The sequence below is a fragment of the Streptomyces huiliensis genome, from assembly GCF_020037025.1.
In the GTDB taxonomy this organism is placed as follows: Bacteria; Actinomycetota; Actinomycetes; order Streptomycetales; family Streptomycetaceae; genus Streptomyces; species Streptomyces huiliensis.
Window position 1 is genome coordinate 1 of sequence record NZ_JAIQLH010000073.1, and the last position, 55,700, is coordinate 55,700.

The window sequence follows — 55,700 nt, forward strand, 5'->3', positions numbered from 1 at the left end:
GGCGCCCCGCTCGGCGAGAGCTGGGAGGCGCCGACGCTCCGCGCGGCGGCGGAGGAGCACCTGGCGGCCGGCGACACCGACCTCGCCGCCCGCCACCTGCGCGCCGCTGTGCTCCGCGCCGACGACTCGCCGCAGGGCCTCGCGGACCGGCTGGCCACCGCGGCCGTCGCCTGGCGGCTCGACCCGCCGGGCGTCGTCATCCAGCTCAGGGCCCTCACCGGCCACGCCCGCACCGGGCTGCTGCCGCCCCGCGCGACCCTGCACCTCGTCCAGGCCCTGCTGTGGCACGGCCGGGAGGAGGAGGCGATCAGTGCCGCCGAGGTGCTGCCCGCCGAGGACGCGGACCCGCGGTACGCCACCGAGCTCGCCGTCACCCGCCTCCGCCTGGCCCACACCTATCCCGGCACCCTCCCCTGGATGCCCGCGGTCCTCCGCCAACCGGCCCCCGCGCCCGCCGTCGGCCGGCCGGAAGCCGCGGAGGTCACGGAAGACGCGGAGGTCGCGGAGGTCGCCGCGGCACGCGCCCTGCACACCGCCCTGACCGGCGGCGACCCCGACGCCGTGGCCGGCGCGGCGGAACGCGTCCTGCGCACCCCCGGCGTCGTCGACCACCGCCCGGACGCCGTGGTCGTCGCCGTGCAGGCGCTGGTGCATATCGACCGTCTGGACAGCGCGGACGCCTGGTGCGACCGGTTCCTCGCCGTCCGCTCCGGTCCCCCGACCCCCGTCCGGGAGGCCCTGCTGCACCAGACCAGGTCGTTCGTCCTGCTGCGCCGCGGCGAGCTCGCCGCGGCCCGCGAGCACGGCGGCCGCGCCCTGGACCTGATGCCGGAGGCGGGGTGGGGAACGGCCCTCGCCTTCCCGCTGGCCGTGCTGGCCGAGGCGCACACCGCCCTCGGGGAGCACGACACGGCCGCCGAACTGCTGGACCGGCCGCTCCCCGAGGCGACGCACCGGACGATCTTCGCCGTCCACCACCAGTACGTCCGCGGCCTGCACCACCTCGCCCTGGACCGGCCGCGCGAGGCCCTGGCCTGCTTCGTCTCCTGCGGCGAGACCCTGCGCTCCTGGGGACTCGACACGCCGTCCCTTGCGCCCTGGCGCACCGGCGCCGCCGAGGCCTGGCTGGCCCTGGGCCGTCCCGAGCGGGCCGTCCGGCTGCTGGACAACCGGGACGCCGCCCCCGTCCACCGTCGGCCCCGGGTCCGCGCCGGCGCGCTGCGCGTCCTGGCCGCGGCCGAACCGCCGGAGCGCCGCCCGGCGACGCTCGCCCGGGCCCTGGAGCTGTACCGGGTCTGCGGCGACCGGCACGGCGCCGCGCGCGTCCAGGCCGCCCTCGACCGGATCCGTACCCCCGAACCCCCCGTAGTCCTCACCGGCGCCGAGCGCCGGGTGGCCGCCCTCGCAGCCCGGGGCCTGTCCAACCGGGAGGTCGCGGCCGAGCTGTCCATCGCGGTGAGCACGGTCGAGCAGCACCTCACCCGCGTCTACCGCAAGTACCGCATCAAGCACCGCCGCGACCTGCGCACCCGCCTGACCGCCGGCACCTGAAGGCCCTCGATACAAAGCGAGCGGGCCCGCACATCCGAAGATGTGCGGGCCCGCTCAGAGCCGTAAGGCTCAGACCGGCAAGTAAGAGGACTTACTTGTTGATCTTGGTGACCTGGCCGGCGCCGACGGTGCGGCCGCCCTCACGGATGGTGAAGCGCAGGCCCTCCTCCATCGCGACGGGCTGGATCAGGGAGACGGACATCTCGGCGTTGTCGCCGGGCATGACCATCTCCGTGCCCTCCTTGAGGGTCACAACACCGGTCACGTCAGTCGTACGGAAGTAGAACTGCGGACGGTAGTTGTTGAAGAACGGGGTGTGACGGCCACCCTCGTCCTTCGACAGGATGTAGGCCGTGGCCTCGAACTCGGTGTGCGGGGTGACCGAACCCGGCTTGATGATGCACTGGCCGCGCTCGACGTCCTCGCGCTTGATGCCACGGAGGAGCAGACCGACGTTCTCACCGGCCTGGCCCTCGTCGAGCAGCTTGCGGAACATCTCGATACCGGTGACCGTGGTGGTGGTCTTCTCGGTCTTGATGCCGATGATGTCGACGGTCTCGTTGACCTTCAGGACACCGCGCTCGATACGACCGGTGACGACGGTGCCACGACCGGTGATCGTGAAGACGTCCTCGATCGGCATCAGGAACGGCTTGTCGACGTCACGCTCGGGCTGCGGGATGTTCTCGTCGACGGCGTTCATGAGGTTCATGACCGACTGGCCCCACTCGGCGTCGCCCTCGAGCGCCTTCAGCGCCGAGACCTTGACGACCGGAGCGTCGTCGCCCGGGAACTCGTACTCGTTGAGGAGCTCACGGACCTCGAGCTCGACGAGCTCCAGGATCTCCTCGTCGTCCACCATGTCGGCCTTGTTCAGGGCGACGACGATGTACGGAACGCCGGACTGGCGGGCCAGGAGCACGTGCTCCTTGGTCTGCGGCATCGGACCGTCGGTCGCGGCGACCACGAGGATCGCGCCGTCCATCTGGGCGGCACCGGTGATCATGTTCTTGATGTAGTCCGCGTGACCCGGGCAGTCGACGTGGGCGTAGTGACGCGACTCGGTCTGGTACTCGACGTGCGCGATGGAAATGGTGATACCGCGCTGCCGCTCCTCAGGCGCCTTGTCGATCTGGTCGAACGGCGTGAAGGGGTTCAGCTCCGGGTGCGCGTCGTGCAGCACCTTGGTGATCGCCGCGGTAAGAGTGGTCTTACCGTGGTCGACGTGACCGATGGTGCCGATGTTGACGTGCGGCTTAGTCCGCTCGAACTTCGCCTTCGCCACTGGGGTCCTCCTGGGAGTGGTTCTGTACGCCTGCTTCACGGCGCCAGGGATCTTTGCTGGGGTGCCGCCCGGCGGGGCACCCGCCGCGCGCCGAGGGGATCCGGAGACCGGTTCCTCACGATTCGCGGCGGTATGCCCCGACGGTCGGTGTCAAGCCTAAGGCGTCAGCCCCGTCTGTGGAGACGGGAGCCGGGTACTACTCGCCCTTGGCCTTCGCGATGATCTCCTCGGCGACGTTCCGGGGAACCTCGGCGTAGGAGTCGAACTGCATCGAGTAGCTTGCGCGACCCGACGTCTTGCTGCGGAGGTCTCCGACGTAGCCGAACATCTCCGACAGCGGAACCAGGCCCTTGACGAGCTTGGCGCCGTGACGGTCCTCCATGGCCTGGATCTGGCCACGGCGGGAGTTGATGTCACCGATCACGTCACCCATGTAGTCCTCGGGAGTGGTGACCTCGACGGACATCATCGGCTCGAGCAGAGCCGGCGACGCCTTGCGGGCACCCTCCTTGAACGCCATGGAACCGGCGATCTTGAAGGCGAGCTCGGAGGAGTCGACGTCGTGGTAGGCACCGTCGAGCAGCGTCACCTTGACGCCGGTCAGCGGGTAGCCGGCCAGGACACCGAACTCCATGGCCTCCTGGCAGCCCGCGTCCACCGACGGGATGTACTCCCGCGGGATGCGGCCACCGGTGACCTTGTTCTCGAACTCGTAGCCGTCGCCCTCAAGAGGCTCGATCGCGATCTGGACCTTCGCGAACTGACCGGAACCACCGGTCTGCTTCTTGTGGGTGTAGTCGATACGCTCGACGGCCTTGCGGATCGTCTCGCGGTACGCGACCTGCGGCTTGCCGACGTTGGCCTCGACCTTGAACTCACGGCGCATACGGTCGACCAGCACGTCGAGGTGCAGCTCGCCCATACCCGCGATGATGGTCTGGCCCGTCTCCTCGTCCGTGTGGACCTGGAAGGAGGGGTCCTCCTCGGCCAGGCGCTGGATGGCGACACCCAGCTTCTCCTGGTCGCCCTTGGACTTGGGCTCGATCGCGACCTGGATGACCGGCGCCGGGAAGTCCATGGACTCCAGGATCACCGGGTTCGCGGCGTCGCAGAGGGTCTCACCGGTGGTGGTCTGCTTCAGACCCATGACGGCGACGATGTCGCCGGCACCCACCGAGTCGATCTCCTCACGCTTGTTCGCGTGCATCCGGTAGATCTTGCCGATGCGCTCCTTCTTGCCCTTCACGGAGTTCTGCACCTGAGTGCCGGCCTCCATGCGGCCCGAGTAAACCCGGACGAAGGTGAGCTTGCCGAGGTGCGGGTCGCTCATGATCTTGAACGCGAGGCCCGCGAACGGCTCGTCGTCGGACGGCTTGCGCTTGACGACCTCGTCGGGGTTGTTGACGGCGTGGCCCTCAACAGCCTCGATGTCCAGCGGCGACGGCAGGTAACGGACCACGGCGTCGAGCAGGGGCTGAACGCCCTTGTTCTTGAACGCGGTACCGCAGAACACCGGGGTGACGGTGACGGAGTCGCCGCCGCCACGGGACGCCAGCGTGATGCGGCGGATGGCCGCCATCAGCTGCTCCTCGGTGGGCTCCTGGCCCTCGAGGAACAGCTCCATCATCTGGTCGTCGTTCTCGGCGACGCCCTCGAGGAGCTTGCCGCGCCATTCCTCGGCAGCCTCGATGTGGGTGTCCGGGATGTCGACGACGTCGTACATCTCGCCCTTGGCGGCCTCGGCGGACCAGACCAGCGCCTTCATCTGGACGAGGTCGACCACGCCCTTGAAGTCGGCCTCGGCACCGATCGGCAGCTGCATGACCAGCGGAACCGCGCCCAGGCGGTCGACGATCATGTCGACACAGCGGTGGAACTCGGCACCGGTGCGGTCGAGCTTGTTGACGAAGCAGATACGCGGCACGCCGTAGCGGTCCGCCTGACGCCAAACGGTCTCGGACTGCGGCTCAACACCGGCAACGCCGTCGAACACCGTCACGGCACCGTCGAGCACGCGCAGCGAGCGCTCCACCTCGACCGTGAAGTCGACGTGGCCCGGGGTGTCGATGATGTTGATGGTGTGGTCGACGTTGTTCAGCGGCCAGTGGCAGGTCGTCGCGGCGGACGTGATGGTGATGCCGCGCTCCTGCTCCTGCTCCATCCAGTCCATCGTGGCAGCGCCGTCGTGGACTTCACCGATCTTGTACGAGACACCGGTGTAGAACAGGATCCGCTCGGTGGTGGTCGTCTTGCCCGCGTCGATGTGGGCCATGATCCCGATGTTGCGGACCTTGGCCAGGTCAAGCGAAGTGGTGGCCATATGGCTCAGTCTTCTCTCGGTTCTCGATGGGGGTAGCGACTACCAGCGGTAGTGCGCGAAGGCCTTGTTGGACTCGGCCATCTTGTGCGTGTCCTCACGCTTCTTGACCGAGGCGCCGAGACCGTTCGAGGCGTCCAGCAGCTCGTTCATGAGGCGCTCGGTCATGGTCTTCTCGCGACGGGCGCGGGAGTAACCGACGAGCCAGCGCAGCGCCAGGGTGGAGGCGCGGCCCGGACGGACCTCGACCGGCACCTGGTAGGTCGCGCCACCGACACGGCGGGACTTGACCTCGAGGGCGGGCTTGACGTTCTCAAGCGCGCGCTTCAGCGTGATGACCGGGTCGTTGCCGGTCTTCTCGCGGAGACCCTCCATGGCGCCGTACACGATGCGCTCGGCGGTGGAGCGCTTGCCGTGCAGAAGGATCTTGTTGATCAGGGACGTGACCAGAGGAGAGCCGTAGACCGGGTCGATGATGACCGGGCGCTTCGGGGCGGGGCCCTTACGAGGCATTCTTACTTCTCCTTCTTGGCGCCGTAGCGGCTGCGAGCCTGCTTGCGGTTCTTGACGCCCTGGGTGTCGAGCGAGCCACGGATGATCTTGTAGCGAACGCCCGGCAGGTCCTTCACACGGCCGCCGCGCACGAGCACGATCGAGTGCTCCTGCAGGTTGTGGCCCTCACCCGGAATGTAAGCGGTGACCTCGATGCCGCTGGTCAGACGCACACGCGCGACCTTACGCAGGGCCGAGTTCGGCTTCTTCGGGGTGGTCGTGAAAACACGCGTGCAGACGCCACGACGCTGGGGCGAACCCTCGAGTGCGGGCGTCTTGTTCTTCTCGACCTTGTCCTGCCGGCCCTTTCGGACCAGCTGCTGGATCGTAGGCACCGTTTCTCCGGTTTCTGTGTGCCGATCACGATAAAACTAACCTGGGACTAGCGCCCGACCCACGCGGTCGGGTGTGTCGAAGGCTGCATACCCCCGCCGACGGCGGTTCGGCGCAGATTTCGGTGTCGTTGAACCGTTCGGGACCACGGAGGACCGTCCGGACCCGGTCTCTTGCGCGGTTCGAAGGCACGCACAAGAGCCCAGGGACACCCCAGGCACAAGGTCAGAGCGTACCTACCGCATGGGCTGCGGTCAAAACAAATGCACACGCGGAGGACGTACCGATGTGCGTCTTATGTCCAGTATGGACGGACGTTCGGTGCTGTCGCGCGGAGGGTCCGGGGGCCGCGGGTTGCCGCGGGGGCGGGGAGCCGCGGGGCCGCGGGGGCCGCGGGCGGGCCTCAGCTCCGCCGGGAGACCCCGGTGCCGCGCTGCCCGGCCCCGCGCTGCCCGCGCGCTCCCGTTCCCGCCTCGGCCGCCCCACTGACCGCCAGGATCATCTCCGTCATCTCCACGAACTGCCGGCGATGGCTGCCTGGGATGCCGAGCAGCACGGCCGCCTCCTCCGGACTCACCCGCCCCCGGCCGCCGGCCGCCGGCTCCTCGCCGCCGGAGCCCGGCAGGGGTAGTTCCGACTCGGAGGCCCGGCCGGACCGGATCAGCATGTCGCGCAGGCCGACGCCGAGCACCCGGGCCAGGCCGCGCATGGTGTCCAGGTCCGGCATGCTCTGCCGCTGGAGCAGCCGGGTGACCGCGGCCCGGTGCACACCGGCGTCCTCGGCCAGCCGCGTCCGGCCGCCGCCGCGCGGGCTGTCGATGTCGTACCCGCGTTCTCGCATCAGGTCCTCGACCCAGGCCGCGAACCGTTCGATTTCCGTACCCCTGTTGGCCATTCGGCACACTCCCTCCGCACTACAGACCCTACCGGGCGTTCGCGCACGCAAGGACAGGGTGCGTAAGACGTCTCAAACTTTGGCGAACAAGGTGCGTAGGCGTCGCGAAGATGATGTGTGTTGCGCGCTCGCACGCACGGTCGATACTGTGGCGGCAGGAACGAGCGCCCCAGGGCTCTCCCCTACCTCTCCTTTTCTTCACGCCTGCGGTCGCACCCCCGCCCCGCCCGGCACCGCCTCTCGCCCCTCACCCGCGTCGCACCTCGCACCCCTCCCACCCCCGCGCCTCCCACCCCTCGCACCTCGCATCCCCGCAGGAGCAGCCATGACCGACAGCCCCAGCCGCCCCCGAAGCGCCGCTGTATGGCTGGGCGTTCTCCGCCGCCAGTTCCCCGAGCTGAGCAAGGAGCTCGCCCCGAGCCGCGGTACCGCCCTCTCCCCCACCGGCCGCCGTACCCGCTCGGCGCCCGGCGCGGCCGTCCGCCTCTTCGTCTCCGACACCATCCGCGACATCACCGACGGCGTGATCGAGCTGGAGGAGGCGGTCTGCGAGCGGCTGCGGCTGCCGCGCCCGCCGCGCGGCACGGTGGACCAGCGGCTCGTCCGGATCACCGCCCTGCTGGACCGGGCCGCCGCGGATCCCGTCCTCGACGAACACATCCGGAACGAGGCCCGCCGGATGGCCGGGCGCTGCTCGGCCGCGCTGGGCGAGGCGGACCCGCCGGTCCGGGTGGAGGGCCGCTGCCGGCACTGCGGCTCGGTGTCGCTCCGCGTCTTTCCCCAGCGCGAGTCCGTCCTGTGCGTCAACCCGGGCTGCCGGTGCTCCGACGCGGCCTGCGGCTGCCGGACGGACGCCTCCCACCGGCACGAGTGGACGCGGGCGGAGTGGCGGCAGGCGACGGCCGCGGGCGCGGCGGACGAGACCGAGGGGAACGCCTGATGCTGAAGATGCCGGCTGTCCCGGCCGCCACCACCCTCATCACCACCGCCATGGCGGCACGCGAGGCGGGGGTGAGCCAGGACGCGGTACGGAAGTGGGTGCAGCTCGGCCACCTCACGCCGACGGCCCGGCAGGGCCGCGCGAACCTCTTCCGCCTGGAGGACGTCTTCGCCGCCGAGCGCGCCACGCGCCGGGTCCGCGCGCTCCACCCCCCGGTCTGATCCCGGGTCACACGCTCACACCACCAAGGCGCCCCGCCCACCCGGCGGGGCGCCTCCGCGCGTACGCCTCCGCCCCTCAGTCCTCGGCCTGGTGGATGCGGAACACCCGGGCGTGAGCGGCCCCGCCCTCGGCCTCCATCGTCTGCACCGCCTCCTGCCAGCCGCTGACGAACCCGTCCCGCTCGGCGTCGTCCGTGACCCGGGCGGCGACCTTCCCCACGACGGCGGTCAGCGCCTGGGCCACCTCGTCGGTGAACGCCCCCGCGTGCCCGGACTCCGCCGCCACCTCGACCGTGGCCGCCACGACATCGGCGAGACGGTCGCTGTGCGCGCTCACCGGATGACTCCCCCACGCATCACGAACCGCTCGCTCATGCCACCCCCAGGTGCCGTTTCGTCCCGTTGTCAGCCCGCCCCCCGTGACACACCCCCGCCGGCCCCGCCACTGCTGGAGCAGGCCGACCAAACGTGCGTGCGATCGCCCATAACCTAACCCGAGATACTGACAGTCCGTCCTGGAAGACCAACCGTGCGCGACCGCGAGGCGTCGAGCGCGCGGACCAACGACTGGACGGCGGAAGACGATCGAGGGTGGGGAGACGGAACGTGTGGGGGCGGAAACGACGGCTGTCGGACGCGGAGCGGCGGCTCGCTGCCGCGATGGCGGCGGCGGAAGAGGTACGCCGGCGCCTGGCCGAGGCGGCCGAGCGCATCGACGGCCTCCATCGCGCGCTCCTCGCGGTCTGCGGCCACGGGGACGGTATGCCCACCAGCTCGACGCGGGAGGCACTCGCCGAGGTGCCGGGCACGCTGGAGAGCTGCCGGGGGTTGTTCGCCGACTACCTGCAGGTGCGTGACGAGTGGACGCACCCGGCGGTCTCCGACCCGGACCACGTCGATCGCGCCGCCTACTATTTCGAGTCCTGGGCCGAACAGGCCGACGAGCCCGCGAACCAGCTGGAGGAGCTGCTCGCCGCCCTGACGGAGGTCCGGACGAAGCTCCAAGAACTCCAGATCGCCCTCCCACCCGTCCGCGCCCGCACCCACGCAGCGGTGACAGCAGCGCGCAACGACCTGCTCTGGGCGAGGAGCTCGTTCCCGGGCCGGTTCGCCCTGGAGGCCCGCCTCAACGCCCTCGCCGACCGACTGCGCGAGCTGGACGCCGGCCGCGTCGAAATCAACGACGACGAGGACGACGTCACCGACTGGTACCGCGAGGTGGAGACGGGCGCGGCGGAGGTCCGCGACGCGCTGTCGAGACCGCTCAGCTTCGAAGATCGCTGAGGAAGGCGGCCCAGGCGGGGGCGGGTATGAGGAGGGCAGGGCCGTGGGGGCGTTTGGAGTCGCGGAGGGGGACAACAGGGCTGTTGCTGCCGACGCTGTCGGCGACTTACAGGCAGCTGTTGCCGTGGTCGCCGCCTCCCCCGCTGTAACTGCTCTTCCGCCAGACCGCGGCACTCAGGTCAAGCGCTCTGCTCATGTGCGTACTCCTCTGCAACCGACGTGATCAGCGACAAGGACTCGGCTGGGGACAACGCCACAGCCGAGGCGAAGTCGTAAGAAAGTTCGCACTTCTCCACCACGGACGGGTCGTCCAGGAGGCTCCCGCTCCAGTGTCCTTCGCTGTACGCAACCGGTGGCGCGTCCTCGAACGTCATGAGCGTGAGCGCACCGTCCAGCAAGGGAGTACCCGCGTCGAACGGCAAGACCTGCAACCCGATGTGCCGCTGGCGCGCCAATGCGGCGATGTGCGTGAGCTGCTCATGCATCGCGGCAGCGCTCCCGACCTTGCGACGGATGACGCTCTCGTCGAGGAGAGTCCACAACAGGGGCTTTGTCGGACCGTGAAGGATGTGAGCCCGCGCCAAGCGGCTCGTCACCCGAGACTCGATGTCTTCCTCGCTCGTGAAAGGGCGTCCTCCCAGGAAGACGGCGCGCGCATAGGCGGCCGTCTGCAAAAGACCCGGCACGAAAATCGGGGCGTACTCCCTGATGCCGGTAGCCACCCCCTGGAGGTAGAACACCTCCCGGCAGCAGTTGGCGTTCGACGGGGCGTCGATGAGCTCTTCACACATCCGCGCGAACAACCCGTCGGTCCCCAGCACCGCGTCGATCCTCACGGCGATCTCTAGTTGGGGCTTGCGAATCGCCTTTTCGAACTGGCCGATGTAAGAGCCGGAGCAGATCACCCTCCTGCCCAGCTCGTCCTGTGACAGCTTCGCGGCCTCGCGCCGACGCTTCAGTTCCCTGCCGAAGAAGCGCCAGCCGAACTTCGGCGGGCTGTACCGCGACTCGCTGCCGGCCTTGGCCATAGGTTAACTCCCTTTGCGCACAGTGCAGTTGTACGGACGAAGACCCTTCCGAGGCTATCGACGGCGCCCCAAGCTGGAAGTCACATCGGCAAGCACAACCCGAAGGGAACCCTCCATGACGTACCGCGAAGGCGCCTACGTGGTGGACACGCGCAGCGCGAAGCTCGCACAGGTCATGGCGCAGGCGGACGGCAGCGTGTACGTCAGACCGCCGCGCGGCGGCCGGGAGTGGGAAGCGCCGGCGGAGGCGCTGCGTCTGGCGACGCGGGACGAGCGGGTGGCGGCGGGACTGACAGGGGGGCCGCGGTGAGCGGGGCGGGCGCCGTGCGGACGGAGACGGGCCGGCTCGTCCTGAACTGCGCACACCGGGAGGGCTGGACGCCCACCCCGGACGGAGTCCGCCGCTGCGCCGCATGCGGCGTGGAGCGGTACGGCGAGTACGGGCCGCTGCGACTGAGGGGCGACACCGACCACTCGGCCGCGCCGGCGGTGGCCGCGTGAACATCGCCCCCAGCTTCGTCACGTACGCGGACGTGTCGACCGTCCGCCCCGGCGCCGTACTCGTCGCGCCCTGGCGGACGCCGTACAGCGCGCAGGAGGCGCTCGTCACGCTGACCGTCTCGGCGGACGGTGAGAGCGCGGAGGGCCGCTTCTCCCCGCCAGCACACCGCCCGGACCCGCCGCGGGCGGAGCCGCCCCCGCTCGTCGACGTCACGACACTCGGGGACATCTCCTCGACCCGCCTCACCGAAGCGGAGTTCTGCCGGGACACCGGCACGCGCTTCGATCCCGTGGAGTTCGCCCTCGGCGTCAGACTGCGCGGGGTGCGGCAACTGGCGGACGGCAGACGGCGCTACGGCAGGGCGGTCTGGTTCCAGGGGCTCGACGGGGACCCGTCGTGGGCGTGCGCGCTGTTCCGGGCCGAGCCGGAGCTGACGACGCTCGTCTGGCAGGGCGGCCCGCGGCGCCTCTGGGACGAGGTGGAGGCGGCGTACGACTGGTGGGTGACGCTGGGCGCCCCCGCGCCCGACCGCTTCGGACTGACGGTGGACGGGGCGGGCGGACGGGTCTGGCTGGACGAGCCGGGGAACGTCGTCAGAGAGCTGGGGCGAAACGCGTAACGCGCGAGCGCGAAAGTTGTTGTTGCGCGTCCGCGCGAAGTCGTTCACAATAGATGCAGCGGCGGAGCTGTGCCCGGACCCCGGGCCACGGCATCCGCCGCTTCGCGTTGAGCGGGCGGCCGGCGAACCGAAGGCGCTGCCACCCTTCCTCCCTCCGCACGGCACGCGCACGGCCTCGCCGTCCGCCCGCTCGACGCCGCCCCGCTGAAAGGAGCACCCATGTAATGGAAGCCCCGATCTCGTTCCCTGATGTGGAACGCCTCATCGTCGACCACCTCAGGTTCCGCTCGGAGCTGGCCGGGGTGGTCGTGGACAACCGCCCGCCGGCCGCGTTCGACGGCACGCAGAAGGCGGTGCTGGTCTCGCGGACCGGCGGCGCCTGGGTGGACGACCTCCATCTCGACCAGCCCCTGGTGGAGTTGGAGGTGTACGGCCCGGACAAGACGGCGGCGCACACGCTGTCCCTGCTGGTCCGCACCGCGCTGCTGCAGCTGCGCGGGACGGCCTACGGGACGGCGGTCGTCACGGACGTCGTCGAGACGGAGGCGGTGCGCTGGTTCCCGGACTACAACCGGCCGGCCGCGAACCGCTACCGCACGACGGTGTGGCTCTCACTCCGCCCCGCCTGAAGCTCATCCTCAACGCAGGCCCCGCCGAAACCGGCGGGGCCTTTCCTCTTCCTCACTTCCTCTTCCTCATCTCAAGGAGACCTCCATGCCCGGTATGAACCCGAGCGAGATCCGCGTCGCCGGCACCGGCCGCGTCCTCATCGCCAAGATCGGCACCGACGCACCGGCCGACATCGACAAGGGCTGGGGCCCCGACTGGCACGACCTCGGCTACACCAGCACGGACGGCGTGAAGTTCGGCCGCAAGGGCAAGACCGCGAACATCGACACCTGGCAGTCGATGACCCCGGCGCGCACGATCTACACCGAGCGCGAGCTGACCCTGAAGTTCGGCATGCTCCAGCTCAACCAGGACACCCTGCCGTTCTTCTTCGGCGGCGGCAGCGTCGGCGAGACCGCGCCGAACTCCGGCATCTACAAGTACGAGGTCGACGGCGACCAGGGCGAGGACGAGCGCGCCCTCGGCCTGGAGTTCAACGACGGCGGTCAGGTCCGCTACCGCTTCATCGTGCCGCGTGGCCTGGTGACCACCAGCGACGACTTCGACCTCAACCGCAAGGGTGCGGTGAAGCTGGGCGTGACCTTCACCGCCCTGTCCGCGAAGCCGGGGGCGCCGCTGGCGACCTGGCTGATGAAGGACAAGACGTACGCGGCGGCCCCGCCGAAGTGACGCGCGGCCCCTCCGGGGGCCACAGCTCGACCGCGGGCGCCGCGACCGGCGGCGCCCGCCCCCTTCCGGCTTCCCCCCTACTGCTCAAGGAGCGAACCCATGCCCTCGTTCGACGTCAACGCCGCCCGAGCCCAGCGCCTGGAGGCCCACGGCCGCGCCTGGTCCTTCACCCTCGACGGCGACACCTTCGAACTCCCCACGGAGATCAGCCACCGCACGGCGCGCGCTCTGCGCGACCTCGACGACAACGACGTGGACGGCCTGCTGGGCCTGCTGCTCGGCGAGAAGCAGTACGCCCGCTTCGCGGAGCACGACGTCACCATGCAGGACATCGCCGCGATCCTGGAGACCTACGGCAAGGAGACCGGGCTCGGCCTGGGGGAAGACTGAGCCTCGACGCGTTCGTCGACGAACACGCCGAGGCTCTCGAAGCGGACCTGCTGCGGCACTACAACGTCGACTTGCTCGACTGGCACCGCGGCCGGCTCTCCTCCCGCCGCCTCACCATCCTGATCAAGCACCTCCCCCGCGACAGCGCCGTCAACCGCGACCTCCACGGCGAGGTCATGGACTGGGGCCCCGCCGAACACCTCCTCGCCGCCGCGGTCGACCACCTGGCCGTCGCCAACTGGATGACGGGCACCCTCAACACCGACGAGGACGCGGACCCCCTGGACTACCCGGAGCCGGTCCCGCGCCCGGGCGCCGACGGCGGCTCGGACGAGGACCCCTTTGAGCCTGTCGGCTCGGTCGCGCGCGACGGAGGCCCCGGACCGCTGCAACTCGCCGAATTCTTTACGTAGGAGCGAGCGCACAGCAGGACGTCCTCCATCGACACGGGCTCGACTGCGCGTTACATCAGATCCCTGATGAAGAGCGCGGCACCGATGGACGCGAATGCCGCAACAGCGACCCAGATCAAATGGTGGTCCCCCTCCACATATTCCGGGATCACCGCGTTCTCCGGGTCATCAGCGTCGAAGCGAGCCGTCACCACCTGCCCAGGGTCAAGCACCGGCTCCTTGAAATAAGGAGTTTGCACGTGTACCACCGCACCGTCCGGTGCGGTGAAAGTGCAGACGCTGGAGACCATCCCCTCGTTCCACTTGTTGTGGTCACATACGGCTTCGACCGGCACACCCTTCCGGGCAACCGAATTCATACGCACGATCTGAACGACCATCCAGGTGGCCGCAGCCACCAAAAGCGCACCCAGTAGCAAAACTCACCATCCCCCTCAATCGCCCCCGATTCACCCACTTCGATGATCAGTGGGAAGCGTAACACTGGAAGGCAGGAAAGAGGAATGACCACTCCAGCCGAGGCGCCCCCCGTATTCCCCCTCCAACCGCCGACACCCATCATCAACCCCACACCCATATCTCCCGAGCAGTGGCAAAAGGGCGTAGAGGAAATATGGGCGAACGTGAAAGGCGCCCTGGATACCGCCTTCGGGCCCGCCAAAATACACAAGGCCGGCGGCCTGCAAGGGATCACCACTTCCGGGCAAGTCATCAAGATCGACCCTTCGCTCATCAAGTATGACGAGAAGGGACTGACGGTCGCCGGGGTCCAGGTCTTCGAGCACAAGACACTCTCGCTACACGACAAGTTCGGCGATCAGATAAAAAAGTTCAAGGAGAAATACGCCTTCCTGGACGGGGGAAAGGCAAAGCGCGCCCGGGAGGAGAAGGAGAGCACCTCGACCACGGAGGACCCCCTGGAGGTGGCGAAAGACGCTCTCCGGCGGGCCAAGAAGGCAAACGATCGACTCGACGCCCAGCGCAACACCATCCGGCAACCGTCGCCACCCCGCCGCGGAGCGGGCTTGCCCGAACCCCGGCGACGCGGCCCTCTGTTCTCTACGAGAGCCGCTCGAAACATACGGGAGTTGCAGACGCGCGTACGCAACCTCGAGATCGCCCTGGGATGAACAGGAGCCGAAGCGCGACCTCCCCCAGCGAACGGGATGACCCATGTCTCTGAACAGCGCATTCCTGCGCACCACCGGAACCGCCCAAGGCACCAAGACCGCCCTGGACGCCACCGGCAAATCCGCCCAGAAGCTCAACACCCAGGCCGGCGTCCTCAACACCGGCATCGGCAAGGCCAAGACCTCCATCCAGCAAACCGGCCGTGAACTCAAGAACATCAAGAGCGGCTCCGAGGCCACCGCCAAGGCGATCGGCAAGGTCGGCAAGGAGTCCGGGAAGGCCGCGCCCGGGCTGGACAAGGCCGGGCGGAGTCTGAAGAAGACCGCGAAGAACACCGACGGCCTCAACCGGTCGATGAAGAAGAACTTCCTCGCCCAACTGGTCAGCCTGTTTCAGCCGTTGATCGAGAAGGTCGTCGAGATGGCGTCCAAGTCGACGACCATGCGGCGGATCATGAAGAAGGCCTTCGAGGTCATCGGGAAGGCCGTCGACCAGGCGTCAAAGATCATCGGCCCGCTGATGAAGGGCCTCGGCAGCCTGATGTCGCTCGTCTGGGGCGGGATCAAGAAGGCGGTCCTGCCGATCGCCCTCTGGTTCATGACCGACCTGCCGGACGCCTTCACCGCCGTGAAGAAGGCGCTGCACGCCGCCTGGGACGCCCTCCCGGAGTCCGCCAAGACGATCTTCCGGGCGATCGGCTCGGCGGTGAAGGACCCCATCAACTCCCTCATCGGGATGATCAACACCCTCCTCACCTCCCTCAACGGCATCCACGTCACCGTCCCGAGCTGGATCCCGCACTTCGGCGGCAAGGGCTTCACCATCGACGTCCCGCCGATCCCCAAGCTCGCCGAGGGCGGCATCGTCACCCCGCGCAGCGGCGGCGTGCCGGCCATCGTCGCGGAGGCGGGCGAGTCCGAAGCGGTCATGCCGCTGTCGAAGCTCGACCGGCTGCTGACCCGGACGGCCGTGGCGGCGCGCGCCGCCGGCAACTCGTCCGACGGCGGCGGCGGATTCCACATCCAGAACTACTACGCGCGGGCCGACGACCCCCGGGACACCGCCATGGCGCTGATGTTCCTCGCCAAGGCCCGCGGATGAGGAGGCCCGCATGGCGGCAGCAGCAGCTCTCACCGGTCCGGCGGCACGCCCCGGACCCGTCCGGAACCCGCTCGCCGGGACCGCGGGCCCCCTCGCCGCCTTCTCGTCCGGCATCAAGCGGCTCACCGGAGCGGTCCGCGGCTGTCTGACCGGCGTCCGGGCGGCCACCCGGTTCCTCACCCGGCTGGCCGGCACCATGAGCCGGACCGGAACGGCGTCAAAGCAGTTCGGGACGGCCGCGTCCGCCGCGGGCCCGGCCCTGGCGAAGGCCGGAAAGGAGGCGACCGGCGCCGCCAAGAGCCTGGACCGGCAGCGGGACACCCGCCGTCGGATGAACCGTCAGCTCTCCCCGATGCCCGGGAAACTCCGCGGCCTCGGCGGGCTCCTCGGCGGCTTCGGCGGCCTCGCGGGCAAGGCCGGCGGCGTCATCGGCACGGCGGGAACCTCGATCGGGATCCTGGACAAGATCATGCAGGCGGTCAACCTGGTCATGAAGGGCAACCCCTTGATGCTCCTGGCCGGCCTGCTCCTGCCGGTCGCCACCGAGATGATCACCTTGGCCCTGGAGTCGGAGACCGGGCAGCGGATCATGGAGGACCTCTTCTCCCAGGTGGGAGGGGCGTTCGTGGCCGCCTCGGCGGCGATCGTTCCTCCGGTGCGCGACTGCCTGACCGCCGTCCAGAAGATCTGGACCGGGCTCAAGATGTTCGTCGAGCCGTTCCGCAAGTTCCTCAAGGGCGACTTCTCCGGGGGGTTCCGCAGCCTGGGCAAGGCCCTGCTGACGACCCTCGGTGGCATCGCCGATCTGATCAGGGCGGGCTTCCACCTCGTCGCCGGCGTGGTTGCGGCGCCGATCAACGCGTTGACCGGCTTCATCAACATGATCATCGACGTGCTGAACAAGATTCCGTTCGTCGACCTGCCGCACATCCCGCAGCTCGCCCAGGGCGGCGTCGTCGCCCCGCGCAGCGGCGGGGTCCCCGTCCTCCTCGCGGAGGCCGGGGAGGCGGAGGCCGTCCTGCCGCTCTCGAAACTCGACCGGCTGCTGACGGCGACCGCGGAAGCGGCCCGCGCCGGCGCCACCCGGCGCGCCGACGGCCCGGACCTGCGCGACTACCGCGAACCCGCGGGCCGCAGCGCGTACGGCATCGCCGAGGACCTGCTGTTCCTGGCCCGGACGCGGCCCGCAGCCGTGTGACGCCCGCGTGCGTGACGCCCGCAGAACCCTCGCGACGTACCCGCGCCCGCGACCGCGTCGCGCACCACCCGCGCCCGCGCACCGCCCGCGCCCGCGAACCGCAGCCGCCCCCGCGCACCCGGCACCCCACCCACGCACCGGACCCCAGCCGACCCCACCCACGTACCGGAAGGTGAAGGCCGACCTCCATGCCCCCGACACTCACCACACCACCGACACCGGCATTCCCGGACACCACCGACCCCTCCCCCGGCTCACTGATCACCCGCGACGGGCAGATCCAGTGGGCCGGACTGCTGATGGGCCCCGGAACCGACTACCAGATCGCCGACTCCGGACTCACCGGCTGGGCCGACCTCCCCGGCCTCGACAGCGGCGACGTCCTCCGCCCCGACCAGCACGGCGCCTGGCCCGGCACCCAGTGGGCCCAGGCCCGTACGGTCACCGCGCCCGTCTGGTTGCTCCCGGAGCAGACCGAACGGGCCGCGGCGGTCACCCGGGCGTTCAACGCCGCGACCGGCGTGCACTACGGCGAGCAGTGGCTGGCCGTACGTCTCCACGGCGAGACACTGGCCTGCCGGGCCCGGGTGGCCCAGCGCGTCGTCCCGCACGACCGGATGTACGTCACCCGCGGCGCCGCCAAGGCGACCGTGCAGTGGATCTGTGCCGACCCGCGCCGGTACTCCGTCGACGAGCGGACCGCCGTCACCGGCCTCCCCACCCCCGACGGCGGCCTGTCCTGGGGACGGGACGGCAGCCGGACCACCGGCCAGGGCCTCACCTGGCCGCTCGGCTGGGGCAAGCCCGGCGCCACCGGGCTGCTGACCCTGGTCAACGAGGGCGACGCGCCGACCAGCCCGGTCATCGAGTTCCGCGGGCAGGTGAGCCGGCCGTCCCTGACGCGGCTGAGCGACGGACTGCGGCTCGAGTACGACATCACCCTCGCGCCGTCCGACGTCCTGACGGTCGACACCTTCGCGGGCACGGTCCTGCTGAACGGCAGCTCGACCCGTGTGCACACGGCCACTCCGTCCTCCGACCCGGAGCAACTGTTCCAACTGCCGCCCGGTGAGCAGACGTTCGCCTTCCGGGCCGACCCCGACATGCCGGGCGCCGGCGCCACGGCCACCGTCACCTGGCGCGGCGCCCACTGGTGAACCAGCGCCTCCCCCGCTTCTTCCACCACCACCCCAGGAGAACCTCATGAATCTCGGCAGCGCGTGGCTGCTTAACTCCACCAACGGCGAGGGCGGCCAGTCCCGCCTCGACACCCGGCTCGCCCCGCTGGGCGCGATGGTCCCGGCGGGCCCGCTGGCCTCCCGGCCCGGTGTGCTGCCCGGCTCGGCCGACGGCCGCGAGATCATCACCGGGCTCGCCGTCTCCCCCGACGGCGCCGGCATGAGCACCCGTGTCAGCCCCGGCCGCGCCGTCGTCCAGGGCACCGCCGCCGCGGGCGCCTACCCGGTCTACCTCTCCGAGTCGGCCAGCATCACCTTCGGCGACGGCGACCCGGGCAACCGGCGCGTCGACCTCGTCGTCGTCCGGGTCTACGACGACCAGCAGGACGCCTCCGGCAAGACCGGCGCGTTCATCGAGGTCGTGCCCGGCGTTCCGGCGGCGAAGCCCGTCGCTCCCCCGGTCCCGCCGGCCTCGCTTCCCCTGGCCGAGGTGACCGTGAAGGCCGGCGCCTCGGCCGGCACCGGCGGCATCGACTGGCGGGGCGGCGCGGTGCGGGACCGCCGGCAGGCGACCGTCGCGGCCGGCGGCATCATCCCCGCCGACCGGGGCGCGGGGTTCGACGGCACGTACCCCGGCCAGTACCGCGACAACGGCGCCGGCCTCCAGCGGTGGAACGGCAAGGAGTGGCAGGACCTGCGGCCGACCTGGCAGTCGTACGCGCCCACGTGGGGTGCGGAGATCGGTGACCAGCCCTCCATCGGCAACGGGCGGCTGACCGGCCGCTACCTCAAGGACGGACCGCAGGTCCAGTTCTACGCCTCCCTCACCATCGACACCACGTCCAAGTTCACCTCCGCGAACAGCAACTGGTACCTGACGCTGCCCTTCCCCCCGTCCCTCGCCATGCCCGGCAGCTTCCGCGCCCGTACCGGCTCGGGCCCCGGCGCCTACTACTTCGGCGGCTGCTACATCTTCAAGACCACGCCCAAGGAGATGATCCGGGGACTGCCCGCCGGTACGGGTGTGGCCCGCGGGTGGACCTGCCCCGCTCCGGACGGCAAGGCCACCAGCGACTGGGTGGACGCCACCCACCCCACTCCCCCGCAGCCCGGCTCCTGGTACGAGGTCTGGGGCACCTACGAGGTCGACGCATGACGAGCGCGCCGCCCACCACCGACGTCACCTACCGCGCCCTCTTCTGCGACCTCCTGACCGACCGCGTCATCGACGCACTGCCGCTCACGGACGTCGAGTTCGACGACTTCATCGGCAAGTCGGGGCAGCTCCGCGCGACCGTCCCGCTGCCCGACGAGGCCCTCGCCCGCCGGGCGCGCGCCGCGCTCCGGACCGGCCGTACGGCGGTCTGGCTGGAGCGCGGCTCCGAGATCTGGTGGGGCGGCATTCTGTGGACGTGCACCGCGGAGGGGGACGAGCGCGGCCGGCTCCGCGTGCAGATCCAGGCGGGCACCTTCGACTCGTACTTCGAACACCGCATCCTGGCCTCCAGCTACGTGTTCAGGAAGCGCGACCAGTTCCACATCGTCCGCGAGCTCATCCAGCACGCCCAGTCCCAGCCCGGCGGCGACATCGGGATCACCTTCGAGGACGAACCGTCGGAGGTGGTACTGGACGAGCGCGTCTACGCCTACACCGACCTGGCCCGCATCCGGGAACTGATCGACGGGCTGGCCGCGCTGGAGAACGGCTTCGAGTGGCGCATCCAGTGCTACCGGCACCCGGAAACCGGCAAACGAGTCAAACAGCTCCAGCTCGGCCATCCGAAGATCACCACCGGTGCCACCGACATCGTCCTCGACCGGCCCGGCCAACTGCTCACCTACAGCCTGCCGGTCGACTCGACCGTCCAGGCCAACGTCTGGGTGGCCCGCGGCGAGTCCGCCAACCGCGACCAGGCGTCGGACTCCGTCCCCGAGGTGTCCGACCCCCAGGTCGCCGAGGAGCTCGCCGCCGGCTGGCCGCGCCTCGAAGGCACGTCGGACCACAGCGGCGTCTCCGACAAGAAGCTGCTCACCAGCGCGGCCGTCGCCGAACTCGGCCGCGCCCGGCAGCCGCAGGCCATCCCCGAGGCCACCTTCCGGCTGGACGGCCGGATCACCCCCGCCCTCATCGGCGGCACGGTCCGGCTGCGCATCCGCGACGGCTGGCACGCGGAGACGCCCGACGAGCGGTACCGCGTCGTCGGGCTGACGGTGACGCCCCCGGACCGCGGCAAGGCCGAGACGGCCAAGCTCTACCTGGAGGCGATGTAAGTGGCAGCGATCCCCCTCGACCTGCTCGACCGCATCCGTTCCCTGGAACGCCAGGTGCGCGCCCTCATGGGCAGCGCCAACACCCGCCCGGCCATGGATCGCGTCAAGGGCGGCAACGTCGTGATCAGCGACGGCGGGCAGCTGGCGGTCCGGGACAGCGAGGGCGAGAAGGGCGCCGAACTGCTCTACATCGGCAAGAGCCCCGAGGTCTTCCCCAACCGGCCCGACGGCACCGGCCAGAGCGGCTTCATGCTCCGCCGCGACGACGGCTCGGTGGCGATGGCGGTGCGCACCGACGCGCCCGACATCGAGCCGCGCCAGTCGGTGAAGATCTTCGACGGCCGGAGCAACGCCATCGTCGCGGACGACACCGCCGGCGAGGGCCTGGCCCGGCCCTACCTCGCGTACCCGCTGCCGATGCCGGTGAACACCGGGCGGTGGGAGACCACCGCCTCGACGGAGTGGACGACGCTCCACAGCAGCACCGGCATCGTCCAGCACCCCGCCCTGCGCTGCCTGATCCTCACCACGGAGGGCGGCGAGGCCCAACTGCTCGCGAACGGCGTCCCGGTGGGCCCCGCCGGCACGGGGCTGCTGGAGTTCACGGCGCCCATCGGGCTGCCCTTCGACACCCGCGTCACCTTCGAGGTCCAGGCCCGCGTCACCACGCCCGGCGCAACGGTCGGCTGCTCCCCCCGCGCCCTGTACGGCGTCAAGTCCTAACCCCTTCAGGAGGCACTCCCGTGTTGCCCAACGGCATCCCCACGGTGACCGTCACCGCCCGCTACCTCACCCCGGACGGCCTGCCGCTGAGCGGCACCGTCACCTTCCGGGCCCCGACCCTGCTGACCCACACCGGCAGCGACACCATCCTCGGCGGCCCGATCGTCGCTCCCCTGGACGCGGACGGCCGTCTCAAGGCCGTCCTGCCGGCCACCGACACCCCGGGCATGAACCCGGCCAAGTGGACGTACACCGTCGTCGAGCAGCTGGCCGGGATCCCGGTCAACCGCACCTACGACATCGTCCTCCCCGCCGCGCAGAAGACGGTGGACCTCGCCGACCTCGCGCCCGTCGACCCGGAGGCACCGCACTACGTCGCCGTCCCGGGCCCGCCCGGCCCGGCCGGCGCCCCCGGCCCGGAAGGGCCGGCCGGCGCGCCGGGCGTGGTCCAGTCCGTCAACGGCGTGCGGGCCGCGGCCGTCACGCTGAGCGCCGCCGACGTCCAGGCCGTGCCCGCCGCGACGGTCGGCCGGCCGGGCGGGGTCGCCGCCCTCGACGCCACCGGCAAGGTCCCCACCGCCCAGCTGCCCCCGGGCGCCGTCGCCCCCGTCTCGTCGGTCAACAACAAGAAGGGCGAGGTCTCCCTCGTCGCCTCGGACGTCGGCGCCCTCGACCAGGCGGCGGCCGACCTGCGGTACGTCCAGCAGTCGACCGCCGTGCTGTCGGTGAACGGCAGGACGGGCGCCGTCACCCTGGACGCGACGGTGCTGGGCGCGGCGCCGGCCGGCTCGGTGGTCGCCCTCACCGGCGACCAGACGGTCTCGGGCACGAAGACGTTCACCAACGTCCCCACGGCGAAGGCCGACCCGACCTCCGCCGACCACCTGGTCCGCAAGAGCTACGTCGACGCCCTCGGCATGCCGGGCACGTGGGGGCCGACGGACCTCGGCTTCAAGGCGTGGACGTTCGACCCGGCGACGGCGTCGATGTCGACGACGATCCCCGCCGACAAGAACCTGGCCGGACCCCAGTACTGCCCGCCGGGCCAGGTCTACCTGATGGGCCTGGTGCTCCGCGCCACCACGGAGATCAACAACATCGCGTTCTACATCCACGGCTACGCCGGCAACACGCTCGGCGCCGCCTCGTACGCGGGCCTGTACGACGCGACGGGCAAGCGGGTGGCGGTGACCCCGTCGCTGAAGGACATCTTCCCGAGGGTCATGGAAGGCACCACCGTCCCGCTCCCGTTGACCGCGCCGTATGTCGCGTCGCCCGGCTGCTACTGGGTGGCGTTCGTCCTGAACGGGCCCGACAAGGCGAACAGCGGCCCTGGCTTCGCCGTCGCGGCGAACTACGGCAACCGTCCCTCCAGCGGCGCCCGCATGCCCGGCGCCTTCGTCCGCCACGCTCGCCTGCCGGTCACGGGCCAGACGTCGCTGCCCACGTCGTTCAACCCGTCCACCGTCATCGACGACGCCAACGCCATCTGGGCCGCGGTCGCGTGAACCGGTTCCCAGAAGACAGGACTTCCCATGACCACTCGCTCCATATTCATCGGCGCCATCAAGTCCATCGAGACCGTGACACGGAGCTTTACCTTCACTCACGTTGACAGCCCGCGGAAGTACGAGGTCGCCGTTCCCGAGGGCGGGCTGATCCTCAGCGGCTGGGCCCAGCTGGGAGCCACCAACCCGGACGGAAAGGTCCAGCCGAAAAGCCCGATGACTTCGGGTCTCTCCGCCTCGGGTAACGGATGGCTGTGCGAAGTCCCCAATCTTTGGCACCCCGATTTCATCGGTTTCGACTGGACCGCCGAAGTCACCCTCACCGTCACCTACGCCGTCCCCGCCTGACCCGCCTTTCCTCCCAACGGCCGCGCCCCGCACCGCACTCAGCGGTGCGGGGCGCGGCCGTCCCCTGAAGGAGCCCCACCCCATGGCAACCCCCCTCACCGCAGACCACCTCCTCGCCGCCCTCCGCGCCGAGGGCGTCACCGTCGTCGAGGTCGGCGACTGGCGCACCCACAACCGCGACCACAAAGGCGCCTGGGGCCCGGTCAACGGCATCGTCATCCACCACACCGCGTCCAGCGGCACCCGCGACTCCGTCGACCTCTGCTACGACGGCTACGACGAGTTGCCCGGCCCGCTCTGCCACGGCGTGATCGACAAGGAGGGCACCGTCCACCTCGTCGGCAACGGCCGCACCAACCACGCCGGCCTCGGCGACGGCGACGTGCTGACCGCCGTCGTCGGCGAGACCGCGCTGCCCCGCCCGACGGCGATGGACACCGACGGCAACGCCCGCTTCTACGGCTTCGAGTGCGTCAACGAGGGCGACGGCCGGGACCCCTGGCCGGCCGCCCAGCTGGACGCCATCGAGCGGGCCGCGGCCGCGATCTGCCGGGCGCACGGCTGGACCGCCGCCTCGGTCATCGGCCACAAGGAGTGGACGAACCAGAAGATCGACCCGCTCGGCTTCACCATGGACGCCCTCCGCGCCCGCATCGCGCGACGGCTCGCCGCCGCGGCCCGCGTGACCGCTCCCACCGCCCCCTTCCCCGGCCAGGACTTCTTCCGCGCCGGCACGGACTCGCCCCTCGTCACCGCCATGGGCCGCCGTCTCGTCGAGGAAGGCTGCTCGGCCTACGCCGAGGGCCCCGGCCCCCGCTGGACCGACGCCGACCGCGAGTCGTACCGCCGCTGGCAGCGCAAGCTCGGCTTCACCGGGGCCGACGCCGACGGCTGGCCCGGCACGACGTCCTGGGACGCCCTCAAGGTCCCGCGCTCCTCCTGAAAGGCAACCCCATGAGCAGCATCAAGGGCATCGACATCTCGGCCTACCAGCCGTCCGCCTACTCCACCTCCGGCCTCGACTTCGTCCTGATCAAGGCGACCGAGGGCCGCTCCTACGTCAACCCGCGCATGTGCGAGCAGGCCGCCCGAGCCCGCCGCGCCGGGCTCGTCGTCGGCTTCTACCACTTCCTCCGCCCGGGCAACCTGGACGAGCAGGCCGCGTACTTCGTCGAGCGCTGCGACTCCGTCGAGGGCGACATCCTCGCCGTCGACTGGGAGACGACGGACGGCGGCGTCGCGACCTGCGCCGAGAAGGACGCGTTCCTCCGCAAGGTGAAGGCGCTGCGCCCCGGCCACCGCGTGATCCTCTACTGCAACCGGGACTTCTGGCTGAACCGCGACACCAGCGGGTACGCCGGGGACGGGCTGTGGATCGCCGCGTACGGCACCGGCGCCGGCTCCCCCGGTATACGGGCGGACTGGCTGATCCACCAGTTCACCGACGACCCGGTGGACACGAACGTGGCCCGGTTCGCGTCGCGGGACGCGATGCGGGCGTGGGCGGCGGGGGACGGCACGACGCCTCCTCCCCCCGCCGACAAGCAGCCGCCGGCCTACGAGCCGTTCCCCGGCGCGGACTTCTTCCACAACGGCCCGAACTCCCCCCTCGTCACCGCCATGGGCCGCCGCCTCGTCGACGAGGGCTGCTCGGCCTACGCGGAAGGCCCCGGCCCGCGCTGGTCGGAGGCCGACCGGCGCTCGTACGCCCGCTGGCAGCGCAAGCTCGGCTACTCCGGCGACGACGCGGACGGCTGGCCGGGGCGGGCGAGCTGGGACGCGCTGAAGGTGCCGCGCGTATGACCGACTCCACGAAGCGCACCCTGCGTACCGTCCTCCAGACCACCGTGGCCTTCGCCGTCGCCCTCCCCGCGATCGTCGACGCCTCCGGGGTCCCCTCCACCCTCCCCTGGGTCGCCGGCGCGCTCGCCGTGGCCGGCGGCCTCGCCCGCGTCATGGCCCTGCCCGCCGTCCAGGCCCTCCTCCCCCGCTGGCTCAGCACGGACGACCGGGACCCGTCATGAACCCGCCCACCCCCCACACCGACGTCGCCCTGGAGCTCGAACGCCTCCGCGGCACGATGGAGGCCGGCTTCGCCCGCGTCGACGGGGCTCTCGCGCTCGTCGTCCAGCGCAACGACCAGACGGACCGGCTGCTCGCCGATCACGAGGCGCGGCTTGACGCGTTGGAACGCGGGCGGTGGCCGTTGGCGAGTGTGACCGTGCTGGTCGCACTCGCGGGCGTAGCGGTAGCGGTGGTGGAGGTGCTGGCGCGGTGAGGGTGCCCCGGTCCCACCCCTTCGCCGATTCCCGGGGGCAAGCCCCCGGCCCCCCGAAACCGCGCTCCGCGCGGTTGTCCTCAATCGCCGGACGGGCTGAAGTGCGCGCCCGGGGGCGCACTATCCAGCCCGTCCGGCGATTGAGGACGAGCGGCGAAGCCGCGACAAGCGGGCTCTGGGGCGCAGCCCCAGGAAATGGCGAAGTGGGGGTGCCCCCTCTGGGGGAGGGACCGGGGCACCCCAAACGCCGCGAGGCGGCCACCCCGACACCGGGGTGACCGCCTCGCCAAACCGCGAACCGCAAACGACCTACTGGTTGTACGGCCCGTAGTCGTAGTCCTCCAGCGGAACCGCCTGACCCGACCCCGTCCCGAAGGGCGAGTAGTCGATGTCGTCGTACCCGACGGCCGAGTACATGGCGGCCTTCGCCTCCTCGGTCGGCTCGACCCGGATGTTCCGGTAACGGGACAGACCCGTACCGGCCGGGATGAGCTTACCGATGATCACGTTCTCCTTGAGGCCGATGAGCGAGTCGGACTTGGCGTTGATCGCCGCGTCCGTCAGCACTCGGGTCGTCTCCTGGAAGGAGGCGGCCGACAGCCAGGACTCCGTGGCCAGCGAGGCCTTGGTGATACCCATCAGCTGCGGACGGCCGGAGGCCGGGTGGCCGCCTTCCTGGACCACACGACGGTTCTCGGCCTCGAAGCGCGAGCGCTCCACGAGCTCGCCCGGCAGCAGCTCCGCGTCGCCGGACTCGATGATCGTCACGCGGCGCAGCATCTGCCGGATGATGATCTCGATGTGCTTGTCGTGGATCGACACGCCCTGCGAGTTGTAGACCTTCTGGACTTCGCCGACCAGGTGGACCTGGACCGCGCGCTGACCGAGGATCCGGAGCACGTCGTGCGGGTTGGTGGCACCCACAGTGAGCTTCTGGCCCACCTCGACGTGGTCGCCCTCGCCCACCAGCAGACGGGCACGCTTCGAGATCGGGTACGCCGTCTCGTCGCTGCCGTCGTCCGGGGTGACGACGATCTTCTTGGTCTTCTCGGTCTCCTCGATCCGCACGCGGCCGGCGGCCTCGGAGATCGGGGCGACACCCTTCGGGGTACGGGCCTCGAAGAGCTCGACGACACGGGGCAGACCCTGGGTGATGTCGTCACCGGCCACACCACCGGTGTGGAAGGTACGCATCGTCAGCTGGGTACCGGGCTCACCGATCGACTGGGCGGCGATGATGCCCGCCGCCTCGCCGATGTCCACCAGCTTGCCGGTCGCCAGCGAGCGGCCGTAGCAGTAGGCACAGGTGCCGACCGCGGACTCACAGGTGAGGACCGAGCGGGTCTTGACCGTCTCGACGCCGTGGGCGACGAGCTGGTCGATGAGCACGTCGCCGAGGTCGACATTGGCCGGCGCGATGACCTTGCCGTCGATGACGACGTCCTCGGCCAGCATGCGGGCGTACACCGAGGTCTCGACGTCGTCCGCCTTGCGCAGCACGCCGTTGGCGTCCTTGGAGGCGATCGTCAGCTTGAGGCCGCGGTCGGTGCCACAGTCCTCCTCGCGGATGATCACGTCCTGCGAGACGTCCACGAGACGACGGGTCAGGTAACCCGAGTCGGCGGTACGGAGGGCGGTGTCCGCGAGACCCTTACGGGCACCGTGGGTGGAGATGAAGTACTCCAGCACGGACAGACCCTCGCGGAACGAGGCCTTAATCGGACGCGGGATGGTCTCGTTCTTCGCGTTCGACACCAGACCACGCATACCGGCGATCTGCCGCATCTGCATCATGTTTCCTCGGGCACCCGAGTCAACCATCATGAAGATGGGGTTCGTCTTGGGGAAGTTCGCGTTCATCGCCTCGGCGACCTCGTTGGTCGCCTTGGTCCAGATCGCGATGAGCTCCTGCGTGCGCTCGTCCTTGGTGATCAGACCGCGCTCGTACTGCTTCTGGACCTTCTCGTCCTGGGCCTCGTAGCCCGCGACGATCTCCTTCTTCGCCTCAGGCACGACGACGTCGGAGATGGCCACGGTGACGCCGGAACGGGTCGCCCAGTGGAAGCCGGCCGCCTTCAGGTTGTCGAGCGTCGCCGCCACGATGACCTTGGGGTAGCGCTCGGCCAGGTCGTTGACGATCTCGGAGAGCTGCTTCTTGCCCACCGAGTAGTCGACGAACGGGTAGTCCTCGGGCAGCAGCTCGTTGAAGAGCGCGCGGCCCAGGGTGGTGCGCAGACGGAACGAGTCCCCCTGCTGCCACTCCGGCTCGCCCTCCTCCGCCACCGGCGGGGTCCAGCCACGCGGCGGGACGGTGCCGATCGGGAAGCGGATGTCGACCTTCGCCTGGAGCGAGAGCTCCCGGGCGTCGAACGCCATGATCGCCTCGGCGACGGACGCGAAGGACCGGCCCTCGCCGATGACCTTGCGCTCCTCCTCGTCGGTGGTGAGGAAGAACAGACCGAGCACCATGTCCTGCGTCGGCATGGTGACCGGACGGCCGTCGGCCGGCTTGAGGATGTTGTTCGAGGACAGCATCAGGATGCGGGCCTCGGCCTGCGCCTCCGCGGAGAGCGGCAGGTGGACGGCCATCTGGTCACCGTCGAAGTCCGCGTTGAACGCGGTGCAGACGAGCGGGTGGATCTGGATGGCCTTGCCCTCGACCAGCTGCGGCTCGAAGGCCTGGATGCCGAGGCGGTGCAGGGTGGGCGCACGGTTCAGCAGAACCGGGTGCTCCGCGATGACCTCTTCGAGGACGTCGTACACGACCGTGCGGCCGCGCTCGACCATGCGCTTCGCGCTCTTGATGTTCTGCGCGTGGTTCAGGTCGACCAGGCGCTTCATCACGAACGGCTTGAAGAGCTCCAGCGCCATGGCCTTGGGCAGACCACACTGGTGCAGCTTCAGCTGCGGGCCGACGACGATGACGGAACGCGCCGAGTAGTCGACTCGCTTGCCGAGCAGGTTCTGACGGAAGCGACCCTGCTTGCCCTTGAGCATGTCGGACAGCGACTTCAGCGGACGGTTGCCGGGGCCCGTGACCGGGCGACCACGACGGCCGTTGTCGAAGAGCGCGTCGACGGCCTCCTGAAGCATGCGCTTCTCGTTGTTCACGATGATCTCGGGGGCACCGAGGTCAAGGAGTCGCTTGAGGCGGTTGTTGCGGTTGATGACGCGGCGGTACAGGTCGTTCAGGTCGGAGGTCGCGAAGCGGCCACCGTCCAGCTGCACCATCGGACGCAGGTCCGGCGGGATCACCGGGATGCAGTCCAGCACCATGCCGCTGGGGCTGTTGCGGGTCTGCAGGAAGGCGGAGACGACCTTGAGGCGCTTGAGCGCACGGGTCTTCTTCTGGCCCTTGCCGGTACGGATGATCTCGCGGAGGCGCTCGGCCTCCTCGTCGAGGTCGAAGGACTCCAGGCGCTTCTGCAGCGCGGCGGCGCCCATCGCACCCATGAAGTAGGTGCCGAAGCGGTCGCGCAGCTCGCGGTAGAGCAGCTCGTCGCCCTCGAGGTCCTGGACCTTGAGGTTCTTGAAGCGGTTCCAGACCTCGTCGAGACGGTCGATCTCGCGCTGCGCGCGGTCGCGCAGCTGCTTCATCTCACGCTCGGCACCCTCGCGCACCTTGCGGCGCACGTCGGCCTTGGCACCCTCGGCCTCGAGCTCGGCCAGGTCGGACTCGAGCTTCTTGGCGCGGGCCTCCAGGTCGGCGTCGCGGCGCTGCTCGATCTGCTGGCGCTCGACGGAGACGTGGGCCTCCAGCGAGGGCAGGTCGCGCGTCCGGCGCTCCTCGTCCACCCACGTGATCATGTAGGCGGCGAAGTAGATGACCTTCTCGAGGTCCTTCGGGGCGAGGTCGAGCAGGTAGCCCAGCCGCGACGGCACGCCCTTGAAGTACCAGATGTGGGTGACGGGGGCGGCGAGCTCGATGTGGCCCATCCGCTCACGGCGCACCTTGGCACGAGTGACCTCGACGCCACAGCGCTCACAGATGATGCCCTTGAAGCGGACACGCTTGTACTTGCCGCAGTAGCACTCCCAGTCCCGGGTGGGGCCGAAGATCTTCTCGCAGAAGAGCCCGTCCTTTTCCGGCTTCAGGGTGCGGTAGTTGATGGTCTCCGGCTTCTTGACCTCGCCGTGGGACCAGGTTCGGATGTCGTCCGCGGTCGCCAGGCCGATCCGCAGCTCGTCGAAGAAGTTGACGTCGAGCACTTTGTCGTCAATCCCTCTTTCAGGGTTCGTGCCCTCTCGCGCTAGCGAGGTGTGGGCTCTACATCAGTGGTCTGGGGGTCCGGGGACGACCGGGGGATCCGTGTGGATCCCCCGGTCAGACCCGTCAGACCTCTTCGACGCTGCTCGGCTCGCGCCGGGACAGGTCGATACCGAGCTCCTCCGCCGCGCGGAAGACGTCCTCGTCGGTGTCCCGCATCTCGATGGACATACCGTCCGAGGACAGCACCTCCACGTTGAGGCAGAGGGACTGCATCTCCTTGATGAGCACCTTGAAGGACTCGGGGATGCCGGGCTCGGGGATGTTCTCGCCCTTGACGATCGCCTCGTAGACCTTCACTCGGCCGGTGACGTCGTCGGACTTGATGGTCAGCAGCTCCTGGAGGGCGTACGCGGCGCCGTATGCCTCCAGCGCCCACACCTCCATCTCACCGAAGCGCTGGCCACCGAACTGAGCCTTACCACCCAGCGGCTGCTGGGTGATCATGGAGTACGGACCGGTCGAACGGGCGTGCAGCTTGTCGTCGACCAGGTGGTGGAGCTTGAGGATGTACATGTACCCGACCGAGATCGGGTCCGGGAACGGCTCGCCGGAGCGGCCGTCGAACAGCCGGGCCTTACCGGACGGGAGCACCATGCGCTCGCCGTCGCGGTTGGGCACGGTGTGCTCGAACAGGCCGGCCAGCTCGTCCTCGCGGGCACCGTCGAAGACCGGGGTCGCGACGTTGGTACCCGGGGCGACCTCGTCGGCGCCGATGGCCTTGAGGCGCTCCATCCACTCCTCGCTGCCCTCGACGTTCCAGCCCTGGCTGGCGAGCCAGCCGAGGTGGATTTCAAGGACCTGTCCCGGGTTCATTCGGGACGGGACACCCAGCGGGTTGAGGATGATGTCGACCGGGGTGCCGTCCTCGAGGAACGGCATGTCCTCGACCGGCAGGATCTTGGAGATGACGCCCTTGTTGCCGTGACGGCCGGCGAGCTTGTCACCGTCGGTGATCTTGCGCTTCTGGGCGACGTAGACGCGGACCAGCTGGTTCACGCCCGGAGGAAGCTCGTCGCCCTCCTCGCGGTCGAAGACGCGGACGCCGATGACCTTGCCGATCTCGCCGTGCGGGACCTTCAGCGAGGTGTCACGGACCTCGCGCGCCTTCTCACCGAAGATCGCGCGGAGCAGGCGCTCCTCGGGAGTCAGCTCGGTCTCACCCTTGGGCGTGACCTTGCCGACGAGGATGTCGCCGCCGATGACCTCGGCGCCGATCCGGATGATGCCGCGCTCGTCGAGGTCGGAGAGGACCTCCTCGGAGACGTTCGGGATGTCCCGGGTGATCTCCTCCGGGCCGAGCTTGGTGTCACGGGCGTCGACCTCGTGCTCCTCGATGTGGATCGAGGAGAGGACGTCGTCCTGCACGAGGCGCTGCGACAGGATGATCGCGTCCTCGTAGTTGTGACCCTCCCACGGCATGAACGCCACGAGCAGGTTCTTGCCGAGCGCCATCTCACCGTTCTCGGTGGACGGGCCGTCGGCGAGCACCTGGCCGGCGACGACGCGGGCGCCCTCGTCGACAACGACCTTCTGGTTGAAGGACGTGCCCTGGTTCGAGCGGGAGAACTTGGCGACCCGGTACGTGTTGTACGTGCCGTCGTCGTTGGCGACCGTGACGTAGTCCGCGGAGATCTCCTGGACCACACCGTCCTTCTCGGCCTTGATGACGTCACCGGCGTCGACCGCGCAGCGGTACTCCATGCCGGTGCCGACCAGCGGGGACTCCGCCTTGATCAGCGGAACGGCCTGGCGCATCATGTTCGATCCCATGAGCGCGCGGTTGGCGTCGTCGTGCTCGAGGAACGGGATCATCGCGGTGGCGACCGACACCATCTGGCGCGGGGAGACGTCCATGTAGTCGACGTCGTCACCGGCGATGTAGTCGATCTCGCCGCCACGGCGGCGGACCAGCACGCGGGCCTCGGCGTAGCGCATGTCCTCGGTGAGGGGCGCGTTCGCCTGGGCGATCACGAAGCGGTCTTCCTCGTCGGCCGTCAGGTAGTCGACCTCGTCGGTGACGACACCGTTGACGACCTTGCGGTACGGGGTCTCGACGAAACCGAACGCGTTGACGCGGCCGTAGGACGCGAGCGAGCCGATCAGACCGATGTTCGGGCCTTCGGGCGTCTCGATCGGGCACATGCGGCCGTAGTGCGACGGGTGGACGTCTCGGACCTCGAAGCCGGCCCGCTCACGGGAGAGACCGCCCGGACCCAGCGCCGACAGACGGCGCTTGTGGGTCAGACCCGACAGCGGGTTGGTCTGGTCCATGAACTGGGACAGCTGGCTGGTGCCGAAGAACTCCTTGATGGAGGCGACGACCGGCCGGATGTTGATCAGGGTCTGCGGCGTGATCGCCTCGACGTCCTGGGTGGTCATCCGCTCGCGGACGACGCGCTCCATACGAGCCAGGCCGGTACGGACCTGGTTCTGGATGAGCTCGCCGACGTTGCGCAGACGACGGTTGCCGAAGTGGTCGATGTCGTCGGTCTCGACGACGATCGAGGTGCCGTTCTCGCCGAGCGTCTCCTGCTCGCCGGCGTGCAGCTTCACCAGGTACTTGATCGTCGCGATGACGTCGTCGACGGTGAGCACACCGGCGTCGAGCGGGGCGTCGGCGCCCAGCTTCTTGTTGACCTTGTAGCGGCCGACCTTCGCGAGGTCGTAGCGCTTCGGGTTGAAGTAGAGGTTCTCGAGCAGCGTCTGCGCGGCCTCACGCGTGGGCGGCTCGCCCGGACGCAGCTTGCGGTAGATGTCGAGCAGCGCGTCGTCCTGGCCCTGGGTGTGGTCCTTCTCCAGGGTGGCGCGCATGGACTCGTACTCGCCGAACTCCTCGAGGATCTGCTCGGTCGTCCAGCCGAGAGCCTTGAGCAGCACGGTGACGGACTGCTTGCGCTTGCGGTCGATGCGGACACCGACCATGTCGCGCTTGTCGACCTCCATCTCCAGCCAGGCACCCCGGGACGGGATGATCTTGGCGGTGAAGATGTCCTTGTCGGACGTCTTGTCGATGGAGGAGTCGAAGTAGACACCGGGGGAACGGACCAGCTGCGAGACGACGACACGCTCGGTGCCGTTGATGCAGAAGGTGCCCTTGGGCGTCATGAGCGGGAAGTCGCCCATGAAGACCGTCTGGGACTTGATCTCACCGGTCTCGTTGTTGGTGAACTCGGCGGTGACGAAGAGCGGGGCCGCGTACGTGAAGTCGCGCTCCTTGCACTCGTCGATCGAGTTCTTCGGAGGCTCGAAACGGTGGTCACGGAACGTCAGCGACATCGACCCGGAGAAGTCCTCGATCGGGGAGATCTCCTCGAAGATCTCCTCCAGACCGGACTTGGTGGGGACGTCCTGACCAGACTCCAGCGCAGCCTCGACGCGAGCCTTCCAGGCGGCGTTGCCGAGCAGCCAGTCGAAGCTCTCGGTCTGCAGCGCAAGGAGGTTCGGAACCTCGAGAGGCTCCTTGATCTTCGCAAATGAGATGCGCAGCGGGGCAGTGCTGGCGCCGTTGTTCGTATTGGCGGTCGAGGCGTTGCGCGAGGCGGCCAAGAGGGGGTCCTTCCGAGGGCTCGGACTCACTACGCGCGTACCGGTCCCACCCCGTGCTTCGACAGAGAATCCCAGGTCAGAGGGCTTCTATCGAGGATGCTCGGCAGTGGGCATGCCCCTGGTGACGGGCAGGGAGCAGCTAACAGGCAGCGCAAAGGGTCAGTGTAGCCACTTGGCCCACTGATGTCCAGAGCGGATGTCCCGAGACCGGTGCGATACCAATCTCTCCCTCCGGGATCCTGTTGTCCTCGCCTGCCAGAGCCTGCCCGACGCGCCCGGTGAACCGGGGGCTACGCCCGCCGGCCGCGCCCGGAAGCGCAGGACGATACTTCCCTCTCCGCCGGCGTTCCATGCCTCGGACGACGCCTCGAATGGAACTTCGGTCCGAACCGGCCCCCAGCCGGCGCCGGACCGGTGGAGCCCGGAAAGTCGCCGCGTCCCGAGAATTGCGCGCGGCGTCCCGTTCGTCAAGGCCCTCCGGCTCCCGAACGGCCCTGAACAGCGACGGCCGGACCACTGCCGCGGGGCGACCCGGGCCACTGCTGCGGGGCAACAAAGATCACCATACTCGCCTCCGGGACGCGCTGTCGCAGCCGTCCCGGGTACGCCGAAGGGCGACCACCCGCATGGGTGATCGCCCTTGGCGTCGAGAGGTACGTCAGACGTACGTCAGAGCGGGGTCAGGAGACCCCGTGAGGTCACTTGACCTCGACGGAGGCGCCGGCGCCCTTGAGGGCCTCGGCGGCCTTCTCCGCGGCGTCCTTGGCGACCTTCTCGAGGACGGGCTTCGGGGTGCCGTCGACGAGGTCCTTGGCCTCCTTCAGGCCGAGCGAGGTCAGCTCACGGACGACCTTGATGACCTGGATCTTCTTGTCACCGGCGGCGGTGAGGATGACGTCGAACTCGTCCTTCTCCTCGACGGCCTCGGCGGCGGCGCCACCAGCGGCACCGGCGACCATGACCGGCGCGGCGGCGGCGGCGGTGACGTCGAACTTCTCCTCGAACGCGGCAACGAAGCCGGCGAGCTCGATGAGGGTCATCTCCTCGAACTGCGCGAGCAGCTCGTCCTGGGACAGCTTCGCCATGATGGCGGTCCTTCCACTAAATCGGCAGGTGCCGGGATGTACATGTCGGCGGGCGTACGGCCCGCTGCGACCGGTGCCGGGTGGCACCGGTCAATGCGCGAGCCGAATTACTCGGCACCGCCCTGCTCGGCGAGCTTGGCGCGCAGCGCGTCCGCGGTGCGGACGAGCTTCGTCGGCAGCGCCTGGAAGAGCGAGGCAGCCTGCGACTGCTTGCCCTTCATGGCACCGGCCAGCTTGCTGAGCAGAACCTCGCGGGACTCGAGGTCCGCAAGCTTCTTGATCTCATCGGCGGACAGCGCCTTGCCGTCAAGGACACCGCCCTTGATGATGAGATTCGGGTTGTCCTTGGCGAAGTCACGCAGACCCTTCGCCGACGCCACCGGGTCACCGGTGATGAAGGCGACGGCCGTCGGGCCAGCGAAGAGCTGGTCCTCCAGCGTGATCCCGGCCTCACCAGCCGCGATCTTGGTCAGCGTGTTCTTCACCACGGCGTACTGCGCGTTCTCACCGAGCGATCGACGCAGCGTCTTGAGCTGCGCCACGGTGAGACCGCGGTACTCGGTCAGCACGGCGGCGTTGGAGCTGCGGAACTTGTCCGTCAGCTCGGCAACCGCGGCGGACTTGTCGGGCCTCGCCATGAGCCTCGGCCTCCTTCCGGGTGAATAGGACCGCATAGACGCGAGAAGGGACCTGGGCAAAACGAAACGCCCCGGCGCGGGCGCTCGGGGCGTGACTCGACCATATGAACACGGGGTCCACATGGGAGTTCAACCACAGTCACCTGCGCAGGTCGCCCGCAGCTAGCGGATCCTTCGGCCACCACACCTCCGGATGGAGGCGCAGCAACGACCAGCGGTCTTTGGCTTCTGCATGAGAGTACGTGACCGGGCCGCCGTCAAGCAAATCGCGCCATCGGGCGGCCCGCGGTCCGGCTCCGGGGGATCAGGCCCCGTCCTTCTTGGCCTCCGCCATCGGGTCCATGACCTCACCGGCCGGCGGCGCCTTGATCTCGACCGGCTTGTTGTAGTCGAGGAACTTGATGGTCAGGTCCATCGGGCCCTTCTGGGTGGCGGACCGCATGCGGAACTGCTTGGTGTGGTCCTGCCCGTCGATCCACATGTCCATCGCGAACTTGTCGACGCCCAGCTTCTCGAAGCCCTTGAGCTTGGCCTCCCGGCGCTCCTTGGTCTTCGGGTCCTTCTCCTTGGCCAGGGCCTCACGCATCTGGGCCAGGGTGACGGTGCCCTTGTAGTGGGTCGTCTTCACCCCGTCGACGGTCTCGTCGCCGACCTTCTCCAGGTCCTTCGCCGCGTTCATGGAGGCGGAGTCCTCCATGGGGTTCTGCTCGGCCTGACCACTCACGCTGAAGGGGTTGTCCGCCCCGCCGGGAGCCTTTCCATGCCCCACGTTGGGCATCTTGATCCAGCTCTTGCCACCGCCCGTCTTCTGCCCCTTGGCGCTGAGATAGACAGCGCCGTCGACGAGGCGGATCTCCATTTCCCCGCCCTCGTCCGGGGTCGTGCCCTTCGCCTTCATGTTCATCTGCATGGCCAGGGGCTTCGTGCTCATCGCGGCCTTGGCCTCGACGTGCCCGTTCTCGGGCATGTCGCCGCTCATGACGTACCGCAGCGACGTGATCGTCTCGTTCTTCTTCGAGGCCCGTTCCACGGCCGCCGCGAAGGAGGCGTCCACCGGCTTCTGCGCGGACTTTCCGGCCGCCTTGGAGCTGTCCTTCTTGTCAGCGTCCGAGGAATCCGAGGAGCAGGCGGCCGTACCGCACAGCAGGGCGCCGGCGAGCAGGGCTCCGGCGGCCTTCCGGTGCATGTTCTTCATGATCTTTTTCCCCAGTGGGCATGGCGTTTTCTTTCGCAAAACTTTGCGAACTGCTGTGACAATACCCTCCGGTAGCCCAAAGGCGACACATGATTACGGCCCCCGTTCCCGGGCGGGGAACGGGGGCCGTATCGACCCTGGGAAGAATCACCCGGAATTACGCACCGGCGCCCGAACCGGCGGCGGAACCGTCCTTCAGACCCTTCATCATCTCCATGAGGTCGAGGGTCTCACCGGCGGGCGGCGCCTGGACGTCGGCCTTGGCGCCGTAGTCCTTGTACGTCCCGGTCATCTTGATCTTTCCCTGCGCGCTGTCCATGCCCATGACCATCTTGACCGGCAGGTCCTCGTTGTTGAGCCAGAACTCCATGTCGTAGTTCTTGATGCCGGCCTTCTTGACGCTCTCCAGCATCTGCTCGCGGTCCTTGGGGTCCATGAGCTTGGTGGACTGGTTGCCCTTCATCAGCTCGTCGACGGTCAGCGTGCCCTTGTAGTGCTGGGCGTCGACGCCGTCGACCTTCTCCGCGCCGAGGTGCTTGAGGTTGGGCGAGTCGAGCAGGACGGCCATCTGCTTGGCCGGGTCCTGGTTCATGTCGTTCATGTTCCCCGTCATCTGCTTCTGCAGGGCGGGGTTGCCGGACTCCTTGGCGGCCGCGGCAATGTCGATCTTCATCCACTTCTTGCCGCGCATTTCGGCGGGCGCGGATTCCATGGCCTTGGCCGGCATCTGCATGTACATCACGTTGTCGACCATGAGCATGCGGGTGGCACCGGGGCCGTCCTTGCCGGCCAGGGCCGCGCCGCTGACCGTCATGTCCACGACGGTGGGGTTCCAGCCCTGGACGCCGTCCATCACCATCGGCCCGGAAGGCGCGCCCGGCGTCGATCCGGCCGGCATTTCCATGGTCATGTGGACCTTGGCCGACTTCGCCGCGCTGGTCTTCTTGAACGCCGCCTGAAGGGCCTGCACGGGGCTCCGGCCGTCGCTCTTCGACTGGCTCTGCGAGGAGCTCTTGTCGTCCTTCTTGTCGTCGGAGTCACACGCGACGGCGCCGACGAGAATGGCCGCGGCGGAAAGCGAGATACCGACGCGACGGATCGTGGACTTGGACATATCCCCCACCTTTTTTGGAGACCTCTTGCACGTTCGTTCGGACGACGATAACGCAGCGGTCCGACAAGAGGACAACAAGGCAAGGGGCGGGCAAGGGAACGAGGCCGGGAAAAAGAGGCCGGCCCCCGCACCCTGGAACGGATGCGGGGGCCGGCCCCGGAAACACACGCGGTCACACGCGGTGCGAGAACGTCTCTCAGACGGTCTCGTCCTCGGCGAGGAGGTTGCGGGTGCGGTTCGGGTCCAGCGGGATGCCGGGGCCCATGGTGGTGCTCAGGGTCGCCTTCTTGACGTAGCGGCCCTTGGCGGCGGACGGCTTGAGGCGGAGGATCTCCTCGAGCGCGGCGCTGTAGTTCTCGATCAGCGACTTCTCGTCGAACGACGTCTTGCCGATGATGAAGTGCAGGTTCGCGTGCTTGTCGACACGGAACTCGATCTTGCCGCCCTTGATCTCGGTCACGGCCTTGGCCGTGTCCGGGGTGACCGTGCCGGTCTTCGGGTTCGGCATCAGACCACGGGGACCGAGCACGCGGCCGAGGCGGCCGACCTTGCCCATGAGGTCCGGGGTGGCGACGACGGCGTCGAAGTCCAGACGGCCCTTGGCGACCTCGTCGATGAGCTCGTCGGCACCGACGATGTCGGCGCCCGCGGCACGCGCGGCCTCGGCACGGTCGCCGGTCGCGAAGACCAGGACCCGGGCGGTCTTACCGGTGCCGTGCGGAAGGTTCACGGTGCCACGGACCATCTGGTCCGCCTTGCGCGGGTCGACGCCCAGACGCAGGGCGACCTCGACGGTGCTGTCGAACTTGGTGCCGGAGGTGTCCTTCGCCAGACGGACGGCCTCGAGCGGAGCGTACAGGCGCTCCCGGTCGATCTTCGCGTCCGCGTTGCGAAGAGTCTTGCTGCGCTTCACTGATACTCCTCAGTGGTGAATGGAGTCGTGGTGCGGGCCAGCGCTGGCCCTTCCACGTGGTGCCTGAAGGGGCGGGACGATCAGCCCTCGACCGTGATGCCCATGGAACGGGCGGTGCCGGCGATGATCTTCTCGGCGGCGTCCAGGTCGTTGGCGTTCAGGTCGGGCATCTTGGTGGTGGCGATGTCACGGACCTGGTCACGCGTGATCTTGGCGACCTTGGTCTTGTGCGGCTCGCCGGAGCCCTTGTCCACGCCCGCGGCCTTGAGGATCAGCTTCGCGGCCGGCGGAGTCTTGGTGACGAAGGTGAAGGAACGGTCCTCGTAGACCGTGATCTCCACCGGCACGACCATGCCACGCTGCGACTCGGTCGCGGCGTTGTAGGCCTTGCAGAACTCCATGATGTTGACGCCGTGCTGACCCAGCGCGGGGCCGACCGGCGGAGCCGGGTTGGCGGCACCGGCCTGGATCTGGAGCTTGATAAGCCCCGTGACCTTCTTCTTCTTGGGAGGCATTGCTCTCTCCGGGTCCTAGTGAGAGTTTTCTGCCCACGACACACTGCGCGCAGGCATACCGCACCACGATAACGGGTAACGTGGCCGGCCCAAAAACCGAGAGGTCAGGCCGCCCCTCGCGGGGCTGCCCGACCTGTTCGGAAGCGTACGGCCAGAAGATCAGTTCTTCTGGATCTGGTCGAAGCTCAGCTCGACCGGGGTCTCGCGGCCGAAGATCTCGACGAGGCCCTTGACCTTCTTCGAGTCGGCGTTGATCTCGTTGATCGTCGCCTGGAGCGTCGCGAACGGGCCGTCGGTGACGGTGACCGAGTCGCCGACCTCGAAGTCCAGCACCTGGACCTCGACCTTGCGGCTGGGAGCCGGGCGGCCCTCGGCCTCGGCGGCCTCCTTGGCGGCCTTCTCCTCGGCCTCCGGGGCGAGCATCTTGACGATCTCGTCCAGGGTCAGCGGGTACGGGTCGTAGGCGTTGCCCACGAAGCCGGTGACGCCCGGGGTGTTGCGGACGACGCCCCACGACTCGTTCGTCAGGTCCATGCGCACCAGGACGTAGCCGGGGAGCTTGTTCTGGCGGACGGTGCGGCGGTCGCCGTTCTTGATCTGGACGACCTCTTCCTGCGGCACCTCGGCCTGGAAGATGTAGTCCTCGACGTTCAGCGAGACGGCGCGCTGCTCGAGGTTGGTCTTCACGCGGTTCTCGTAACCGGCGTAGGTGTGGATGACGTACCACTCGCCGGGCAGCCCGCGGAGCTCGTCGCGGAGCGCGGCGACCGGGTCCACCGGAGCGGCCTCCTCGGCCTCTTCCTCGGCGTCCACGGCAGCCTCGGCGTCCTCAGCCTCTTCCGCGTCGGCCTCAGCGGCCACCGCGTCGGCGTCGGCCTCGGCGGCCTCCTCGACGCCCTCGGCGTCGGCCGCCTCGGCGGCGGTGGGCTCGTGCCCGGCGTCGTCAGCGGTCGCAGCGTCGCCCTCGACCTCGGCCGAGACAGCCGCGTCCACGTCGGCCTCTGCCGCCTCGACGGGCTCGACGGCGTCGTTCAGGTTCGGGTCAGACACGTGGCTGCTTCTTCCTGGCTTCAAGGGGTGGAACGTGCGAAAAGGCGGCTCTCCGGAACCCTCCCGGAGGCGACCGCCTTGGCGCGCGGGCGGGCTCAGCCGAAGACGTACTTGACGGCGTTGCTGAACCCATAGTCAATCACGGTCACGAGACCAATGACGATGACGACGAAAACGATCACCACGGAGGTGTACGTGGAGAGCTGGCCGCGCGAGGGCCAGACGACCTTGCGGAGCTCCGCGACGACCTGGCGGTAGAACAGCGCCATGCGCCCGAGCGGGCCCTTCTTGCCGCGCTTGCCGCCGCGGCGCTTCTTGACGGCGACCTCGTCCTCGGGACGACCGCTCTCAGGCGTCGCGGTGGAGCCAAGGGCTTCCGTCACTACGTCCTCACCTGAATCCGGGTCGTGGCCGTGCCGCGCCCGGTGGAGCCGCACGGCGGTGCATCAGTGCGTACGCACGCACCTCGGTGACGATGACGATGCGTGTAGCAGGGCCGAAGGGACTTGAACCCCCAACCGCTGGTTTTGGAGACCAGTGCTCTACCAATTGAGCTACGACCCTTTGTGGTTCCCCCAACGTACCGCATCCGCTCGACCGCACGATGTGTCCGGTACGGATTCGGCTGTGAGGGGCCAACGACGCCTGAGTGTACGTGGTTCGGGCGCCGCCGTCGAACAGATACCGCCGCGAGCGCGGGAAAAGCTGCGGGAAAAGCTCCGGAATCACGAATTCCGTTCGTCTCTCGACCAGCCGCCCGGCCAGTCCCCGGACGGCCCGTACCGGTCCGTGGAACCTGCGCGCCCCGCGCGCGCCGGTTCTGCGACGATGCCTGTATGACCGATGCCACCGCTCCCTTCCCCGCCGCTCAGGCACCCACCGACCGCCGGGTCTCCACCCGCATCGGGTCGATCTCCGAGTCCGCGACGCTCGCCGTGGACGCCAAGGCCAAGGCCCTCAAGGCGGCCGGGCGCCCGGTGATCGGCTTCGGCGCGGGCGAGCCGGACTTCCCCACCCCGGAGTACATCGTCGAGGCCGCCGTCGAGGCGTGCCGCGACCCGAAGAACCACCGCTACACGCCGGCCGGCGGGCTCCCCGAGCTGAAGGCCGCCATCGCCGCCAAGACGCTGCGCGACTCGGGCTACGAGGTCGAGGCGTCCCAGGTGCTCGTCACCAACGGCGGCAAGCAGGCCATCTACGAGGCGTTCGCCGCCATCCTCGACCCGGGCGACGAGGTGATCGTCCCGGCGCCGTACTGGACCACGTACCCCGAGTCGATCCGCCTGGCGGGCGGCGTCCCGGTGGACGTCGTGGCCGACGAGACGACCGGTTACCGGGTCTCCGTCGAGCAGCTGGAGGCGGCCCGCACCGAGCGCACCAAGGTGCTGCTCTTCGTCTCCCCGTCCAACCCGACCGGCGCGGTCTACTCGCGCGCCCAGGTCGAGGAGATCGGCCGCTGGGCGGCGGAGCACGGCCTGTGGGTCCTGACGGACGAGATCTACGAGCACCTCGTCTACGGGGACGCCGAGTTCTCGTCCCTGCCGGTGGTGGTGCCGGAGCTGCGCGACAAGTGCATCGTGGTCAACGGCGTCGCCAAGACGTACGCCATGACGGGCTGGCGCGTGGGCTGGATCATCGGTCCGAAGGACGTGGTGAAGGCCGCGACCAACCTCCAGTCGCACGCCACCTCCAACGTGAGCAACGTCGCGCAGCGCGCCGCGCTGGCCGCCATCGCCGGCGACCTGGCGGCCGTCGAGGAGATGAAGGTCGCCTTCGACCGTCGCCGCCGCACGATCGTGCGCATGCTCAACGAGATCGACGGCGTCGTCTGCCCGGAGCCGGAGGGCGCGTTCTACGCCTACCCGTCGGTGAAGGCGCTGCTCGGCAAGGAGATCCGCGGCAAGCGGCCGGCCACCTCGGTGGAGCTGGCGGCGCTGATCCTGGAGGAGGCCGAGGTCGCGGTCGTCCCGGGCGAGGCGTTCGGCACGCCGGGCTACCTGCGGCTGTCGTACGCGCTGGGCGACGAGGACCTGGCGGAGGGCGTCTCCCGGATCCAGAAGCTGCTGGGCGAGGCGCGCGACTGACGCGGCGGGCCCGCCTGACCGACGGACGGACGCGACGGCCCGGTCGATCTCGCTTTCGGGCGCTTCCCCCTTCAGGGAAACGCCCTTCCGGTCGACCGGGTCGATGCGGCAGGATCCCTGAATGGAGAACGTTCGCGACGTCCGTCTGCTGCCGAAGGCCCATCTGCACCTGCACTTCACCGGTTCCATGCGCCCGGCGACCCTGCTGGAGCTGGCCGACAAGTACGGGGTGCACCTGCCGGAGGCCCTGAGCGGCGGTGAGCCCCCGAGACTGCGGGCCACGGACGAGCGCGGCTGGTTCCGGTTCCAGCGGCTGTACGACATCGCGCGCTCCTGCCTGCGCTCCCCCGACGACATCCGGCGGCTGGTGCGCGAGGCCGCCGAGGAGGACGTCAGGGACGGCTCGGGGTGGCTGGAGATCCAGGTCGACCCCACCTCGTACGCGCCCCGGCTGGGCGGGCTGATCCCCGCGCTGGAGGTCATCCTGGACGCGGTGGAGACCGCGTCCCGGGACACCGGCCTCGGGATACGGGTCCTGGTCGCCGCGAACCGCATGAAGCACCCCCTGGACGCCCGCACCCTGGCCCGGCTCGCGGTGCGCTACGCGGACCGGGGCGTGGTCGGCTTCGGCCTCTCCAACGACGAGCGGCGGGGCTTCGCCCGGGACTTCGACCGGGCCTTCGAGATCGCCCGGGAGGGCGGCCTGCTGGCCGCGCCGCACGGCGGCGAGCTGTCGGGCCCGGCGAGCGTCCGCGACTGCCTGGACGACCTGCACGCGGGCCGGGTGGGCCACGGCGTCCGGGCCGCGGAGGACCCGCGGCTCCTCCGCAAGCTGGCGGAGCGGGGTGTGACCTGCGAGGTCTGCCCGTCCTCGAACGTGGCCCTCGGCGTCTACGAGAAGCCCGCGGACGTCCCGCTCCGCACCCTCTTCGACGCCGGCGTCCCCATGGCCCTCGGCGCCGACGACCCCCTCCTCTTCGGCTCCCGCCTGGCCGCCCAGTACCAGCTGGCCCGCGAGCACCACGGCTTCACGGACGAGGAACTGGCCGAACTGGCCAGGCAGTCGATCCGCGGCTCGGTGGCGCCGGGGGATGTGAAGGGCAGGTTGCTGGCGGGCGTGGACGCGTGGCTCCACAGCCCGTCCGGCGTTTGAGGACAGCGCGCGACGCGTGCTGCGGGGGTGCGGGGGCGCAGCCCCTGCGGGAAACGGTGAAAGGGCGGGACAGGGGCCACCCCCCTCCCGCCCCAGCCCCTACGGGGCTACAGGCTGACGCCGACCGTCACCGGCTCATTCACCAGGGTCACCCCGAAAGCCTCCCGCACCCCGTCCCGAACCTCCCGGGCGAGCGCCAGCAGATCCTCCGTGGTGGCCGACCCCCGGTTCGTCAGGGCCAGCGTGTGCTTCGTCGAGATCCGCGCGGGCCCGGACCCGTACCCCTTCCCGAAGCCCGCCTTGTCGATCAGCCAGGCGGCGGACGTCTTCACCAGCCCGTCCCCCGCCGGGTAGGCGGGCGGCACGACGTCCGCCCCGAGCCGCTCCGCCGCCCGGGCCAGGAAGGCCGCGTGCTGCGAGGCCGTGAGCACCGGGTTGGTGAAGAACGACCCGGCGGACCAGGTGTCGTGGTCCTCGGGATCGAGCACCATGCCCTTGCCGGCCCGCAGCCGCAGCACGGTCTCGCGCGCGGTGGCGGCGGGAACGCGGTCCCCGGCGCCGACGCCGAGGGCACGGGCCGTCTCGGGGTACTTGATGGGGGCGGAGAGCCCGCCCGCGTCCTCCAGGACGAAGCGGACGCGCAGGACGACGTAGCGGGAGGGGTCTTCCTTGAAGCGGCTGTGCCGGTAGGAGAAGCCGCACTCGGCGTTCGGCAGGACGACGGTCTCGCCGGCCCGGCGGTCGTAGGCGACGACCTCGGTGATGACGGAGGAGACCTCCTGGCCGTAGGCGCCGACGTTCTGGATCGGGGTGGCGCCGGCCGAGCCGGGGATGCCGGCCATGCACTCGATGCCGGCGAGCCCGGCCTCGACGGTGCGGGCGACGGCGTCGGACCAGTTCTCGCCGGCGGCGAGCTCCAGGCGGGTGCCGTCGAGGGCGAACCCGCGGGTGGCGATGCGCAGGGCGACGCCGTCGAAGCCCTTGTCGGAGATCACGAGGTTGCTGCCGCCGCCGATAATCAGCAGCGGCGTCCCGGAGGCGTCCGCCTCGCGGACGGTCGCGATCACTTCCTCGTCGGTGACGGCCGTGACCAGACGGGTCGCGGGGCCGCCGAGACGGAAGGTGGTCAGGGGGGCGAGCGGGGTGTCGTGGAGTTCCTGCACGGCGACAAGGGTACGGGGGCGGGGAGCCGCGCCCCGGCTCGGGACCGGCCCCTACCCCGGGTCCCCCGCCCTTCGCCCCGCTCCGAACCGGCGGGACGCCGTCCCGGAGCGCCGGGCGGCAGCCGATGTCAGGGAACCGCCTTCTGCAGGGCTGCGAGGCACGACGCGGACGGCTTCGGGTGGAGGCTCTCGTCCTCCGGATCGCCGACGACCGAGAGCAGGGACTGGTTGAGGACATCCGCGCACTGCTTGGGCACCTTCACGGTCTTGGTGAGGTCGAACACGGGCACCTCGGCACCGCCGCACTGGTTGAGCGGCCCGCTGACGGGCAGGCCCAGCACGTTCCCCCCGGCGGCGCTCGTCACTCGCGAGGCGGCCCCTTGGGCGGCCGCCGCCGACCGGGCGGCGCAGCCGTTGCCGACGGCCGGGGAGAGAACGCCGGCGCCCAGGCCCCCGGCCCGGGCAGGGGACCCGAAGGTCAGGGCCACCGCCGAGAGCGTCAAGGGGACGGCGGAGGCACGGACGAGGGCGCTTCGCTTCATGCGCTGGTGAACGAGCACGCCGGCCCGTGGGCACGGGGACCGGCAGCGCCGGCCCGGGAGCCGGCGTCGCGCGGCACCGGAAACGCGAGGCCCGGGTCGCCTGGTCCGACGGCCCGGGCCCTTCGGCACACGCTCGGGGCGCTAGTGGCCTGCGCCGGTTCCGGCGTGCGTACCGGGCCGCCCGGCGGCGCGCCCGCCCGTCGCCTCCGCGGGGTCCGTGGCGTCCGGCCCTCCCCCCGGCGCCGCTTCCCGCACCGCCTTCGCCATGGCCGCTCCCGCGGCCGCGGGCCGCCCGTGCCGCGGGATGAGGGCGGCGGACACCGCCGCGAGGGCGACGCCGGCCGCGCCGATCCACAGGGCGGGCTGGGTGCCGTCCACGATCGCCTGGGGCGACTCGAAGCCGCCGCGGGCGGAGAAGACCGAGCCGAGGACGGCGACCCCGAACGCCCCGCCGACCTCGCGCAGCGCCGCGTTGGTCCCGGAGACGATGCCCTGGTCGGCGGGGCGCACCGAGGAGAGGGCGAGCGCCGCGGCCGGGGCGAAGTAGAGGGCCATGCCGACGCCGCTGAGGATCAGGGCGGGCAGTTGGGCCACGTAGGACAGGTCGGCGGAGAGGACCAGGGCGTAGTAGGCGAGCCCGGCCGCCTGGCAGGTGAGGCCCCAGGCGGCCACGACGCGCCCGCCGACGCGGTCGGCGAGCCGGCCCGCGATCGGGGCGACGATCAGCGACATCCCGGTCCAGGGCAGCATGCGCAGGCCCGCCTCGGTGGGCGAGTAGCCGCCGACGGCCTGCAGGAACTGGCTGAGCAGGAAGATCGAGCCGAACATGCCGAAGAACATCAGCAGCCCGGCCGCGTTGATGCCGCTGAAGGCGCGGTTGCGGAAGAGGCGCATCGGCAGCATGGGGTTCCGGTGGGTGATGCCGTGCCGGACGAAGAGGGCGAGCAGCACGGCTCCCACGACGAGCCCGGTGAGCACCCGGCCGCCGGTCCAGCCGTACGTGTTGACGTTGACGACGGCGAAGACGATGCCGAAGAGGCCGCCGCTGACCAGGACCGTGCCGAGGACGTCGAGCCGGGCGTCCGGCTTGCGGGACTCGGCGACGCGGAACCGGACGAGCGGGAGGAGCAGCAGCCCGATCGGGACGTTGAGCCAGAAGATCCAGTGCCAGGAGATGTGTTCGGTGAGCCCGCCGCCGATGAGCGGTCCGGTGGCGACGGCGAGGCCGTTGATGGCGCCCCAGATGCCGAAGGCCGTGCCGCGCCGCTCGGGCGGGGTGGCGGCGGTGAGCAGGGTGAGGCTCAGCGGCGTCATGATCGCGGCGCCGACGCCCTGGACGGCCCGGAAGGCGATGAGCGCGTCGATGCCGGACGACAGCGCGGCGGCGGCGGAGGCGGCGGTGAACAGGGCGATGCCGATGCCGAAGAACCTGCGGCGGCCGAACCGGTCGCCGAGCGCGGCGCCGAACATCAGCAGGACGGCGTAGGTGAGCGTGTAGGCGCTGACCGTCCATTCGAGGTCTTCGAGCGAGCCGCCGAGGTCCCGGCGGAGGGTCGGCAGCGCGGTGGTGACGACGAGGTTGTCGAGCGCGGCCATGAAGCCGGCCGCGCCCGAGACGACGAGGGCCCAGGCGGCGCGTCGTGAGTCCTGCTGTTCCACTTCTCTTCTCCCCCTGCTTATTTATCAGTCACTAACTTCCGGCCCCAAAAGAAAACCGGCCCGGCGGGCCGGCGGGAGCCGGTCGGCGTACGGTCAGTCGCGCTCGGAGGGCAGCCCGTCCCACACCCGGTGCTCGGGCGGGAAGCCCAGCGAGACCAGGGAGTTGATGAGCATCCCGTGCGCCATGAACCGGGCGGTCTCCTGCGGGTCGCCGCCCAGCGCGAGGCGGACCAGGTCGTTGAGCCGCTCCCAGCTCTCCCGGATCGGCCGGCCGAACTCGGTGTCCCCCGCCGCCTCGGCGGAGGCGACGGCGACGCACATCTGCATGAGCATCAGCAGCGTCTCCTTGTCACGGGCGATGAGGCGCTCGTACGCGATGCCCATCGCCTTCATGACCCCCTCCGGCGGCACGCCGTCGGCCGCCTCCTCGAAGGTGCTCACGATCTTCTGCTGGCACGCGTCGACCGCCGCCAGGAAGATCGCCTGCTTGCCCGGGAAGAGGCGGAAGAGGTAGGGCTGCGACACGCCCACCCGGCGCGCGATCGCCTCCGTCGAGGTGCCGTGGTAGCCACCCCGGGCGAACTCGGCGACCGCCGCCCGGACGACGCTCTCGCGCCGCTCCTCCGCGCTCATCCTGACCATGCGACTGAGATTAGTGGCTGCTAACTAACTTCGCAAGGGCCGCGGCCGGGCAGCCGCCCCGGACACCCGGGGCCTGCCCGACCAGGCCGTCAGGCCAGCCGCACCACGGCTCGCGGCATGCCGAGCACCCGCTGCCCGGCGCTGCGCACCAGCAGGTCGACGCGCACGGTCCGCGCCTCGTCGTCCAGCTTGGCCGCGACCTTGCCGCTGACCTCGATGACCGCGCCCTCGTCGTCGTCCGGGACGACGACCGGCTTGGTGAAGCGCACCCCGTACTCGGCCACCGCGCCCGGGTCGCCGGCCCAGTCGGTGACCACGCGGACCGCCTCGGCCATGGTGAACATGCCGTGCGCGATCACGTCCGGGAGCCCGACCTCCTTGGCGAACCGCTCGTTCCAGTGGATCGGGTTGAAGTCGCCGGACGCGCCCGCGTAGCGCACCAGCGTGGCGCGCGTCACGGGGAACTCGCGCGTCGGCAGCTCGGTGCCGACCTCGACCTCGTCGTAGGACACCTTCGCCGTCATCACGCCTCCCCTTCCTCGGCCGCCTCGGGCGCCCGGGCCACCAGCATCGTGTGGGCGGTCACCACGTGCTCGCCGTGCTCGTCGTGGACCTCGCCGCGGATGGTCAGCAGGTCGTTGCCCGCCATCGACTTGATCGACTCGATGGTGGAGGTGACCGCCAGCCGGTCGCCGGCGCGGACCGGGCGGGCGTAGGCGAACTTCTGGTCGCCGTGGACGACGCGGCTGTAGTCCAGCCCCAGCTGCGGGTCCTCGATCACCTGGCCGGCGGCCCGGTAGGTGATGGCGAACACAAAGGTCGGCGGGGCGATCACATCCGGGTGGCCGAGCGCCTTGGCGGCCTCGGCGTCGGTGTACGCCGGGTTCGCGTCGCCGATGGCCTCGGCGAATTCACGGATCTTCTCGCGGCCGACCTCATACGGGGCGGTGGCCGGGTAGGTCCGTCCGACGAAGGACTGGTCGAGCGCCATCGGCTCGGCACCTCCTGGGTGTGGATACGCCATGAGGCCGCCCCCAGGAACCGGGGACGGCCTCATGAACGACTGTGCGTTATCGCGTTTCGCGGTGCGCGGTGTGCGCGTTGCAACGCGGGCAGTGCTTCTTCATCTCAAGACGGTCCGGGTCGTTGCGCCGGTTCTTCTTGGTGATGTAGTTCCGCTCCTTGCACTCCACGCAGGCCAGCGTGATCTTCGGGCGGACGTCGGTGGCAGCCACGTGAGTGCTCCTTGACGGATGGACGGATGGAACGCAGACAAGAGTAGCCGATCGGAGGACCGACCCCGCAATCGGCTACTGTGGGTAGCGGCGACCGGACTTGAACCGGTGACACAGCGATTATGAGCCGCTTGCTCTACCGACTGAGCTACGCCGCTTTGATGCGGGGGGCGCCTCCCCGTCCGAAGACGGGGAGACCTCCCACACCAGAGCCCCAAAACGGAATCGAACCGTTGACCTTCTCCTTACCATGGAGACGCTCTGCCGACTGAGCTATTGGGGCGAGCGAGGAAGACATTACACGCTCTGCGGCCGAAGGTGAAATCCGTACCGGAAGGCCCCGGGCGGCGGGCCCGACGCCGTACCGCGCGCCCCCTGGCAGGTCCCGGCCGGTACGACTATTCGCAGCGCGCCGCAGCCTGCTCGAACCCGCCCCACCCGCGGCCTAGGCTCGGATCACGCTGCGCGAATGCCCCGGACCGTAGGGAGCGCGATGCCCGACAACCAGCAGCCGCAGCCCGCCCGGAACCCCGACGGCGACGCGAGCTCCCCCTCCGGTTCCCCGGGCGGCGGCCCCGGCGAGAAGCCCCTCGTGCTCTGCGGCGCCCACCTCGCCGACGGCCGCGTGGTGGACGTACGGCTCAGCGGCGGCCGCGTCGAGGCCGTCGGCACGGCGGGCAGCCTCGCCCCCGGCCTCCGCTGCGACCTCGGCGGCTACCTGCTGCTGCCGGCCCCCGCCGAACCCCACGCACACGGCGACACGGCACTCACCGCCGGCCTCGCGGGCCCGGTCCCGGACGGCGTCGAGGACGTCCAGCGGCGCGCCACCGAGGCGGCCCTGCTCCAGCTCGGCCACGGCGCCACCGCCGTCCGCGCGCACGTCCGCGTCGGCGACGTGCACGGCCTGCGGGCGCTGGAGGGCGTCCTGGCCGCCCGCCGCGTCCTGCGCGACCTCACCGACCTCACGGCCGTCGCCGTCCCCCGGCTGCTCACCGGCCTCGCCGGGGCCGACGGGCTGGCCGTCCTCCGGGACGCCGTCAAGATGGGCGCCACCGCCGTCGGCGGCTGCCCCGACCTGGACCCGGACCCCACCGGCTACGTGGAGGCCGTCCTCCGGATCGCCGCCGAGCACGGCTGCGCGGTGGACCTGCACACCGACGCCGACGACCCGCCCCGGCTGGCCCGGATCGCCACGATGGCCGGCGGGCTGCGCCCGGCCGTCACCCTCGGCCCGTGCGGCGGACTGGCCCGGCTCCCCCGGGAGGCGGCCGTCCGGGCCGCGGAGCAGCTGGCCGCCGCCGGTGTGACGGTGGTGTGCCTGCCACAGGGCGACTGCGGCGGCACCGCCCGCGGCCGCTGCCGCGTCTCGCACGCGGCGCCCGTCCGGCTGCTGCGCGCCGCCGGGGTGCGGGTCGCGGCCGGCAGCGGGGCGGTCCGGGACGCGGCCAACCCGGTCGGGCGCGGCGACCCGCTGGAGGCGGCGTTCCTGCTCGCCTCGCGCGGCGAGCTCACCCCCGAGCAGGCGTACGAGGCGGTCAGCGGGCGGGCCCGGGAGGCGATGGGGCTGCCGGAGGTCCGGGTCGAGGCCGGGTTCCCGGCGGAGCTGCTGGCGGTCCGCGGGGACGGGGTGGCCGGAGTGCTGTCGCTGGGCTACAGCCGGCTGGTGGTGCACCGGGGACGGGTGGTGTCGCGGACCAGCGCCGTCCGCGAGTACCGGCACTCGGTGGCCGCGCCCGCCCTGGAGCTGCCCCGGCAGGCGCCGCGCGGGGGCGAACCCTCCTCCTGATCGCCGCGTCCACCGGGGCGTACGGTCGGATCATGCGCATTGTCATCGCTGGTGGACATGGACAGATCGCGCTGCGGCTGGAGCGGCTGCTCGCCCGGCGCGGAGACGAGGTGGCCGGTGTGATCCGCCGGCCGGAACAGGCGGGCGACCTGCTCGCCGCGGGCGCCGAACCGGTCGTCTGCGACCTGGAGTCGGCGTCCGTCGCGGACATCGCCCGGCACCTGGAGGGCGCCGACGCCGCCGTCTTCGCGGCCGGCGCGGGCCCCGGCAGCGGCATCGAGCGCAAGGACTCCGTGGACCGCGGCGCGGCCACCCTCTTCGCCGACGCGGCGGAGGCGGCCGGGGTACGGCGCTTCGTCGTCGTCTCCAGCATGGGCGCCGACGGGGAGCCCCCGGAGGGCACCGACCCGGTCTTCGCCGCCTACCTGCGCGCCAAGGGCGCCGCGGACGCGGACGTCCGCTCCCGCGCGGGCCTGGACTGGACGATCCTGCGCCCCGGCCGGCTCACGGACGACCCGGGCACCGGCCTGGTCACGCTGGACGGGTCGACGGGCCGCGGCGAGGTCACCCGGGACGACGTGGCGGCGGTGCTGCTGGGGCTGCTCGACGAGCCGGGGACGGCGGGCCGGACGCTGGAGCTGATCGGCGGCAGGACGCCGGTGGAGGAGGCGGTACGGGCTGTGGCGGGCTGAGCGGGGGTCCGTGTCGGGGTGGTGTTCGGGGTGGTGTGAGGGCTGACCGGCCCTCGTGCGCCCGGCTTCGGGCGCCCCGAAAATTACTCGAACACAGTTGAACGCACCCGGACCCACCTGAACGCGGGCGAGCGCACCGGACCCGTCGCACGCACGCGAACACGCCCCGGACAAGCCCCGGAAACACCAAAGAGGCCCCCGCTCTCGGAAGAGCAGGGGCCTCACTCGGTGGCGGCGCCAGGATTCGAACCTGGGTAGGCTAAGCCGACGGATTTACAGTCCGCTCCCATTGGCCACTCGGGCACACCGCCATGGGTTGCCGCCTCGGACTCCCTTTCGAGATCTCCTTGGCAACGACGTAAACCATACCCGATGACCGGGGGTGCTCCGCCACTCGGTTCGGAGCCAGCCGATCGCCGCCCGGATGACTAGGCTTGCGGGGCGGCCGTCCTCCGGGCCCGTCCGGCCCGTGCCGGGAGCCCGCCACCGAGGACGCCCCCACGCCGCGCCCCCTGACGGAATCTACGCACGAGGAGCCAACTCAATATGGCCGACTCCAGTTTCGACATCGTCTCGAAGGTCGAGCGGCAGGAGGTCGACAACGCCCTCAACCAGGCCGCCAAGGAGATCTCGCAGCGCTACGACTTCAAGAACGTCGGCGCCTCGATCGCCTGGTCCGGCGAGAAGATCGAGATGCGGGCCAACTCCGAGGAGCGGGTGAACGCGATCCTCGACGTCTTCCAGTCGAAGCTCATCAAGCGCGGCATCTCCCTGAAGGCCCTGGACGCGGGCGAGCCGCAGGCCTCGGGCAAGGAGTACAAGATCTTCGCGTCCCTTGAGGAGGGCATCTCCCAGGACAACGCGAAGAAGGTCGCCAAGATCATCCGCGACGAGGGCCCCAAGGGCGTCAAGGCCCAGGTCCAGGGTGACGAGCTGCGGGTGTCCTCCAAGAGCCGCGACGACCTCCAGACCGTGATCGCCCTCCTGAAGGGCAAGGACCTGGACTTCGCCCTCCAGTTCGTCAACTACCGGTGACCCGGCGGGCGTACCGGTGAGGTGACCGGCGCGCCCGACGGCCATCGCGTCCGGACGAGGGCGCGCCGGGGAGGGTCCACTCGACCTTCCGCGGCGCGCCCTCGTCCCGTTTCCGGGTCGGCGACGGCCGCTCAGAAGTCCACGTTCGCGGCCTCGTCCGCGCGCATCACCGACTCCTGGCGGAACTGCTTCTTGTAGGCGGCGCGGATCTCCTCGATGCCGGCGTCCTTCCCGCGCGCCTCGGACTTCGGGTAGTAGAGGGTCAGTTCGTAGGAGCGCTCGCGGATCACGACGCCCTTGGCGTCGCGCCACTGCCCGCGCGCGTCCTCGATGGTCAGGCCGTCGGGGAACTTCGGGGTGACGCGCCGGGTCACGAACTCGCGGAACTGGCGGTCCGTCACATCCGGCCGGCCGTCGGAGCGGGCGGTGCCGAAGTAGAGGTGCGTGCCGACGTACGGGGCGCCGCGCCCGGCCGTCGTCCGGGCGGCCGGCACCGGGTCGTCGCCGGCGTCCAGGGCGGCGTACGCCGTGGGGGCGCCCACGGCCAGGACGGTCGCGGTGGCCAGGGCGGCGGTGCGCAGGCGGGAGGTGCGCTGGGGCACGGTGGGTCCTTTCGGCCGGGGACCGGCCCGGCGGCGGGCCGGTGCGCTGCTGGTGCGCCGCCGACGCGTCGAGGCGCGCCGTCCACTCTCCCGGCCGGTCCGCCGCCGTGCGGGCGATGCGCGCTTCCCGACCGAAAAGCGCCGCTCTCGTTGGCTCCCGGCGGCGAGTTCGACCGGGAGCGTCAGGAAAAGTACGACTCCAGCGTCCCGCGGCGCCGGACGTCGAGCGTCGCGCAGTGGAACGAGCCGCCGAACGGCGCGTAGTGCAGGAAGTCGCACGGGATCGGCTCGAACCCCCACTTCTTGAGTGCCCGCACCATCCCGGTGTGCTGCCGTTCGACGATCACCCGCTTCCCGTCGACCACGAGGACGTTCATGCTGAGCCACTTGCCGCACAGCGAGGTGACCTTGAGCAGGCGGCTGTCCATCGGGTCGGGCTCGGGGGCGACCAGGACGTCCCACGAGCGCAGGATGTCGGGCAGCCGGTCGACGTCGACGTAGTCCGGGTTGATCATCACCTTGCCCGGGGCGAGCGGCATGAAGGTCGTGTCGATGTGCATGGGCGTCCGGCAGCGGCTCTCGATCTCGTGGATGCGGTAGCCGCGGCCGAGGTGGCGGCGGAGCCAGTCGACGCCCATGCGGTTGGTCACGTTGCCCAGCGTGACGAAGAGGTCGCGGCCGGCGCGGACGAAGTCCGCCGCGTCGAAGACCGGCTCGAACTCGGTGACGATGCGGCGCGGGGGCTCCCCCGGCCCGGGCCGCCGGAAGCCAGCCCGGAACAGCTCGTCCGTGAGCTGCGGCTTCGGCGCGGCCGTCCAGCGCGCACCGCGCCGGAAGTAGTCCTTGAGGAGCGTCCGGTAGGAGTGCGCCTCGAAGTACCGGCACCGCCAGGCCATCGGGGTCTCGATGATCTCGTCGCCGATCACCAGCAGGCTGTCGCGCGGGCAGGTGTTGCAGAAGCCGCGCGACGACCAGTCCGGGGTGCGGAAGCGGCGGCGGTGGTCGACGGCGTCGGGACGGGTGACCGTGACGTCGAGGGAGCGCAGGAGGGCGACGAAACCGTCGAGTTCGCGCTGCGCCCGCTCCACCAGGAACCGGGGGTACCGGCGCCCGGCCGCGAGCCCCTGCAGCCGGGCCGCCCACGGCGGGAGGTTGCACGCCACGACCGGGTGGCGGGAGGGGATCGTGGCGCCGTCCAGGCGTCCGACGACGATCTCCTCCAACGGGTCCCATTCGGTGTGCGAGTTGACCACCGGGGGCATCGGGGGCATCGGGGGCTCGCCGGGGGTGCCGCGCTCGGCCGGTGGCTGAGGCTCCGGATCGGGCTCTGGCTCGGGCCCCGGCCCCGGCATCAGGGACGTCCCCCGGCCTGCGCGGTGGTGTCGCCGGACAGGCCGGCCGTGCGGATTCCGGATCGCGACACTACGTCCATACGAGGCAAACGGCGTGAACGGCCCCGAGGTTGCGGGTACGTCGCGCATCCGCGTCCGGCCGGACGTCGCGGCCGTCCTTTACGGCGTGGCGACTTACCGCGTGGCGAACGGCTGGTCCGTCGGGACGATCTCGCGGCCGAGCGGCATCAGCGAGATCGGGATCAGCTTGAAGTTCGCGATCCCCAGCGGAATGCCGATGATCGAGACGCACAGCGCGATGCCTGTGATGATGTGGCCGAGGGCCAGCCACCAACCGGCGAAGATGATCCAGACGATGTTGCCCAGCAGCGAACCCGCGCCCGCGTCACGGCGCTCCACGGTCGTCCGGCCGAAGGGCCAGAGCGCGTAGGACGCGATGCGGAACGAGGCGATGCCGAACGGGATCGTCACGATGAGCACGCAGCAGATGATGCCGGCGACGACGTAGCCGAGAGCCATCCACAGTCCACAGAGGACCAGCCAGATGACATTTAGGATGAACCTCATGTAAGCAGCCTTCCACGCGACCGGTTCTCTGGCCACTGAGACGCCGGAAGGTGGCGGCGCGGTTGCCCTTCGCGCAGGTGGGGTGGGGGTCGCCGTCAGGGGAGGTGCTCGGTGGCGGGTTCCGTGGCGTAGCGGCTCATCGCCTCCAGGTGTGTCCCGGGGCTCGCGGTGCGGCCGTCGGCCGTCATGTCGCGCAGGTCGCGGAAGTACCGCACGTACAGGTCCGGCGTGAACACGCTGAGCATGACGGCCGGTTCGCCGGTCGCGTTGGCGAAGGTGTGCGGGGCTCCGGGCGGGACGAGCACGAACGTGCCCGCGGACGCGTCGTGGTCCTGGGTGCCGATGGTGAACCGCACCGTGCCGGAGAGGACGTAGAAGCCCTCGTCGTGCTGGGTGTGCCGGTGCTGCGGCGGTCCGGGGGTGTGCGGCGCGAGGACCGACTCGGTGACGCCGAGCCGGTGGGCGGTGTTGCCGCCGTCTTCGAGGACGCGCATGCGGGTGGGGCCGAGGACGATCGTCTCTCCCTCGCCGGGGCGGACTATGGATACGGCGGGGGTGGCGAGCGGCTCGCGGGTGTCGGCCTTGGGCGCTTCGGTCTGCGGTGCTTCGGAATTCGGTGCGTCGGTTTTCGGTGCGGCGGTTTTCGGTGCGTCGGTTTTCGGTGCGGCGGTTTTCGGTGCGTCGGTTTTCGGTGCGGCGGTCATGTCCTCCATTCCACGGCCGGGGCGCGGCGGCTGTCCAAGTCCCGTTCCGTGGGGGCGATACCGTACGGGTATCGTCCCCCGCATGGAGCTGCGCACGCTGCGCTATTTCGTGGCGGTCGCCGAGGAACTCCACTTCGGCCGGGCCGCCGCCCGGCTGCACATGAGCCAGCCGCCGCTGAGCCGCGCCATCAGGCGGCTGGAATCCGACGTCGGGGCCTCGCTGTTCGACCGGTCGCCCGCCGGTGTCGCGCTCACGCCGGCGGGGGCGGTCCTGCTCGACGAGGCGCGGGACCTGCTCGACCGGGCCGACCGGGCGCGCGCCCGCGTGGCCGCGGCGGCCGGGGCCGCCACGCTCACCGTCGGCATCCTGGGCGACGAAGGCGACGGCGGCGGCCCGGGAGCGGCGGCGCTGGCCGGCACCTTCCGCCGGCGGCATCCGCACGCCGAGGTCCGCGTCCGCGACGCGGACCTGACCGACCCGACGTGCGGGCTGCACGCCGGAGCCGTCGATGTCGCTCTGACCCGCGGCCCGTTCGACGAGACCGGGCTGTCCGTGCGTGCGCTGCGGACCGATCCGGTGGGGGCCCTGCTGCGCGCCGACGATCCGCTGGCCCGCCACGGCAGCCTGCGGCCGGCCGACCTGGCGGACCGCCGCTGGTTCCGCTTCCCGGTGGGCACCGACCCCCTCTGGCAGGCGTACTGGAGTGGCGGGGAGCTGCGCGAGGGCCCGATGGTGCGTGCGGTCCGGGAGTGCCGGCAGGCCGTTCTCTGGAACGGGACGGTCGGCATGACG

At 70.3% G+C, this 55,700-nt stretch carries 60 protein-coding genes, 4 tRNA genes and 1 pseudogene (1 of these 65 running past the window's edge); 30 read left to right on the top strand and 35 right to left on the bottom strand.

The genetic code is table 11. The annotated features are described in order from the left end of the window. Window positions 1-1,551: helix-turn-helix transcriptional regulator (locus tag JNW98_RS14820; RefSeq protein ID WP_223768680.1), on the top strand; the 1,551-nt coding region annotated here is incomplete at its 5' end. A 91-nt stretch (window positions 1,552-1,642) separates the two neighbouring features. Here the strand turns inward: JNW98_RS14820 and tuf are convergent. The 5 genes from tuf to JNW98_RS14845 form a co-directional block, all read right to left on the bottom strand. Further along, entirely contained in the window at window positions 1,643-2,836 is a 1,194-nt protein-coding gene (tuf, locus tag JNW98_RS14825; RefSeq protein ID WP_185943959.1) for an elongation factor Tu, read from the bottom strand. 196 nt (window positions 2,837-3,032) lie between these two features. After that, entirely contained in the window at window positions 3,033-5,156 is a 2,124-nt protein-coding gene (gene fusA / locus JNW98_RS14830) for an elongation factor G (protein WP_223768681.1), read from the bottom strand. Between the two features lie 39 nt (window positions 5,157-5,195). Continuing rightward, the gene (gene rpsG, locus JNW98_RS14835) at window positions 5,196-5,666 is read right to left on the bottom strand and encodes a 30S ribosomal protein S7 (RefSeq protein WP_004950419.1); all 471 of its coding nucleotides are present in this window, start codon (window positions 5,664-5,666) and stop codon (window positions 5,196-5,198) included. Between the two features lie 2 nt (window positions 5,667-5,668). Continuing rightward, the gene (rpsL, locus tag JNW98_RS14840; RefSeq protein ID WP_003948652.1) at window positions 5,669-6,040 is read right to left on the bottom strand and encodes a 30S ribosomal protein S12; all 372 of its coding nucleotides are present in this window, start codon (window positions 6,038-6,040) and stop codon (window positions 5,669-5,671) included. 401 nt (window positions 6,041-6,441) lie between these two features. Then, window positions 6,442-6,933 (bottom strand): helix-turn-helix domain-containing protein, encoded by a 492-nt coding sequence (locus tag JNW98_RS14845; RefSeq protein WP_223768682.1) that lies wholly within the window; start codon window positions 6,931-6,933, stop codon window positions 6,442-6,444. Between the two features lie 325 nt (window positions 6,934-7,258). Here JNW98_RS14845 and JNW98_RS14850 point away from each other — a divergent pair, with 325 nt between their 5' ends. Both JNW98_RS14850 and JNW98_RS14855 read left to right on the top strand, forming a co-directional pair. Then, complete coding sequence (locus JNW98_RS14850; protein ID WP_223768683.1) at window positions 7,259-7,873, top strand: hypothetical protein; 615 nt, start codon at window positions 7,259-7,261, stop codon at window positions 7,871-7,873. Continuing rightward, on the top strand, window positions 7,873-8,094 hold the full coding sequence (locus tag JNW98_RS14855; protein WP_223768684.1) for a MerR family transcriptional regulator: 222 nt from the start codon (window positions 7,873-7,875) through the stop codon (window positions 8,092-8,094). The genes JNW98_RS14850 and JNW98_RS14855 overlap by 1 nt, the downstream gene beginning before the upstream one ends. A 76-nt stretch (window positions 8,095-8,170) precedes the next feature. Here JNW98_RS14855 and JNW98_RS14860 read toward each other — a convergent pair whose 3' ends face one another. Further along, window positions 8,171-8,431 (bottom strand): hypothetical protein, encoded by a 261-nt coding sequence (locus tag JNW98_RS14860; protein ID WP_223768685.1) that lies wholly within the window; start codon window positions 8,429-8,431, stop codon window positions 8,171-8,173. A gap of 254 nt (window positions 8,432-8,685) precedes the next feature. Here JNW98_RS14860 and JNW98_RS14865 point away from each other — a divergent pair, with 254 nt between their 5' ends. Further along, entirely contained in the window at window positions 8,686-9,378 is a 693-nt protein-coding gene (locus JNW98_RS14865) for a hypothetical protein (RefSeq protein WP_223768686.1), read from the top strand. On the opposite strand, the pseudogene JNW98_RS36870 reads toward JNW98_RS14865, so the two are convergent. The 3 genes and pseudogenes from JNW98_RS36870 to JNW98_RS14875 form a co-directional block, all read right to left on the bottom strand. Continuing rightward, window positions 9,359-9,421, bottom strand: a pseudogene (locus JNW98_RS36870) (DUF397 domain-containing protein); the annotation flags it as partial. The gene JNW98_RS14865 and the pseudogene JNW98_RS36870 sit on opposite strands and share 20 nt — an antisense overlap. Before the next feature lie 63 nt (window positions 9,422-9,484). After that, window positions 9,485-9,574, bottom strand: coding sequence for a DUF397 domain-containing protein (locus JNW98_RS36875; protein WP_372459249.1), 90 nt, complete (start codon window positions 9,572-9,574; stop codon window positions 9,485-9,487). Further along, window positions 9,558-10,406 (bottom strand): helix-turn-helix domain-containing protein, encoded by an 849-nt coding sequence (locus tag JNW98_RS14875; protein ID WP_223768687.1) that lies wholly within the window; start codon window positions 10,404-10,406, stop codon window positions 9,558-9,560. Before JNW98_RS14875 ends, JNW98_RS36875 begins: the two co-directional genes overlap by 17 nt. 115 nt (window positions 10,407-10,521) lie before the next feature. On the opposite strand from JNW98_RS14875, the gene JNW98_RS14880 reads away from it, so the two are divergent. The 7 genes from JNW98_RS14880 (at window position 10,522) to JNW98_RS14910 (ending at window position 13,629) form a co-directional block, all read left to right on the top strand. Next, entirely contained in the window at window positions 10,522-10,716 is a 195-nt protein-coding gene (locus JNW98_RS14880; RefSeq protein WP_223768688.1) for a hypothetical protein, read from the top strand. Beyond that, window positions 10,713-10,907, top strand: coding sequence for a DUF6255 family natural product biosynthesis protein (locus JNW98_RS14885; RefSeq protein WP_223768689.1), 195 nt, complete (start codon window positions 10,713-10,715; stop codon window positions 10,905-10,907). Before JNW98_RS14880 ends, JNW98_RS14885 begins: the two co-directional genes overlap by 4 nt. Next, entirely contained in the window at window positions 10,904-11,527 is a 624-nt protein-coding gene (locus JNW98_RS14890) for a methyltransferase domain-containing protein (RefSeq protein WP_223768690.1), read from the top strand. Before JNW98_RS14885 ends, JNW98_RS14890 begins: the two co-directional genes overlap by 4 nt. Before the next feature lie 224 nt (window positions 11,528-11,751). Continuing rightward, window positions 11,752-12,156 carry a phage tail termination protein gene (locus JNW98_RS14895; protein WP_223768691.1) on the top strand — a complete coding sequence of 135 codons (405 nt, stop codon included), beginning with the start codon at window positions 11,752-11,754 and terminating at the stop codon, window positions 12,154-12,156. 85 nt (window positions 12,157-12,241) lie between these two features. Further along, on the top strand, window positions 12,242-12,826 hold the full coding sequence (locus tag JNW98_RS14900; RefSeq protein ID WP_223768692.1) for a phage tail tube protein: 585 nt from the start codon (window positions 12,242-12,244) through the stop codon (window positions 12,824-12,826). 99 nt (window positions 12,827-12,925) lie between these two features. Beyond that, complete coding sequence (locus JNW98_RS14905; protein WP_223768693.1) at window positions 12,926-13,216, top strand: hypothetical protein; 291 nt, start codon at window positions 12,926-12,928, stop codon at window positions 13,214-13,216. A gap of 71 nt (window positions 13,217-13,287) precedes the next feature. Next, the gene (locus JNW98_RS14910) at window positions 13,288-13,629 is read left to right on the top strand and encodes a hypothetical protein (protein ID WP_223768694.1); all 342 of its coding nucleotides are present in this window, start codon (window positions 13,288-13,290) and stop codon (window positions 13,627-13,629) included. 50 nt (window positions 13,630-13,679) lie between these two features. Here JNW98_RS14910 and JNW98_RS14915 read toward each other — a convergent pair whose 3' ends face one another. Further along, window positions 13,680-14,027, bottom strand: coding sequence for a DUF3592 domain-containing protein (locus JNW98_RS14915; RefSeq protein ID WP_223768695.1), 348 nt, complete (start codon window positions 14,025-14,027; stop codon window positions 13,680-13,682). Between the two features lie 105 nt (window positions 14,028-14,132). On the opposite strand from JNW98_RS14915, the gene JNW98_RS14920 reads away from it, so the two are divergent. The 13 genes from JNW98_RS14920 to JNW98_RS14980 all read left to right on the top strand — a co-directional run bounded on the left by JNW98_RS14920 (window position 14,133) and on the right by JNW98_RS14980 (window position 25,365). Continuing rightward, a complete protein-coding gene (locus tag JNW98_RS14920) occupies window positions 14,133-14,759 on the top strand; it encodes a hypothetical protein (RefSeq protein WP_223768696.1) in 627 nt (208 codons plus the stop codon). A 43-nt stretch (window positions 14,760-14,802) separates the two neighbouring features. Then, entirely contained in the window at window positions 14,803-15,861 is a 1,059-nt protein-coding gene (locus JNW98_RS14925; protein ID WP_223768697.1) for a phage tail family protein, read from the top strand. 10 nt (window positions 15,862-15,871) lie between these two features. Next, window positions 15,872-17,059, top strand: coding sequence for a hypothetical protein (locus tag JNW98_RS14930; protein ID WP_223768698.1), 1,188 nt, complete (start codon window positions 15,872-15,874; stop codon window positions 17,057-17,059). Window positions 17,060-17,247: 188 nt separating this feature from the next. After that, entirely contained in the window at window positions 17,248-18,216 is a 969-nt protein-coding gene (locus JNW98_RS14935; RefSeq protein WP_223768699.1) for a phage distal tail protein, read from the top strand. Window positions 18,217-18,262: 46 nt separating this feature from the next. Next, entirely contained in the window at window positions 18,263-19,393 is a 1,131-nt protein-coding gene (locus tag JNW98_RS14940; protein ID WP_223768700.1) for a hypothetical protein, read from the top strand. After that, a complete protein-coding gene (locus JNW98_RS14945; protein WP_223768701.1) occupies window positions 19,390-20,508 on the top strand; it encodes a hypothetical protein in 1,119 nt (372 codons plus the stop codon). Before JNW98_RS14940 ends, JNW98_RS14945 begins: the two co-directional genes overlap by 4 nt. After that, a complete protein-coding gene (locus JNW98_RS14950) occupies window positions 20,509-21,231 on the top strand; it encodes a hypothetical protein (RefSeq protein ID WP_223768702.1) in 723 nt (240 codons plus the stop codon). A 20-nt stretch (window positions 21,232-21,251) separates the two neighbouring features. Then, window positions 21,252-22,739, top strand: coding sequence for a phage tail protein (locus tag JNW98_RS14955; protein ID WP_223768703.1), 1,488 nt, complete (start codon window positions 21,252-21,254; stop codon window positions 22,737-22,739). A gap of 27 nt (window positions 22,740-22,766) precedes the next feature. Then, window positions 22,767-23,087 (top strand): hypothetical protein, encoded by a 321-nt coding sequence (locus JNW98_RS14960; protein WP_223768704.1) that lies wholly within the window; start codon window positions 22,767-22,769, stop codon window positions 23,085-23,087. Between the two features lie 82 nt (window positions 23,088-23,169). Continuing rightward, on the top strand, window positions 23,170-24,030 hold the full coding sequence (locus tag JNW98_RS14965) for a peptidoglycan-binding protein (RefSeq protein ID WP_223768705.1): 861 nt from the start codon (window positions 23,170-23,172) through the stop codon (window positions 24,028-24,030). An 11-nt stretch (window positions 24,031-24,041) separates the two neighbouring features. After that, window positions 24,042-24,890, top strand: coding sequence for a GH25 family lysozyme (locus JNW98_RS14970; RefSeq protein WP_223768706.1), 849 nt, complete (start codon window positions 24,042-24,044; stop codon window positions 24,888-24,890). Further along, window positions 24,887-25,111, top strand: coding sequence for a hypothetical protein (locus JNW98_RS14975; RefSeq protein WP_223768707.1), 225 nt, complete (start codon window positions 24,887-24,889; stop codon window positions 25,109-25,111). Before JNW98_RS14970 ends, JNW98_RS14975 begins: the two co-directional genes overlap by 4 nt. After that, a complete protein-coding gene (locus JNW98_RS14980) occupies window positions 25,108-25,365 on the top strand; it encodes a hypothetical protein (protein ID WP_223768708.1) in 258 nt (85 codons plus the stop codon). The genes JNW98_RS14975 and JNW98_RS14980 overlap by 4 nt, the downstream gene beginning before the upstream one ends. A gap of 309 nt (window positions 25,366-25,674) precedes the next feature. Here the strand turns inward: JNW98_RS14980 and JNW98_RS14985 are convergent, their stop codons facing one another. The 11 genes from JNW98_RS14985 to JNW98_RS15035 form a co-directional block, all read right to left on the bottom strand. Further along, window positions 25,675-29,574, bottom strand: a complete 3,900-nt coding sequence (locus JNW98_RS14985; protein WP_223768709.1) for a DNA-directed RNA polymerase subunit beta' — start codon at window positions 29,572-29,574, stop codon at window positions 25,675-25,677. Between the two features lie 124 nt (window positions 29,575-29,698). Next, complete coding sequence (gene rpoB / locus JNW98_RS14990) at window positions 29,699-33,181, bottom strand: DNA-directed RNA polymerase subunit beta (protein ID WP_223768710.1); 3,483 nt, start codon at window positions 33,179-33,181, stop codon at window positions 29,699-29,701. A 698-nt stretch (window positions 33,182-33,879) separates the two neighbouring features. Next, the gene (rplL, locus tag JNW98_RS14995) at window positions 33,880-34,266 is read right to left on the bottom strand and encodes a 50S ribosomal protein L7/L12 (RefSeq protein ID WP_223768711.1); all 387 of its coding nucleotides are present in this window, start codon (window positions 34,264-34,266) and stop codon (window positions 33,880-33,882) included. 107 nt (window positions 34,267-34,373) lie between these two features. Continuing rightward, window positions 34,374-34,904: a 50S ribosomal protein L10 gene (gene rplJ, locus JNW98_RS15000; RefSeq protein WP_223768712.1), complete on the bottom strand. Its 531-nt coding sequence runs from the start codon at window positions 34,902-34,904 to the stop codon at window positions 34,374-34,376. A 304-nt stretch (window positions 34,905-35,208) separates the two neighbouring features. After that, window positions 35,209-36,099: an SCO4651 family lipoprotein gene (locus tag JNW98_RS15005; RefSeq protein ID WP_223768713.1), complete on the bottom strand. Its 891-nt coding sequence runs from the start codon at window positions 36,097-36,099 to the stop codon at window positions 35,209-35,211. 157 nt (window positions 36,100-36,256) lie between these two features. Further along, window positions 36,257-37,213 (bottom strand): SCO4651 family lipoprotein, encoded by a 957-nt coding sequence (locus JNW98_RS15010; RefSeq protein WP_223768714.1) that lies wholly within the window; start codon window positions 37,211-37,213, stop codon window positions 36,257-36,259. Window positions 37,214-37,409: 196 nt separating this feature from the next. Then, a complete protein-coding gene (rplA, locus tag JNW98_RS15015) occupies window positions 37,410-38,126 on the bottom strand; it encodes a 50S ribosomal protein L1 (protein ID WP_223768715.1) in 717 nt (238 codons plus the stop codon). Window positions 38,127-38,206: 80 nt separating this feature from the next. After that, window positions 38,207-38,641 carry a 50S ribosomal protein L11 gene (gene rplK, locus JNW98_RS15020; RefSeq protein ID WP_004941595.1) on the bottom strand — a complete coding sequence of 145 codons (435 nt, stop codon included), beginning with the start codon at window positions 38,639-38,641 and terminating at the stop codon, window positions 38,207-38,209. Window positions 38,642-38,800: 159 nt separating this feature from the next. Next, window positions 38,801-39,691, bottom strand: coding sequence for a transcription termination/antitermination protein NusG (gene nusG / locus JNW98_RS15025; RefSeq protein ID WP_223768716.1), 891 nt, complete (start codon window positions 39,689-39,691; stop codon window positions 38,801-38,803). A 95-nt stretch (window positions 39,692-39,786) separates the two neighbouring features. Next, window positions 39,787-40,074: a preprotein translocase subunit SecE gene (secE, locus tag JNW98_RS15030; protein WP_223768717.1), complete on the bottom strand. Its 288-nt coding sequence runs from the start codon at window positions 40,072-40,074 to the stop codon at window positions 39,787-39,789. A 108-nt stretch (window positions 40,075-40,182) separates the two neighbouring features. After that, window positions 40,183-40,255 (bottom strand) — tRNA-Trp (locus JNW98_RS15035). A 272-nt stretch (window positions 40,256-40,527) separates the two neighbouring features. On the opposite strand from JNW98_RS15035, the gene JNW98_RS15040 reads away from it, so the two are divergent. Continuing rightward, the gene (locus tag JNW98_RS15040; protein WP_223768718.1) at window positions 40,528-41,775 is read left to right on the top strand and encodes a pyridoxal phosphate-dependent aminotransferase; all 1,248 of its coding nucleotides are present in this window, start codon (window positions 40,528-40,530) and stop codon (window positions 41,773-41,775) included. Between the two features lie 121 nt (window positions 41,776-41,896). After that, complete coding sequence (locus JNW98_RS15045; RefSeq protein ID WP_223768719.1) at window positions 41,897-42,928, top strand: adenosine deaminase; 1,032 nt, start codon at window positions 41,897-41,899, stop codon at window positions 42,926-42,928. A 107-nt stretch (window positions 42,929-43,035) separates the two neighbouring features. Here the strand turns inward: JNW98_RS15045 and JNW98_RS15050 are convergent, their stop codons facing one another. The 9 genes from JNW98_RS15050 to JNW98_RS15090 all read right to left on the bottom strand — a co-directional run bounded on the left by JNW98_RS15050 (window position 43,036) and on the right by JNW98_RS15090 (window position 48,452). Then, window positions 43,036-44,091, bottom strand: coding sequence for a UDP-N-acetylmuramate dehydrogenase (locus JNW98_RS15050; RefSeq protein ID WP_223768720.1), 1,056 nt, complete (start codon window positions 44,089-44,091; stop codon window positions 43,036-43,038). Between the two features lie 128 nt (window positions 44,092-44,219). Beyond that, on the bottom strand, window positions 44,220-44,633 hold the full coding sequence (locus JNW98_RS15055; RefSeq protein ID WP_223768721.1) for a hypothetical protein: 414 nt from the start codon (window positions 44,631-44,633) through the stop codon (window positions 44,220-44,222). 141 nt (window positions 44,634-44,774) lie between these two features. Beyond that, entirely contained in the window at window positions 44,775-46,292 is a 1,518-nt protein-coding gene (locus JNW98_RS15060; protein ID WP_223768722.1) for an MFS transporter, read from the bottom strand. Between the two features lie 93 nt (window positions 46,293-46,385). Next, the gene (locus JNW98_RS15065) at window positions 46,386-46,934 is read right to left on the bottom strand and encodes a TetR/AcrR family transcriptional regulator (protein ID WP_223768723.1); all 549 of its coding nucleotides are present in this window, start codon (window positions 46,932-46,934) and stop codon (window positions 46,386-46,388) included. A gap of 89 nt (window positions 46,935-47,023) precedes the next feature. Then, a complete protein-coding gene (locus JNW98_RS15070) occupies window positions 47,024-47,458 on the bottom strand; it encodes a MaoC family dehydratase (protein WP_223768724.1) in 435 nt (144 codons plus the stop codon). Continuing rightward, window positions 47,458-47,925 (bottom strand): MaoC family dehydratase N-terminal domain-containing protein, encoded by a 468-nt coding sequence (locus JNW98_RS15075; protein ID WP_223768725.1) that lies wholly within the window; start codon window positions 47,923-47,925, stop codon window positions 47,458-47,460. Before JNW98_RS15075 ends, JNW98_RS15070 begins: the two co-directional genes overlap by 1 nt. Before the next feature lie 79 nt (window positions 47,926-48,004). Beyond that, window positions 48,005-48,169 (bottom strand): 50S ribosomal protein L33, encoded by a 165-nt coding sequence (gene rpmG / locus JNW98_RS15080; RefSeq protein ID WP_004571794.1) that lies wholly within the window; start codon window positions 48,167-48,169, stop codon window positions 48,005-48,007. Window positions 48,170-48,254: 85 nt separating this feature from the next. After that, window positions 48,255-48,327: transfer RNA gene (locus JNW98_RS15085), tRNA-Met, on the bottom strand. Between the two features lie 52 nt (window positions 48,328-48,379). Continuing rightward, window positions 48,380-48,452 (bottom strand) — tRNA-Thr (locus tag JNW98_RS15090). A gap of 210 nt (window positions 48,453-48,662) precedes the next feature. On the opposite strand from JNW98_RS15090, the gene JNW98_RS15095 reads away from it, so the two are divergent. Continuing rightward, complete coding sequence (locus JNW98_RS15095; RefSeq protein ID WP_223768743.1) at window positions 48,663-49,955, top strand: amidohydrolase family protein; 1,293 nt, start codon at window positions 48,663-48,665, stop codon at window positions 49,953-49,955. 32 nt (window positions 49,956-49,987) lie between these two features. Further along, window positions 49,988-50,647, top strand: a complete 660-nt coding sequence (locus JNW98_RS15100) for an NAD(P)H-binding protein (RefSeq protein ID WP_223768726.1) — start codon at window positions 49,988-49,990, stop codon at window positions 50,645-50,647. A gap of 229 nt (window positions 50,648-50,876) precedes the next feature. Here the strand turns inward: JNW98_RS15100 and JNW98_RS15105 are convergent. Beyond that, window positions 50,877-50,958 (bottom strand) — tRNA-Tyr (locus tag JNW98_RS15105). 235 nt (window positions 50,959-51,193) lie between these two features. On the opposite strand from JNW98_RS15105, the gene JNW98_RS15110 reads away from it, so the two are divergent. Beyond that, window positions 51,194-51,682, top strand: coding sequence for a YajQ family cyclic di-GMP-binding protein (locus JNW98_RS15110; RefSeq protein ID WP_223768727.1), 489 nt, complete (start codon window positions 51,194-51,196; stop codon window positions 51,680-51,682). Window positions 51,683-51,813: 131 nt separating this feature from the next. Here JNW98_RS15110 and JNW98_RS15115 read toward each other — a convergent pair whose 3' ends face one another. The 4 genes from JNW98_RS15115 to JNW98_RS15130 form a co-directional block, all read right to left on the bottom strand. Beyond that, window positions 51,814-52,284, bottom strand: a complete 471-nt coding sequence (locus JNW98_RS15115) for a DUF3574 domain-containing protein (protein ID WP_223768728.1) — start codon at window positions 52,282-52,284, stop codon at window positions 51,814-51,816. Between the two features lie 182 nt (window positions 52,285-52,466). Continuing rightward, entirely contained in the window at window positions 52,467-53,555 is a 1,089-nt protein-coding gene (locus JNW98_RS15120) for an amidinotransferase (RefSeq protein WP_223768729.1), read from the bottom strand. A 255-nt stretch (window positions 53,556-53,810) separates the two neighbouring features. Beyond that, window positions 53,811-54,203 (bottom strand): YccF domain-containing protein, encoded by a 393-nt coding sequence (locus JNW98_RS15125; protein WP_223768730.1) that lies wholly within the window; start codon window positions 54,201-54,203, stop codon window positions 53,811-53,813. 95 nt (window positions 54,204-54,298) lie between these two features. Next, the gene (locus JNW98_RS15130) at window positions 54,299-54,745 is read right to left on the bottom strand and encodes a cupin domain-containing protein (protein WP_223768744.1); all 447 of its coding nucleotides are present in this window, start codon (window positions 54,743-54,745) and stop codon (window positions 54,299-54,301) included. 244 nt (window positions 54,746-54,989) lie between these two features. On the opposite strand from JNW98_RS15130, the gene JNW98_RS15135 reads away from it, so the two are divergent. Further along, window positions 54,990-55,700: the 5' portion of a LysR family transcriptional regulator gene (locus JNW98_RS15135; protein WP_223768731.1), read on the top strand. It continues 150 nt past the right edge of the window; only the first 711 of its 861 coding nucleotides appear in the window; it begins with the start codon at window positions 54,990-54,992; its stop codon lies off the right edge, out of view.

Coding starts and splice junctions, on each gene's coding strand:
- rpsG (WP_004950419.1), bottom strand. CDS start 5,666: ATGCCTCGTAAGGGCCCCGCCCCGAAGCGCCCGGTCATCATCGACCCG.
- JNW98_RS14940 (WP_223768700.1), top strand. CDS start 18,263: ATGAATCTCGGCAGCGCGTGGCTGCTTAACTCCACCAACGGCGAGGGC.
- rplK (WP_004941595.1), bottom strand. CDS start 38,641: ATGCCTCCCAAGAAGAAGAAGGTCACGGGGCTTATCAAGCTCCAGATC.
- JNW98_RS14925 (WP_223768697.1), top strand. CDS start 14,803: ATGTCTCTGAACAGCGCATTCCTGCGCACCACCGGAACCGCCCAAGGC.
- JNW98_RS15125 (WP_223768730.1), bottom strand. CDS start 54,203: ATGAGGTTCATCCTAAATGTCATCTGGCTGGTCCTCTGTGGACTGTGG.
- JNW98_RS14855 (WP_223768684.1), top strand. CDS start 7,873: ATGCTGAAGATGCCGGCTGTCCCGGCCGCCACCACCCTCATCACCACC.
- JNW98_RS15070 (WP_223768724.1), bottom strand. CDS start 47,458: ATGACGGCGAAGGTGTCCTACGACGAGGTCGAGGTCGGCACCGAGCTG.
- JNW98_RS14920 (WP_223768696.1), top strand. CDS start 14,133: ATGACCACTCCAGCCGAGGCGCCCCCCGTATTCCCCCTCCAACCGCCG.
- JNW98_RS14930 (WP_223768698.1), top strand. CDS start 15,872: ATGGCGGCAGCAGCAGCTCTCACCGGTCCGGCGGCACGCCCCGGACCC.
- JNW98_RS15055 (WP_223768721.1), bottom strand. CDS start 44,633: ATGAAGCGAAGCGCCCTCGTCCGTGCCTCCGCCGTCCCCTTGACGCTC.
- JNW98_RS14935 (WP_223768699.1), top strand. CDS start 17,248: ATGCCCCCGACACTCACCACACCACCGACACCGGCATTCCCGGACACC.
- JNW98_RS14980 (WP_223768708.1), top strand. CDS start 25,108: ATGAACCCGCCCACCCCCCACACCGACGTCGCCCTGGAGCTCGAACGC.
- JNW98_RS14875 (WP_223768687.1), bottom strand. CDS start 10,406: ATGGCCAAGGCCGGCAGCGAGTCGCGGTACAGCCCGCCGAAGTTCGGC.
- fusA (WP_223768681.1), bottom strand. CDS start 5,156: ATGGCCACCACTTCGCTTGACCTGGCCAAGGTCCGCAACATCGGGATC.
- JNW98_RS36875 (WP_372459249.1), bottom strand. CDS start 9,574: ATGAGCAGAGCGCTTGACCTGAGTGCCGCGGTCTGGCGGAAGAGCAGT.
- rplL (WP_223768711.1), bottom strand. CDS start 34,266: ATGGCGAAGCTGTCCCAGGACGAGCTGCTCGCGCAGTTCGAGGAGATG.
- JNW98_RS15120 (WP_223768729.1), bottom strand. CDS start 53,555: ATGCCCCCGATGCCCCCGGTGGTCAACTCGCACACCGAATGGGACCCG.
- JNW98_RS15100 (WP_223768726.1), top strand. CDS start 49,988: ATGCGCATTGTCATCGCTGGTGGACATGGACAGATCGCGCTGCGGCTG.
- JNW98_RS15095 (WP_223768743.1), top strand. CDS start 48,663: ATGCCCGACAACCAGCAGCCGCAGCCCGCCCGGAACCCCGACGGCGAC.
- JNW98_RS15075 (WP_223768725.1), bottom strand. CDS start 47,925: ATGGCGCTCGACCAGTCCTTCGTCGGACGGACCTACCCGGCCACCGCC.
- JNW98_RS14850 (WP_223768683.1), top strand. CDS start 7,259: ATGACCGACAGCCCCAGCCGCCCCCGAAGCGCCGCTGTATGGCTGGGC.
- JNW98_RS14845 (WP_223768682.1), bottom strand. CDS start 6,933: ATGGCCAACAGGGGTACGGAAATCGAACGGTTCGCGGCCTGGGTCGAG.
- JNW98_RS15045 (WP_223768719.1), top strand. CDS start 41,897: ATGGAGAACGTTCGCGACGTCCGTCTGCTGCCGAAGGCCCATCTGCAC.
- JNW98_RS14975 (WP_223768707.1), top strand. CDS start 24,887: ATGACCGACTCCACGAAGCGCACCCTGCGTACCGTCCTCCAGACCACC.
- JNW98_RS14880 (WP_223768688.1), top strand. CDS start 10,522: ATGACGTACCGCGAAGGCGCCTACGTGGTGGACACGCGCAGCGCGAAG.
- rplJ (WP_223768712.1), bottom strand. CDS start 34,904: ATGGCGAGGCCCGACAAGTCCGCCGCGGTTGCCGAGCTGACGGACAAG.
- JNW98_RS14905 (WP_223768693.1), top strand. CDS start 12,926: ATGCCCTCGTTCGACGTCAACGCCGCCCGAGCCCAGCGCCTGGAGGCC.
- JNW98_RS15110 (WP_223768727.1), top strand. CDS start 51,194: ATGGCCGACTCCAGTTTCGACATCGTCTCGAAGGTCGAGCGGCAGGAG.
- JNW98_RS14900 (WP_223768692.1), top strand. CDS start 12,242: ATGCCCGGTATGAACCCGAGCGAGATCCGCGTCGCCGGCACCGGCCGC.
- JNW98_RS15005 (WP_223768713.1), bottom strand. CDS start 36,099: ATGAAGAACATGCACCGGAAGGCCGCCGGAGCCCTGCTCGCCGGCGCC.
- JNW98_RS15040 (WP_223768718.1), top strand. CDS start 40,528: ATGACCGATGCCACCGCTCCCTTCCCCGCCGCTCAGGCACCCACCGAC.
- JNW98_RS14945 (WP_223768701.1), top strand. CDS start 19,390: ATGACGAGCGCGCCGCCCACCACCGACGTCACCTACCGCGCCCTCTTC.
- JNW98_RS14965 (WP_223768705.1), top strand. CDS start 23,170: ATGGCAACCCCCCTCACCGCAGACCACCTCCTCGCCGCCCTCCGCGCC.
- JNW98_RS14960 (WP_223768704.1), top strand. CDS start 22,767: ATGACCACTCGCTCCATATTCATCGGCGCCATCAAGTCCATCGAGACC.
- JNW98_RS15065 (WP_223768723.1), bottom strand. CDS start 46,934: ATGGTCAGGATGAGCGCGGAGGAGCGGCGCGAGAGCGTCGTCCGGGCG.
- JNW98_RS14970 (WP_223768706.1), top strand. CDS start 24,042: ATGAGCAGCATCAAGGGCATCGACATCTCGGCCTACCAGCCGTCCGCC.
- JNW98_RS15010 (WP_223768714.1), bottom strand. CDS start 37,213: ATGTCCAAGTCCACGATCCGTCGCGTCGGTATCTCGCTTTCCGCCGCG.
- JNW98_RS14895 (WP_223768691.1), top strand. CDS start 11,752: ATGGAAGCCCCGATCTCGTTCCCTGATGTGGAACGCCTCATCGTCGAC.